The sequence below is a fragment of the Pseudomonas sp. SMN5 genome, assembly GCF_052041925.1.
GTDB lineage: Bacteria > Pseudomonadota > Gammaproteobacteria > Pseudomonadales > Pseudomonadaceae > Aquipseudomonas.
Map to the genome: position 1 here is coordinate 57672 of NZ_JBKGGX010000009.1, position 57671 is coordinate 115342.

28 protein-coding genes and 1 pseudogene (2 of these 29 cut by a window edge) are annotated in these 57671 nt (G+C 63.0%); 8 read left to right on the plus strand and 21 right to left on the minus strand.

Annotated elements, in window-relative coordinates; genetic code table 11:
• The 3 genes from ACLEJR_RS11160 to ACLEJR_RS11170 form a co-directional block, all read left to right on the plus strand.
• Window positions 1-6791, plus strand: the 3' portion of a protein-coding gene (locus ACLEJR_RS11160; protein WP_440813900.1) for an amino acid adenylation domain-containing protein. It extends 2764 nt beyond the left edge of the window; the window shows 6791 of its 9555 coding nt (coding positions 2765-9555); its start codon lies beyond the left edge, outside the window; its stop codon occupies window positions 6789-6791.
• Entirely contained in the window at window positions 6788-24586 is a 17799-nt protein-coding gene (locus ACLEJR_RS11165) for a non-ribosomal peptide synthase/polyketide synthase (RefSeq protein ID WP_440813901.1), read from the plus strand. Before ACLEJR_RS11160 ends, ACLEJR_RS11165 begins: the two co-directional genes overlap by 4 nt.
• 142 nt (window positions 24587-24728) lie before the next feature.
• The gene (locus ACLEJR_RS11170) at window positions 24729-26024 is read left to right on the plus strand and encodes an MFS transporter (RefSeq protein WP_440813904.1); all 1296 of its coding nucleotides are present in this window, start codon (window positions 24729-24731) and stop codon (window positions 26022-26024) included.
• A gap of 170 nt (window positions 26025-26194) precedes the next feature.
• On the opposite strand, the gene ACLEJR_RS11175 is transcribed toward ACLEJR_RS11170, so the two are convergent.
• The 4 genes from ACLEJR_RS11175 to ACLEJR_RS11190 form a co-directional block, all read right to left on the minus strand.
• A complete protein-coding gene (locus tag ACLEJR_RS11175) occupies window positions 26195-27817 on the minus strand; it encodes an acyl-CoA synthetase (RefSeq protein WP_440813905.1) in 1623 nt (540 codons plus the stop codon).
• Between the two features lie 132 nt (window positions 27818-27949).
• Window positions 27950-29506: an aminomethyl-transferring glycine dehydrogenase subunit GcvPB gene (gene gcvPB / locus ACLEJR_RS11180; RefSeq protein ID WP_440813908.1), complete on the minus strand. Its 1557-nt coding sequence runs from the start codon at window positions 29504-29506 to the stop codon at window positions 27950-27952.
• Entirely contained in the window at window positions 29503-30906 is a 1404-nt protein-coding gene (gene gcvPA, locus ACLEJR_RS11185) for an aminomethyl-transferring glycine dehydrogenase subunit GcvPA (protein ID WP_440813910.1), read from the minus strand. The genes gcvPB and gcvPA overlap by 4 nt, the downstream gene beginning before the upstream one ends.
• 33 nt (window positions 30907-30939) lie before the next feature.
• Window positions 30940-32103 (minus strand): ATP-NAD kinase family protein, encoded by a 1164-nt coding sequence (locus ACLEJR_RS11190; RefSeq protein ID WP_440813912.1) that lies wholly within the window; start codon window positions 32101-32103, stop codon window positions 30940-30942.
• A 156-nt stretch (window positions 32104-32259) separates the two neighbouring features.
• Here ACLEJR_RS11190 and ACLEJR_RS11195 point away from each other — a divergent pair, with 156 nt between their 5' ends.
• Window positions 32260-32856, plus strand: coding sequence for a TetR/AcrR family transcriptional regulator (locus tag ACLEJR_RS11195; RefSeq protein ID WP_440813914.1), 597 nt, complete (start codon window positions 32260-32262; stop codon window positions 32854-32856).
• 1 nt (window position 32857) lies between these two features.
• Here ACLEJR_RS11195 and ACLEJR_RS11200 read toward each other — a convergent pair whose 3' ends face one another.
• From ACLEJR_RS11200 to ACLEJR_RS11225, 6 genes and pseudogenes are all read right to left on the minus strand, one after another.
• Window positions 32858-33283, minus strand: a complete 426-nt coding sequence (locus tag ACLEJR_RS11200; RefSeq protein ID WP_440813915.1) for a DUF1810 domain-containing protein — start codon at window positions 33281-33283, stop codon at window positions 32858-32860.
• 72 nt (window positions 33284-33355) lie between these two features.
• Window positions 33356-34048 carry a type 1 glutamine amidotransferase domain-containing protein gene (locus ACLEJR_RS11205; protein WP_440813917.1) on the minus strand — a complete coding sequence of 231 codons (693 nt, stop codon included), beginning with the start codon at window positions 34046-34048 and terminating at the stop codon, window positions 33356-33358.
• A gap of 100 nt (window positions 34049-34148) precedes the next feature.
• Window positions 34149-35402, minus strand: a pseudogene (locus ACLEJR_RS11210) (OprD family porin).
• A gap of 90 nt (window positions 35403-35492) precedes the next feature.
• Window positions 35493-36797, minus strand: a complete 1305-nt coding sequence (locus ACLEJR_RS11215; RefSeq protein ID WP_047703087.1) for a CitMHS family transporter — start codon at window positions 36795-36797, stop codon at window positions 35493-35495.
• Between the two features lie 139 nt (window positions 36798-36936).
• The gene (gene dctA / locus ACLEJR_RS11220; RefSeq protein WP_440813920.1) at window positions 36937-38262 is read right to left on the minus strand and encodes a C4-dicarboxylate transporter DctA; all 1326 of its coding nucleotides are present in this window, start codon (window positions 38260-38262) and stop codon (window positions 36937-36939) included.
• Window positions 38263-38302: 40 nt separating this feature from the next.
• Entirely contained in the window at window positions 38303-39385 is a 1083-nt protein-coding gene (locus ACLEJR_RS11225; RefSeq protein ID WP_440813922.1) for a 4-oxalomesaconate tautomerase, read from the minus strand.
• Window positions 39386-39553: 168 nt separating this feature from the next.
• Between ACLEJR_RS11225 and ACLEJR_RS11230 the strand changes: the two genes are divergently transcribed.
• Complete coding sequence (locus ACLEJR_RS11230) at window positions 39554-40444, plus strand: LysR family transcriptional regulator (protein WP_024777250.1); 891 nt, start codon at window positions 39554-39556, stop codon at window positions 40442-40444.
• A gap of 31 nt (window positions 40445-40475) precedes the next feature.
• Here the strand turns inward: ACLEJR_RS11230 and ACLEJR_RS11235 are convergent, their stop codons facing one another.
• The 9 genes from ACLEJR_RS11235 to cynR form a co-directional block, all read right to left on the minus strand.
• A complete protein-coding gene (locus tag ACLEJR_RS11235; protein WP_440813923.1) occupies window positions 40476-41627 on the minus strand; it encodes a TIGR03364 family FAD-dependent oxidoreductase in 1152 nt (383 codons plus the stop codon).
• A 66-nt stretch (window positions 41628-41693) separates the two neighbouring features.
• The gene (locus ACLEJR_RS11240) at window positions 41694-42710 is read right to left on the minus strand and encodes a putative 2-aminoethylphosphonate ABC transporter substrate-binding protein (protein WP_440813924.1); all 1017 of its coding nucleotides are present in this window, start codon (window positions 42708-42710) and stop codon (window positions 41694-41696) included.
• A gap of 50 nt (window positions 42711-42760) precedes the next feature.
• Window positions 42761-43588 carry a phosphonoacetaldehyde hydrolase gene (gene phnX / locus ACLEJR_RS11245; protein WP_440813926.1) on the minus strand — a complete coding sequence of 276 codons (828 nt, stop codon included), beginning with the start codon at window positions 43586-43588 and terminating at the stop codon, window positions 42761-42763.
• A gap of 17 nt (window positions 43589-43605) precedes the next feature.
• Entirely contained in the window at window positions 43606-45315 is a 1710-nt protein-coding gene (locus ACLEJR_RS11250) for a putative 2-aminoethylphosphonate ABC transporter permease subunit (protein ID WP_440813928.1), read from the minus strand.
• Window positions 45315-46355: a putative 2-aminoethylphosphonate ABC transporter ATP-binding protein gene (locus ACLEJR_RS11255; protein ID WP_440813930.1), complete on the minus strand. Its 1041-nt coding sequence runs from the start codon at window positions 46353-46355 to the stop codon at window positions 45315-45317. The genes ACLEJR_RS11250 and ACLEJR_RS11255 overlap by 1 nt, the downstream gene beginning before the upstream one ends.
• A gap of 119 nt (window positions 46356-46474) precedes the next feature.
• Entirely contained in the window at window positions 46475-47338 is an 864-nt protein-coding gene (locus tag ACLEJR_RS11260) for a LysR family transcriptional regulator (RefSeq protein ID WP_440813932.1), read from the minus strand.
• A 577-nt stretch (window positions 47339-47915) separates the two neighbouring features.
• Entirely contained in the window at window positions 47916-49148 is a 1233-nt protein-coding gene (locus ACLEJR_RS11265; protein WP_440813933.1) for an NADH:flavin oxidoreductase/NADH oxidase family protein, read from the minus strand.
• Window positions 49149-49283: 135 nt separating this feature from the next.
• A complete protein-coding gene (locus ACLEJR_RS11270; protein ID WP_440813935.1) occupies window positions 49284-49763 on the minus strand; it encodes a MerR family transcriptional regulator in 480 nt (159 codons plus the stop codon).
• A 276-nt stretch (window positions 49764-50039) separates the two neighbouring features.
• Window positions 50040-50927: a transcriptional regulator CynR gene (gene cynR / locus ACLEJR_RS11275; RefSeq protein ID WP_440813936.1), complete on the minus strand. Its 888-nt coding sequence runs from the start codon at window positions 50925-50927 to the stop codon at window positions 50040-50042.
• 108 nt (window positions 50928-51035) lie between these two features.
• On the opposite strand from cynR, the gene ACLEJR_RS11280 reads away from it, so the two are divergent.
• Together ACLEJR_RS11280 and cynS are read left to right on the plus strand one after the other, a co-directional pair.
• A complete protein-coding gene (locus tag ACLEJR_RS11280; protein WP_440792051.1) occupies window positions 51036-51695 on the plus strand; it encodes a carbonic anhydrase in 660 nt (219 codons plus the stop codon).
• A gap of 40 nt (window positions 51696-51735) precedes the next feature.
• Entirely contained in the window at window positions 51736-52206 is a 471-nt protein-coding gene (gene cynS / locus ACLEJR_RS11285) for a cyanase (RefSeq protein WP_440813939.1), read from the plus strand.
• 994 nt (window positions 52207-53200) lie between these two features.
• On the opposite strand, the gene ACLEJR_RS11290 is transcribed toward cynS, so the two are convergent.
• On the minus strand, window positions 53201-53677 hold the full coding sequence (locus ACLEJR_RS11290) for a nuclear transport factor 2 family protein (RefSeq protein WP_024777265.1): 477 nt from the start codon (window positions 53675-53677) through the stop codon (window positions 53201-53203).
• 634 nt (window positions 53678-54311) lie between these two features.
• Here ACLEJR_RS11290 and ACLEJR_RS11295 point away from each other — a divergent pair.
• Entirely contained in the window at window positions 54312-56255 is a 1944-nt protein-coding gene (locus ACLEJR_RS11295) for a sigma-54-dependent Fis family transcriptional regulator (protein ID WP_440792056.1), read from the plus strand.
• A gap of 75 nt (window positions 56256-56330) precedes the next feature.
• On the opposite strand, the gene aldA is transcribed toward ACLEJR_RS11295, so the two are convergent.
• Window positions 56331-57671 carry the 3' portion of an aldehyde dehydrogenase gene (aldA, locus tag ACLEJR_RS11300; RefSeq protein ID WP_440813940.1) on the minus strand. The gene runs 96 nt beyond the window's last position, so the window shows 1341 of its 1437 coding nt (coding positions 97-1437); its start codon lies beyond the right edge, outside the window; the stop codon is at window positions 56331-56333.

Consider the following 57671-nt stretch of genomic DNA (forward strand, 5'->3'; position numbering starts at 1 on the left):
CCTTTGTGCAGGTGGAGGCTTTCAGCCTGACCGCCAACGGCAAGCTGGACCGCCGCGCCCTGCCCGAGCCGAGTGAAGACCACTTCGCCATGCAGCGCTACGAAGCGCCACAGGGGCCGGTGGAAAGTCGCCTCGCCGAACTGTGGACGCAAACCCTCGGCGTGCCCCGGGTGGGACGCCAGGACAACTTCTTTGCCCTCGGCGGTCACTCGCTGATGGCCGTGCAACTGGTCGAGCAATTGCGGGCCGAGGGTTGGCACCTCGACATCGGGACCTTGTTCACCGCGGCGAACCTCCACCATCTGGCCCTGCTGCTCGAACACCCGGTGAGTCCAGCCGAACCCCACACGCCCACACTCACCTCGGGCATCGACCCGGACTGCCTGCGCATCACCCCGGACATGCTACCCCTGCTAAACCTGCCGCAAACGCAGATCGACTCGGTCGTCGCGGCTGTCGAGGGCGGCACGGCCAACATCCAGGACATCTATCCACTGGCGCCTCTGCAGGAAGGCTTGCTGTTCCAGCACCTGTTGCAGCCGGATGATGACGCCTACCTGCTGCGCGCCACGCTGGCCTTCGACAGCCACGAGCGATTGCAAGGCTTCGTCGCCGCATTCGACCAAGTGATCGCCCGCCACGACGTTCTGCGCAGCGCGGTACTCTGGGAAGGCCTGGACGAGCCGGTGCAAGTGGTCTGGCGTAGCGCGAGTCTGCCGGTGCAACGACTCGCCGACGGTGAACGGTTCAGCGACCAACCGCTGGACATCCGTCACGCGCCCCTGGCGCGGGCCTTCGTGCGCTTCGACAGCGCGGCACAGCAATGGCAATTGCAACTGGTCCATCATCACCTGGCTATCGACCACGCTACCCTGGGATTGCTGTTCGCCGAGGTTCGTGCGCTGATGCTCGACCCGCATCGGCATCTGCCCCCGAGCGTGCCGTTTCGCCAGTTCGTCGCGCAGGCGCGTCAGCCCCATCGCCAAGCGAGCGCCGAGGCTTATTTCCAGCGCTTGCTCAGCGACCTCACCGAACCGACCCTGCCCTACGGGCTGCACGACGTACAAGGCTCGGGCCGCGATAATCGTGAGGCCCAGCGCAGACTGGAGCCTGCTTTGGACCTGCGTCTGCGACGGTTGGCCAAGACTTGGGAGGTTGGTGTCGCGAGCCTGTTCCACCTGGCCTGGGCCCTGTTGATCGGCAAGACCAGCGGCCGTGACGAGGTGGTGTTCGGCACCGTGCTGTTCGGCCGTTTCAGCGCCGGCGAGCAAGCCGAGCGCGCTCTGGGCATGTTCATCAATACCTTGCCGCTGCGCATCGGCCTCGACGCGCCGCTACACACGGCCCTGCGGCAGACCCACGGCCGGCTGGTCGAACTACTTTCCCACGAACACGCGCCCCTGGCGCTGGCGCAACGGTGTAGCGCCCTGCCCGCCCAGACGCCGCTGTTTTCGGCGCTGCTGAATTTTCGTCACAGTCAGGCTCAACACAGTGCACAACCGGCGTTCGCGTTGCCGGGTGCGCATTGGCTGGGCAGCGAAGAGCGCAGCAACTATCCGTTCAGCCTGTCCGTGGACGACCTGGGCGACGGCTTCGTCCTGACCGGGCAGATCCATCATTCGGTTGACGCCAAGGCCGTGATGGCCCACATGGTTCAGGCCCTCGAAACACTGGCACAGAACCTGGAATCGACGCCGACAATACGCGCTTGCACTTTGGACACATTGCCCGTCGCCGAGCGCGAACAGGTACTGGACGGGTTCAACTCCACCCACCGGGCGCACCCTCGCGACACCCTGCTGCATGAACCCTTCGAGCAGCAGGCGGCCCTGTATCCCGACCGAGTGGCGGCGCAGATCGATAGTGCCCAGGAGACGTCGCTCACCTACGCGCAACTCAATGGCCGCGCCAACCAACTGGCCCATGCCCTGCTGGCCGCTGGCGTGTGCCCGGATGACCGGGTTGCGATCTGCCTCGAACGCGGCCCCCAACTGCTGGTAGCCCTGCTCGCCACCCTGAAGGCCGGCGCGGCCTACGTGCCGCTGGACCCAGCCTATCCGGCGGCGCGCCTGCTACACATGCTCGAAGACAGTGCGCCGCGCCTGGTGCTCACCAGCCAAGCCGCGCACGGGCGTTTGCCGGCGTCGCCAGGCGCCGTTCATTGGCAATTGGACTCGCCGCCGCTGGCGGAACGCCTGGGCGCCCTGGCCCTGGACAACCCAAAAGTCCCGGAACTGACCCCGGCGCACCTGGCCTACGTGATCTACACCTCCGGTTCCACGGGCCTGCCCAAGGGCGTGATGATCGAACACCGCAACGCCTGCAACCTGCTGCATTGGGCGCTGCATAATTTCCAGGTCGAGGAGATGCAACTGAGCCTGTTCGCCACCTCGATCAACTTCGACCTGGCGGTGTTCGAATGCTTCGTGCCATTGGCTGCCGGCGCGACTCTGCAGCTGGTGGACAACGCCCTCTCCCTGGTGGCGCAGCCACGGCCCGTGACGCTGGTCAACAGCGTGCCCTCGGCAGTGGAGCAACTCGCCAGGATCGATGCCATCCCCGACACAGTCCGCGTCATCAACCTGGCCGGCGAACCGCTCAAGGCGCCGCTGGTGGAACAATTGTTCAGCCGCAGCGCAGCGCGTCGGGTATGCAACCTCTACGGCCCGACCGAAACCACCACCTACTCCACCTGGCTGTCGATGCGTCGCGAAGACGGCTATCTGGCCGGTATTGGTCGCCCCCTGGATAACACCCGGATTTACTTGTTGGACCCGCATCGCCAGCCAGTGCCGCTGGGCGTGGCCGGGGAGATCTACATCGGTGGTGCCGGTGTCGCGCGAGGCTATTTGAACCGCAGCGAGCTGACCAGCGAACGTTTCCTGCCCGATCCGTTCGTCGACGATCCCGCGGCGCGCATGTACCGCACCGGCGATCTGGGACGCTGGCGGGCCGACGGCCATCTGGAATACCTCGGGCGTAACGACTTCCAGGTCAAGGTGCGCGGCTTCCGCATTGAACTGGGGGAAATCGAGACCCAACTGCTCGGTCTGCCGGGAGTGCGTGAAGCGGTGGTGGTAGCGCAACCCGCGCCGTCCGGCGACCCGCGGCTGGTCGCCTACCTGGTGGCCGAGGATGCCCACGGGCCAATTCCCGACACGGCGGCTGTACGCGCTCATCTGGAACAACGCTTGCCGGACTACATGTTGCCAGGCACCTGCATTGTTCTGGAACACCTGCCCCTGACGCCTAATGGGAAACTCGACCGCCAGGCCCTGCCGATGCCCGGCACCAGCCTCGCAGACGGCGTCAGGCAGCCACCCCGTGGCGACACTGAGCAACGTCTGGCGGCGATCTGGGCGCAGGTGCTCGGCCAGCCGGACATCGATCGCGAGGATGATTTCTTCAGCCTTGGCGGGCACTCGCTGCTCGCGGTGCAACTGCTCGAACAACTGCGCCGCAACGGTTGGAACCTGGACATCCGCAGCGTCTTCGAGCGCTCGACCCTCGCCGCCCAGGCCCGGCGCCTGGAAGCACTCGAGCGCAGCGCCGCGCCCCAAGCCAGCGTCAGCGCCATCGTGCCCGCCTGCTCGCGCATCACTCCGGAGATGCTGGACCTGGTGGCGTTGTCCCAAGCGCGTATCGACCAGATCGCCGCGCAGGTGCCCGGCGGTGCGGCCAACATCCAGGACATCTATCCGCTGGGCCCGTTGCAAGAAGGCATGCTTTATCACCACCGAGCCCAGCGTGACGGCGATCACTACGTGCTACGCAGCTTGCTGGCGTTTACCGACGAGGCCTGCCTGCAACGGTTCTGCGCCGCGCTGGAACAGGTCATTGCCCGGCATGACGCGCTGCGCACCCTGGTGCTCTGGGAGGATCTGGACGAGCCATTGCAGGTGGTGCTGCGGCACGTCTCCTTCACGCCCCGTCGCCTGGTGCTCGACGGTGAGGATATCGCCGCCCGCTTGCACGCCAGCGCCGACCCGCGTCATTTCCGTCTCGACCTGCGCCAGGCGCCGCTGATGGAAGCACGCGTGGCCTTTGATGCCCCCCATGATCGTTGGCTGCTGTTGTTGCTGCATCACCATGTGGTGGTGGACCACACCTCTCTGGAGTTGATGGTCGAGGAAATCGCCCTGATCGAAGACGGTCGTCAGGCCGAGTTGCCCGTACCCACCAGCCCCCGCGATCTGGTGGCCCAGGCACGGCGCCCGGAGGTGGTGGACGCCGCAGGCAAGTTCTTCAGCGAGCAGTTGGGCGACCTGGACGAACCGACCCTGCCCTTCGACGTCGACTTGCATGCCGATCCGCGCTGGCAAGCCTTGGAGCACCGGCAAGCGTTGACCCCGGACCTGGCTGGCCGGCTGCGCCAACAGGCCCATGCCCATGGCGTGAGCGTGGCCGGTATCTGCCACCTGGCGTGGGCATTGGTGTTGGGGCGGCTCAGCGGCCGCGATGATGTGGTGTTCGGCACGGTGCTGTTCGGACGCCTGCAATCCGGTGCCCATGCGGATCGGGCCCTGGGGCTGTTTATCAACACGCTGCCGTTGCGCGTGCGCCTGCAAGACAGCACCAGCGCCGTGCTGCAAACGGTCCAGGATGCCTTGAACGGTCTGCTCTGCCACGAACAGACCCCGCTGGCGCTGGCCCAACGATGCAGCGCGGTGCCGCCCGGCACAGCTCTGTTCAGTGCGCTGTTCAACTACCGCTACAGTCATGCCGGGCAGGCGAACATTGCCCAGGCGATGCCGGGAATGACCCTGCTGCACAGCGAAGAACGCACCCATTATCCTTTCAATCTGGCAATGGACGACCTGGGCGAAGGCTTCGAGCTCACCGCCCAGGCCCACCCCGAACACGCGCCTGAACGGCTCGTGGGATTCATGCTGCAAGCCCTGGAGTCGCTGGTAGAGACCCTGGCCCAGGCAGACGGCACACCGGTGCAGCAATTGCGCGTGCTACCGCCCCAGGAAGAGACGCTTCTGGACCGCTTCAACCCGCCACCCACGATTGCACCCGAAGGTACGTTGGCGCAGCGGTTTGCCGAACAGGCTGCGGCAACCCCGGACGCCTTGGCGGTGATCGACGAGCACCAGTCCCTGACGTTTCGTGAGCTCGACCGGCAAGCCAGTCGCCTGGCCCATCAATTGTTGGGCCACGGGCTGCGGCGCGGTCAGTTTGTCGCCGTCTGCCTGGAGCGCCAGGCGCATGCGGCGGTCGCCCTGCTGGCGGTGTGGAAAGCCGGTTGTGCCTATGTGCCGATGGATCCCGACTATCCGGCCAGCCGCCTGGCCTATCTGCTGGACGACAGTGCCCCCGCGGCGCTGATCACCCAGGAGCAGGTGCGCGACAGGTTGCCCACCTTCACGGGCGGACCGTTGATCAGCCTTGACGCCCTTGGACAACATGACTGGCTGCAAACCCCGGCAGCGGCGGAAGCTGCGCCAAGCCCGCAGCCGACTGACCTGGCGTACATGATCTACACCTCCGGCTCCACCGGACAGCCCAAAGGGGTCATGGTCGAGCACCGCGCGGTGCTCAATCTGTGGGCCGGCCTGCGCGAGCGCTTGGACGACCTGCCCGCCAACAGCTGCTGCTCACTCAATGCATCGATGGCCTTCGATGCCTCGGTGCAGCAGCTTTGCCAATGGCTCAGCGGCCACTGCCTGGTGATGATCCCCAAACGCATACGCCTGGATGCCGGGGCGCTGCTGGATTACCTGCACCATCAGCAGGTCACCGTGTTCGATTGCACGCCGAGCCAGTTGCAAGCCCTGCTCACACACCGGCAGGCGCAAGGCATGCCACAGCCATTACCGTCGCGCATCCTGCTGGGTGGCGAGGCGGTGCCCGCCGAGCTGTGGACACAACTGGCTGACGAATCCGGTGTGCGAATACTGAATGTATACGGGCCCACCGAGTGCACCGTCGACACCACCAGCGCCCGGCTCGATCAGCACGCACTGCCAAGCCTCGGCCAGCCGCTGCCCAATACCCGGGTGCAGGTGCTCGACGCACACGGTCGGCGCGTCCCGCAGGGGGTGGTGGGCGAGATTCATATCGGTGGCCTGGGCGTGGCGCGCGGCTACTGGCAGCGGGAGGCGCTCACCGGCGAGCGTTTCCTTGTCGACCCGTTTACCCATGAACCCGGTGCACGCCTGTATCGAACCGGCGACCTGGGGCGCTGGGAGTCGGATGGCAGCCTCAGTTACCTGGGACGCACCGACTTCCAGGTAAAAATCCACGGGCATCGCATCGAACTGGGTGAAATCGAAAGCCACCTGCTGGCGCTGCCCGGGGTGCATCAGGCCGTGGTAGTGGGCCGTCCCGATCGCCACGGCGTGAACCGGCTGATCGCTTACTTGCAGGGCGACACACCGCCGACTCCAGGCCAGGCCCGCGCCGCCCTGAGCGAACATTTGCCCGACTACATGCTGCCCAGCGCCTATGTGCGTCTGGACCGGCTGCCGTTGACCGCCAACGGCAAGCTCGATCGCAACGCGCTGCCCGAGCCGGACGCTCAAGCTTTCGTGCAAACGCCGTATGAAGCGCCCCAGGGCGAAATCGAGAGTGTCATGGCCGCCCTCTGGTGCGAGCTGCTGAACGTCGAGCGGGTCAGCCGTCACGACAATTTCTTCGCCTTGGGCGGCCACTCGCTGATCGCCATGGGGCTGGTCGAGCGCCTGCGCCAGCACAACCTGCGGGTCGACATCAGCCAACTGTTCACCGCGCCGACCCTTGCCGGTCTGGCGGCGGTCACCACTTCATTGAAGGAACTGCTCCTGTGACTGCGGATCAATTGCTGGCCTTGCTCAAACACCGTGGCGTCACCCTGTCCCTGCGCGGCGATCAACTGTCGGTGGTGGCCGACGACGAAGTCCTGGCCGACCAGGCATTGATCGCACTGCTGCGCAGCCACAAACCAGTGCTGATCGAAGCGCTACGCCAACCCGTTACCCCGGCGGCCCGGACCAGTGGACTGCCTGTGGGGACTACCCATATCAGCCCGGCGATGCTCGACCTGTGCCAGCTCGATCAAGCGCAGATCGAAAGCATCGTCGCCGGCGTGCCCGGTGGCGCGGCGAATATCCAGGACATCTACCCCCTGGTACCGTTGCAGGCCGGCATTCTGTTCCACCATTTGCTGCAAGCACATGGCGACACCTATTTGCTCCACGTGATGCTGGCCTTCGACGACGAGGCCTGCTTGTTGCGCTTCATGGAGGCCCTGAACCAGGCTATCGCCCGTCACGACATCCTGCGCACCGCGCTGGCCTGGGAAGGCCTTGACGAACCGATGCAGGTGGTCTGGCGCCAGGCTCCGCTGACCTTGGAGCGGATCACTACGGGCCAGGCCGATGTGCAGGCCGCGCTGCGGGCCTATACCGATCCGCGTCGGCAACGCCTGGACATGCGCCAGGCACCTTTGATGCGCGCAGTCGCCGCCGAGGACCCGGCCGGCGGGCGGTGGCTGTTGCAACTGCTGCACCATCACGCGGTCATGGACCACACCTCCCTGGAGCGACTGGTGGCAGAAGTCGCCGCGATCCAGCAAGGTCGCGTGGACCAATTGCAGCCGCCACAGCCGTTTCGCGATTTCGTCATGCGCGCCCGCCAGGGCTTGAGCGAGGCGCAACACACGGCGTTTTTCAGCGAATTGCTGGGTGATATCGACGAGCCTACCGCACCATGCGGCCTGCTCGATGTACGCGGGGACGGTAGCCAGGTGCAGACGTTGGAGGCGCCGCTGCCGGTGGCGTTGAGTCGACGCATCCGCGAGCTGTCGCGGCGCCTGCAAGTCAGCAGCGCGAGTCTCTTTCACCTCGCCTGGGCGATGGTACTGGGCAAGACCAGCGGTCGCGACGACGTGGTGTTCGGCACGGTGATGTTCGGGCGCTTGTCGGGTGCTGCCGAGGCCGCCACGGCCATGGGCCTGTTCATCAATACCCTGCCGCTGCGGGTGCGTCTGGCAGTCCCTGTGGAACAGGCCCTGCAGCAAACCCACACCCTGCTCAGTCGACTGATCGCCCACGAACACGCGCCTCTGGCCCTGGCCCAACGCTGTAGCGCCCTGCCCAACGGCACCGCGTTGTTCTCGGCGCTGCTCAATTACCGCCACAGCGCGAGCAGCGGCCAGACGCCTGCACTCGCTGGCATGCACGTGCTCGGCGGCGAGGAACGCACCAACTACCCGTTCAACCTCTCGGTGGACGACCTCGGCGAAGGTTTCTCACTGAGCCTGCAAATCGACCCTCAGGTCGGCGCCGCGCCGGTGCTCGGCTGGCTGAGCAGCGCTCTGGAAAACTTGCTGGACGCCCTCGAACGGCAGCCCGACACACTGGCTTGCCACCTTTCAATATTGCCCGAGGCGGAACGCGAGCGACTGCTGCAGACCTTCAACGACACGGCCCGCGAACGGCCCACCGAAGCCTTACTGCATCGAGCCCTGGAACAGCAGGCCGCGCGTCAACCCGAAGCCATCGCCGCGCGTTTCGACGCCGCTGACGGTGCCGCGTCGTTGACCTACGGGCAACTCAATAGCCAGGCCAATCGCTTGGCCCGTCTGTTGCTGCAAACCGGAGTTCGCCCCGACAGCCGCGTGGCGATTTGTCTTGAACGTGGTCCGCACCTGCTGGTGGCCCTGCTCGGTATCCTCAAGGCTGGGGCGGCCTACGTCCCGCTGGATCCGGCCTACCCCCGCGAGCGTTTGGCGCATATGCTCGACGACAGCGCCCCGCGGGCGTTGCTGACGGTCGCCGCACTGCAATCGAAGGTGACCGCCAGCGATGGCTGCACGCTGATGTGCCTGGACAATCCGCAGACCCAGGCGCGCCTCGCTGAGCAACCAGCCGACAACCCGGACCCGGTCCAACTGGGCCTGGGCGGGCATCACCTGGCTTACGTGATCTATACCTCCGGCTCCACCGGCACGCCCAAGGGCGTGATGATCGAGCACCGCAACGCCTGCAACTTGCTGCACTGGGCACTGCATGCCTTCGATGCCCACAGCCTGCGCGACAGCCTGTTCGCCACGTCGATCAACTTCGACCTGGCGGTCTTCGAATACTTCGTGCCGCTGGCCGCCGGCGCGACCCTGCACGTAGCCACCAATGCCCTGGCGCTGCTGGACCGCCCCGTGCCGGTGACACTGATCAATAGCGTGCCTTCGGCGCTCGATGCGCTGGTTGGCGCCCAGGCGATTCCCGCGTCGACGCAGGTGGTCAACCTGGCGGGCGAACCCCTCAAGCAGGGACTGGTGGAGCAAATTTTTGCCAACAGTGCCGTACAGCGGCTGTGCAACCTGTATGGCCCTTCGGAAACCACCACCTATTCCACGTGGGTGTCCATGGACCGGGATCAGGGCTTCGTGCCGGGCATCGGTCGACCGCTGGACAATACCCATGTGTACCTGCTCGACGCCCATCGCCAGTTGGTACCTTTGGGGGTCACCGGGGAAATCTACATCGGTGGCGCCGGTGTGGCACGCGGCTACTTGAATCGGCCAGCGCTGACCGAGGAGCGTTTCGTCCAGGACCCGTTTGCCGGCGTAATCGGCGCGCGAATGTACCGCACCGGCGACCTCGGTCGATGGACGCCCGACGGGCAATTGCTGTACCTGGGCCGCAACGATTTTCAGGTCAAGGTGCGTGGCTATCGCATTGAATTGGGCGAAATCGAAAGTACCCTCAGTAGGGTGCCGGGCGTGCAGCACGCGGTGGTCGTCGCCCGTCAGGACGTGCCAGGCGACCCACGCCTGGTGGCGTACTGGGTGATGCAGCCCGGGGCTCCGGTGAGCGAGGCGCAATTGCGCGATGCCCTGGCTGCGGCGCTGCCCGAATACATGCAGCCCAGTGCCTATGTGGCGTTGCCGGCGCTGCCCCTGACACCCAACGGCAAACTCGATCGCAGTGCCTTGCCGGCCCCGGATCAGTCGGTCGACGGGCACTTCGAGGCTCCCCAGGGCCCGCTGGAAACCCAACTGGCGGCGATCTGGGGCCGCCTGCTGGGCCTGGCGCAGGTCAGCCGACAAGCGCATTTTTTCCAGTCCGGTGGTCATTCGCTGCTGGCCGTGCAACTGGTTTCCCAACTGCGCCAACAACTGCGGATCGAGCTGCCCCTGGCCAGCGTTTTCGAGCACCCGACCTTGCAACAGCAGGCGCGAGCCATCGAAGCCTTGGCCGCGTCCGGCCGCCTTGGCGCTGCGCCGATCCCGGCCCTTGCACGGCGGGAGCCGCTGCCGCTGTCGTTCGCCCAGCAACGCCTGTGGTTCATCGCGCACCTGGACGCCCAGGCCAGTGCGGCTTATCACATGGCCGGCGGTTTACGCCTGCGCGGTGAATTGCACGAGCCTGCATTGCGCGCCGCGCTGTCGCGCATCGTCGAGCGGCATGAAGCCCTGCGTACTCGGTTCGTCACCGAAGGCGGCGAGCCCTGCCAAGTCATCGATCCGCCAGCGGATTTCTTCCTGCGCAGCGTCGATCTACGGGGCCAGCCCGTCACGGCGTTCCAGGACCATTGCCTCGAAGCCGCCGAGGCACCTTTCGACCTGGCGCGCGGCCCGCTGATCCGCGGCTGTCTGCTGCGCCTGGCCGACCAGGAGCATGTGCTGCTGGTGACCTTGCATCATATTGTCGGCGACGCCTGGTCACTGGCCGTGCTCACCCGTGAGCTGAGCGAACTCTATCAAGCGTTTATTCAGGACCGCACCGATCCGCTGCCGCCACTGGCGATCCAGTACGCCGATTACGCGCTGTGGCAGCGCTCTCCTCGTCAGGTCCAACGGGTCACCGAACAACTGGACTACTGGCGCGGGCAGCTCGCAGACGCGCCGGCGTTGTTGCAGTTGACGCTGGACCGGCCGCGCCCGGCGCAACAGGACTTCACCGGTGCCAGTCTCGACGTGAGCATGGAGGCGGCATTGGTGCAGGCCCTCAGGCAGCTGAACGAGCGCCATGGCAACACCTTGTTCATGACCGTGATGGCCGCCTGGTCGGTGGTCCTGGCACGCCTGTCCGGGCAGGACGACGTGGTGATCGGCACGGTGCTGGCCAACCGCACCCGCGCAGAGATCGAACCGTTGATCGGCTTCTTCGTCAACACCCAGGCCCTGCGGGTGCGCTTTGGCGAAGTCGAGCGGGTGGACCAACTGCTGGCCCAGGTACAGCGTACTGCCCTGGACGCTCAGGCGCACCAGGACGTTGCCTTCGAGCAAGTGGTGGAGGCCTTGAACCCGCCGCGCTCATTGGCCCACAGCCCGATCTTCCAAGTCATGTTCGCCTGGCAGAACGCGCCGCAGCCTAGCCTTGAACTGGGCACCCTGGAGCTGACGCCGCTGACCACCGCCGAAGACAGCGCCAAGTTCGACCTGACCCTGAACCTGCACGAGCGCGACGGCATGATCGCCGGACGCCTGACCTACGCCACCGCTCTGTTTGACGCTGCCACCGTGCAACGTCATTGGCAGGCGTTGTGCACCACCTTGCAGGCAATGGTCAACGATGACCGGCAGGCCCTCGACGGGCTGTCGATCCTTGGTGAGGACGAACATCACCAGGTGTTGCGCGGCTTCAACGACACGGCCCGCGACTACCCCGCCGACGAGCCGTTGCACAGTCTCTTCCAGGCCCAAGCCCGCCGTCGCCCCGAAGCCACGGCGATTCAGGACGACGCCGGTTCCATAAGCTACCGCCAGCTCGATCAGCGCGCCGAGCAACTGGCTCACTGGCTGGCCGCCCAAGGCATTGGCGAAGGCGCCCGGGTGGCGCTGTGCCTGGAGCGTGGTCCGCGCCTGATCACGGCAATCCTGGCAATCCTGAAGAACGGTGCGACCTATGTGCCCATCGACACCGCCACCCCGGCGCAGCGCCAGCGCGCCCTGCTCGAGGATTGCGCAAGCGCCTGGTTGCTCGCTGACGAATGGCCGGACGCGCCACTGGACACTGCCATGGCGTGCCGGGTGCTGGTCCCGTGGGACTCAGACCTGTCCTTGGACGATGATGCGCCCCCGCGCCAGGTCAACGCAGCGCCGGCGAATACGCCTGCCTACATCATGTACACCTCCGGATCTACTGGCGTGCCCAAGGGCGTGCAGGTACCGCACCGGGCGGTCACCCGGCTGGTGCGCAACAACGGCTTTGCCGACTTCAGCGCCCAGGATCGCATCGCCCTCGCCGCCAACCCGGCCTTCGACGCCAGCACCCTGGAAATCTGGGGGGCCTTGCTCAACGGCGGTTGCCTGGTGGTCTGCCCGCGCCAGACCGTGCTCGACGCCGAGCGCTTGAATGAGCATCTGCTGCGCCATGAAGTCAGCGTGCTGTGGCTCACCGCCGGGTTGTTCCATCAGTTCGCCGACGCCCTGGCCCCGTCCTTCGCCGCCCTGCGCTTGTTGATGGTGGGCGGTGATGTGCTCGACCCGCGTTGTATCGAACGGGTGCTGCGCCAGTCGCCTCCGGGACAGTTGCTCAACGGCTACGGCCCCACTGAAAGCACCACCTTCGCCACCACCCACTGCATCACGCTAGAGGATGCGCTGGCGGGCGACATTCCCATCGGCCGGCCCATCGGCAATACCCAGGTCTACGTCCTCGACGAGCAGCGCCAGGCACTGCCCATCGGCGTCGCGGGCGAGCTGTACATCGGCGGCGACGGGCTGGCCCTCGGTTACCAGAACCAGGCGCAATTGAGCGAAGAGCGCTTCGTCGCCAACCCTTTCATTCCAGGGGCACGGCTGTACCGCACCGGCGACCTGGTGCGTTGGCGTGCTGACGGCGTGTTGATGTTCCTCGGACGCAACGACCTGCAGGTCAAGGTCCGCGGTTTTCGCATCGAGTTGGGGGAAATCGAAGCTCAGCTCAAGGCTCTACCCGGCATCACTGAAGCGGTAGTGCGGGTCGATGCCCAGCAGCGCCTTCTGGCCTATTTCAGCGCGACTCAGGCTCAACAGCCCAATGAGCTGCGAGGCCGGTTGGCTGCGGTGTTGCCCGACTACATGCTGCCGGCGGCCTTTGTGCAGGTGGGGGCTTTCAGCCTGACCGCCAACGGCAAGCTGGACCGTCGCGCCCTGCCCGAGCCGAGTGAAGACCACTTCGCCATGCAGCGCTACGAAGCGCCACAGGGGCCGGTGGAAAGTCGCCTCGCCGAGCTGTGGGCGCAAACCCTCGGCGTGCCGAGGGTGGGACGCCAGGACAATTTCTTTGCCTTGGGCGGGCATTCGCTGCTGGCGGTGCAGCTGGTCGAGCAGATGCGAGTGGACGGTTGGGCCATCGATGTGCGCACCCTGTTCGGCGCCCCCACGGTCGGCGCACTCGCGACGCTCCTGACTGAACATGGCGAGGCCCCGGCCGATGCCCTTGACGTACCAGGCGGCCCCTTGCCGGCGGGCTGCACTCGGATCACCCCGGACCTGCTGCCCTTGGTTGACCTGACTCAGGCACAGATCGACCGGATCGTTGCCAATGTGGAAGGGGGCGCGGCCAACGTACAGGACATCTACCCTTTGGCCCCCTTACAGGAAGGCCTGTTTTTTCATTATCTCTTGCAGGACCAGGGCGACACCTACCTGCTGCACACCACCCTGGCGTTTGACCAGGAGACCGGCCTGGACGCGTTCTGCGCAGCCTTGCAACAGGTCATCGAGCGTCACGACATCCTGCGCACCGCCCTGGCCTGGGAAGACCTGGACCAACCGGTGCAGATGGTCTGGCGCACCGCACCGCTGCCGGTCGAAGTCCTGCGTATCACTCAAGGCGATGCGCTGGCGCAGTTGCAAGCCCACACCGATTCCCGCCAGCGACGCCTGGACATCCGCCAGGCACCGTTGCTGCGGGTGATCAAGGCATTCGACGCCGCGCAACAGCGCTGGCTGTTGCAGGTCTTGCACCATCATCTGGTACTGGACCACACGACGCTGGAGCGCATGGTCGAAGAAATCGTCCTGATTCAACAGGGCCGACACAGTGCACTAGGAGAGCCAGCGCCGTTCCGCCGCTTCGTCGCGCACGCACGGCGTGGCCAGGACAGCGTCCGGCAGCAAGCGTTTTTCCAATCGATGCTGGCCGACGTCAGCGAGCCCACGGCGCCGTTCGGGCTGCTCGATGTGCAAAATACCGGCGCGCTCGACGAAGTACGCGCGCCCCTCGAACCGGCGCTGGCGACAGCCCTGCGCCAGGCGGCACGACAGCATCGGGTGGGCGTTGCCAGCGTCTTCCACCTGGCCATGGCACTGGTGTTGGGCAAGGCTACCGGCCGCGCCGACGTGGTGTTCGGTACGGTGTTGCTGGGGCGACTACAAGGGGTTCAAGGTGCCGACCAGGCATTGGGCGTGTTCATCAATACCCTGCCGCTGCGCATCGGTTTTGCACAGCGTTCGGTGGTCGACAGTCTGCAGGACACCCACCAGGCGTTGTCGGCGCTGCTCGAACATGAGCATACGCCATTGACCCTGGCCCAGCGCTGCAGCGGCGTACCGTCCGGTACACCACTGTTTTGCGCCTTGCTCAATTTCCGCTACAGCCTGGAAGACACCCCGCACCAGCAGGTGGAGGGCATGCGTGTGCTCAGCACCGCCGAGCGCACCAACTATCCCTTCACCTTTTCGGTGGACGACCTGGGCCAGGGTTTCAGCCTGACTGCGCAGATTGCCGGGACCGTAGGGGCACAACGGGCGTGGGACTTCATGCACTGCGCCCTGGCCAGCCTTGTCGAAGCCTTGGACAGCGACCCGCAGCGGCTTGCCCGCAGCCTCGACGTACTGCCGGCGCAAGAACGCCAACAACTGGCGCGGTTCAACGCCACCCAGCGCGCCCAACCCGAGCGCGCCCTGCTGCACGAGCGCATCGAAACCCAGGCGCGCCTTACGCCAGGGGCGGTGGCGGTACGTTGCAAGGGTTATGAACTGACCTATGCCCAGCTGGAGCGCCAAGCCAATCTACTGGCCCGGCATCTGCAGGCACTCGGCGTCGGCCCCGACCAGCGGGTCGGTATCCATCTGCGCCGCAGCCCGGAACTGATCGTCGCGCTGTTCGCCGTGCTCAAGGCCGGCGGCGCCTATGTTCCGCTGGACCCGGCGTACCCGGCCCAGCGCCTGGCCTACATGCTCGAAGACAGCGCCCCGGTGGCCGTTCTGACGATGAGCGATGCGCCGCTGACGCTGACACTCACTGGCGAATGCCAGCGACTGAACGTCGACGAGGTGCTGCGCGGCGGCAACGCACCGCAGGGCGACGCGCTGTTGGGCGTGGGGCTTGAGCCTCACCACCTGGCCTATATGATCTACACGTCCGGATCCACCGGGCAGCCCAAAGGCGTGATGATCGAGCATCGCAACGCGCGCAACTTCCTTGACTGGGCGCTGCGCAGCTTCAGTGCGCAAACTCTCGAACGCAGCCTGTTCAGCACCTCGGTCAACTTCGACCTGTCGGTGTTCGAGTGCTTCGCGCCGCTGTCCTGTGGCGGGACCCTGGAACTGGTGGACGACGCCCTCGCCTTGCTCGACCAACGCCCGGACCTGAGCCTGCTCAACACCGTGCCGTCAGCGCTCGACGCGCTGCTGCGCGCCGATGCCCTGGCGGCTTCGCTGGAGTGCGTCAACCTGGCCGGCGAGGCGCTGCCCCGGAGATTGGTGGAGCGGTTGTTCGCCAACAGCGCGGTGCGCCAGGTCAACAATCTCTATGGTCCGACCGAAACCACGGTCTATTCGACCTGGGTGTCGATGGACCGTGATCGGGGGTTCCAACCGCACATCGGTCGGCCCATCGACAACACCCAGGTGCACGTCCTCGACGAGGCCCTGCAACCGTTGCCGATGGGCGTGCCGGGCGAGCTGTACATCGGCGGTGCCGGCGTCGGGCGCGGTTACCATCGCCGCCCGGAACTGACCCGAGAGCGCTTCCTGGCCGACCCCTTCAGCAGCGACCCGACGGCACGGCTGTACCGCACGGGCGACCTTGGCTTCTGGGATGCCGAGGGGCAGCTCCACTATCTGGGGCGCAACGACTTCCAGGTCAAGATTCGCGGTTTCCGCATTGAACTGGGGGAAATCGAAGCAGCATTGCTGGCGTTGCCCCAGATCAGCGCAGCGGCGGTGCTGGCCCTGGCGCGCGAAGGCCGAGAACCGGCGTTGGTGGGCTACGCGGTAGCGGCCGCCGGTCATGGGCCGCTGGTCGCGACGGCCCTGCGCGATGCCCTGACCGAGGTTTTGCCAAGGCACATGGTGCCGGCCCTGATCATGCCGCTGGACAGCCTGCCGCTGACGCCCAACGGCAAACTCGACCGCGCGGCCTTGCCGCGCCCCGATGACGACGCCTGGAGCGCCCAGGCCTATGAAGCACCGCGTGGCGAGCTGGAATGCCTCATGGCCGAAATCTGGTGCGACCTCCTGGGCGTGGCCCGGGTGGGCCGGCACGATGACTTCTTCGAACTGGGCGGACATTCGCTGCTGGCCGTGCAATGGGTCTCGCGGGTGCGCCAGCGCCTGGGCCGGGAACTGTCCCTGGCGACCCTGTATGCGCACCCGAGCGTGGCCGGACTGGCACCGCTGCTGGCCAACGCCACACGCAGCGCCCTGACGGGCATTCCCGTATTGCCGCAAGCAGCGGCGCGACCCTTGTCATTCGCCCAGCAGCGTCTCTGGTTCATCGCCCGCCTGGACGCCCAGGCCAGCGCCGCCTACCACATCAGCGGCGCCCTGCAATTGGACGGCGAGCTGGACGAGAATGCCCTGTGCCGTGCCCTGTCGCGTATCGTCGAGCGCCACGCGGTGCTGCGCACCCGGTTCGTCGAGCAGGACGGCGATGTCCGGCAAATCATCGACCCCACGCCACGCTGGGATTACGAACGGGTGGAGCTGGCCGAAGCCGCCGACTTGCAACGTGCCATGGCCCACGAGGCCGCCCGCCCCTTCGATCTGAGCGGAGGCCCGCTGCTGCGGGTGTGGTTGGCGCGCCTGGGTGCCCATCGCCACACGCTGCACGTGACCTTGCACCACATCATCGCCGACGGCTGGTCCATCGGCGTGCTGATCGACGAACTCTCGGTGCTGTACAAAGCTTTCCACGGCAATGCACCCGATTCGCTTGCGCCCCTGGCCATTCAATATGCCGATTACGCCGCCTGGCAACGTGAATGGTTGGCCGGCGAGCGTGGTACCAGGCAACTGGCCTACTGGCTCGAGCACCTGCGCGAGGCCCCGGAACGGGTCGACCTGCCCACCGACCGCCCGCGGCCGCCGCGCCAGGATTTCGCCGGCGCGCGCCTGGGGGTGGCCCTGGATGAGTCCACCGCTTCGGCGCTCAAGGCAATGGGCCGGCGCCACGGCACGTCGTTGTACATGACGCTGTTGGCCGCCTGGGCCGTGGTGGTGGCGCGCCTGTCCGGCCAGGCACGGGTCGTCATCGGCACCCCGGTCGCCAACCGCACCCGCAGTGAGGTGGAGCCGCTGATCGGCTTTTTCGTCAACACCCAGGCGCTGTGTGTAGACCTGAGCGGCTCCCCGGAGGTGGGTCAGTTGCTGGCCCAGGTTCGCGAGCATGCCTTGCATGCCCAAGCCCATCAGGACGTCCCGTTCGAACACGTGGTCGAGGCGCTCAACCCGCCGCGCTCGCTGGCCCACACGCCGGTGTTCCAACTGATGTTCGCCTGGCAGAACGCGCCCCGCAGCAGCCTGGACCTCGACGGCTTGAGCCTCACGCCCCTGGCCGGCGAGCAGACCACCGCGCCGTTCGAGCTCTCCCTGGAGCTCTACGAAGCCGAGGGACGGATCGTCGGCGGGCTCAACTACGCCACCGCCCTGTACGACTGCGCCAGCGTCAGCCGCCATTGGTCTTACCTGGTCCAGGTACTGAAGCAGTTCATTGCCGACGATCGACAGGCGATCACGCACTTGGTATTGGTCGACGCCGACGAACGCCAGCGCCTGCTGCATCAGCTCAACCCGGCGCCGACCCCATTCCCCGAGGCGGGCTGGGTGCACCGCCCCTTCGAACGTCAAGCGCTGCTGCAGCCTGACGCGATTGCCGTCGAACTGCATGGGCGCGGCTTGAGCTATGGCGAACTGGACCGCCAGGCCAATCACTTGGCCTGGGCAATGATCGATCAGGGCGCAGGGCCCGGCCAGCGCGTGGCCATCCACCTGCCCCGTAGCCTGGAAATGGTGCTGGCCCTGGTTGCCACGCTCAAGTCCGGGGCGGCCTATGTGCCGCTCGACCCCAGCCAGCCGATTGCCCGTCGGCAAGGCATCCTCGACGATTGCCAGCCCTGCCTGCTGCTGTGGGATGCCGAGCGCGTCGAGGCCCTGCGGACTGGCGAGGGCTGCCGCACATTGTCCGTCCGCCTTTCGGCCACCGCGACAGCGGCCCCCGCCGCGCCACCGCTGGCGCAGCCGAGCCCGGACGATCTGGCGTACGTCATGTACACCTCCGGCTCTACCGGCCTGCCCAAGGGCGTCGCCATGGGGCATCTGGCCCTGAGCAACCTGTTGACCTGGCAGGCCAGTCACGCGCTGCCCGGTGCCGCGCGCACCCTGCAATTCGCCGCGCTGGGCTTCGACGTGGCCTTCCAGGAAATGTTTTCCACCCTGGGCAGCGGCGGCACGCTGGTGTTGCTGGACGAGGCCCGGCGCCTGGATCTCTCTGCACTGCCGCAATGGCTCTGTGATAGCCGCATCGAACGCCTGTTCCTGCCGTACATTGCCCTGGCGGCCCTCGCCGAGCGCTGGAGCGAAGCACCGCTGGCATTGCCGGCGCTGCGCGATGTGATCGTCGCCGGCGAGGCGTTGCGCATCACCACTGCGCTGCGCGCGTTTTTCCGCCAGCATCCGCAGGCACGCTTGCACAACCACTACGGTCCGACTGAAACCCATGTGGTCTGTGCCCATACCCTGGGCGACGACCCTGAGCAATGGGCCGACGTACCGGTGATCGGTCGGCCGATTGCCAATACCCAGGTGTGCCTGTTGGACGCTCATGGCCAATGGGTGCCCCAGGGCGCCGTGGGTGAGTTGCACGTGGCGGGCCCGGCCCTGGCCCAGGGTTACCTGAATCGACCGGACCTGACCGCCGAACGCTTCATCAACTATCTCCTCGACCAAAGCGGCGAAGCACGCCTCTACAAAACCGGCGACCTGGCACGCTGGACCCCCGAGGGCACCTTGCAATACCTGGGACGCAACGACTCGCAGGTCAAGATCCGCGGTTATCGGGTCGAGCTGGCCGAGGTGGAAAGTCGCCTCGATCAAGTGCCCGGCATTCGCGAATCAGCGGTCGTCGTGCAACTCGGCGAGCAGGGGGAACCCCGCCTGGTGGCCTACTTCAGCGCCACACAAGCGCTGTCACCCCTGGCGCTGCGCAGCCAATTGAGCGAACGCCTGCCGGAGTACATGTTGCCAGGCGCCTTCGTGCAACTGCAGAGCCTGCCGCTGACCGGTAATGGCAAGGTCGATCGCCTGCGCCTGCCGGCCCCAGCGCCTGAATCATTTGCCCAGACGCCCTACAGTGCGCCGCAGGGCGAGCTGGAAATCAGTCTGGCGGCGATCTGGAGTGAACTGCTTGGCGTCGAGCCGATTGGCCGGGAGGATGACTTTTTCGCCCTCGGCGGGCATTCGCTGCTGGCATTGCGCTTGCTCGCCCAGGTCCGCCATCGCTTGGGCTTGGAAGTGTCGCTCTCGGCAGTCTTCGCCCAACCGCGCCTGCATGCCCTGGCCACGCTGCTTGGCGGTTCCGTCCAAAATCGCCTGGCGCCGTTGCCGGAGGCTGATCGCAGTCAACCGCTGCCGCTGTCGTTCGCCCAGCAAAACCTCTGGTTGATCCAGCAGCTCAATCCGGATTCGACGGCGGCCTTCAACATGCCGGCCGGTTTGCGCTTGCGCGGCCAGTTGGATGAAAGCGCCTTGCGCCGAGCCCTTGACCGCATCGTGGCGCGCCATGAAAGCTTGCGCACGCGCTTCGTCAGCCTGGCCGGACACGCGCGGCAACTCATCGACCCGCCAGCCGCCTTGCCGCTGGCCAGCCTGGACCTGAGCACAGCCGATGCGACAGCCTGGCAAGCCCATTGCGCCGAAGAGGCCGGCCGGCCATTCGATCTCACTTGTCAATGGCCGGTCCGTGCCCGCCTGCTGCGCCTGGATGCCGACGACCACATCCTGCTGGTGACCGTGCACCACCTGGTCTCGGACGGCTGGTCCATGGGAGTGCTCACCGACGAGTTCTCCCGCCTCTACCAGGCCTTCAGCCAAGGCCGGGACGATCCATTGCCGGCGCTGACGCGCCAGTATGGCGACTACACCCTGTGGCAACGCCAATGGCTGCAAGGCGATGAACTGCAGCGCCAGCGTGCCTACTGGACCGCACACCTGGGCGCGGCACCGACCTGCGTCACCCTGCCCACCGACCGGCCACGCCCGCCACGGCTGGATTACGCGGGTGCCAGCTTGCCGGTGCAGATCGACGCGGAACTGACCCAGGGTCTCAAAACCTTGAGCCGGCGCCATGGCGTCACCTTGTACATGACCTTGCTGGCCGCCTGGTCCGTGGTGGTCAGTCGCTTTTCGGGCCAGGCGCAGGTAGTCATCGGCTCCCCTGTCGCCAACCGTGCACGGGTCGAGCTGGAACCGCTGATCGGCTTCTTCGTCAATTTCCAGGCCCTGTGCATCGACCTGGACGAAGGACCGCGGGTCGACGCACTGCTGGCCCAGGTCAGGGCCCACGCCCTCGCCGCCCAGGACCATCAGGACTTGCCCTTCGAGCAAGTCATCGAAGCGCTCAACCCACCGCGGTCGCAGGCCCATAACGCGGTTTTCCAATTGATGCTGGCCTGGCAGAACGCGCCCCGTGGGGAGCTTGACCTGGGCAACGGCTTGCAGTTGGAAAGCGTTGGCGCGCCCGTGACCACGGCCAAGTTCGACCTGGCGCTGGACGTCCATGAAGCCGATGGCGTGATCCAGGGTGGTTTCAATTACGCCACCGCGTTATACGATGCGGGCACCGTGGCGCGCCATTGGCACGCTCTGTTGGCAGTGCTGCGAGCCATGGTCGCCGACGATCGGCAAATCGTGACCACCATCGACTTGCTCAGTCGGGCCGAACGCCAGCAGTTGGTAGACGGGTTCAACCCTGTCGTCACCCTGGCGCCGACGACGGGCGAACGCCTGCACCAACGCTTCGAGGCCCAAGCGGCGCGCCGAGGCGATGCCATCGCACTCCAGTACGGCGCGCAGACCCTGAGTTATCGGGCGCTCAACCAGCGCGCCAACCGCCTGGCCCATCGCCTGCGAGAGCTGGGTGTCGGCCCGGACAGCCGTGTGGCAATTCACGCCGAACGTGGCCTGGACATGCTCGTGGGCATCCTGGCCAGCTTAAAGGCCGGCGGCGCCTATGTGCCGCTGGACCCGGTCTATCCCGCACAACGCTTGAACTTCATCCTTGGCGACAGCAACCCTCGGGTGGTACTGGCCCTAGAGGCACTACCGCCAGCGCTGCAGGTGCCCGCTGCCTGTACGGTGCTATCCCTGGACCCGCACCGCGGCAACTGGAGCGAACAGCCCGGAACAGACCTGCCGCCCGATCCCCAGGCCAGCGATGCCGACCTGGCGTACATCATCTACACCTCCGGTTCGACCGGGGTGCCCAAGGGTGTGATGATCGAACACCGCTCGGTGCTACGACTGTTCAGCGCTACCGAAGGCTGGTTCGGGTTCAACGAGCGGGATGTCTGGACGCTGTTCCATTCCTTCGCATTCGACTTCTCGGTCTGGGAAATCTGGGGCGCGCTGCTGCATGGCGGTCGGCTGGTGATAGTGCCGTATCTGACCTCACGCAGCCCGCAGGACTTCTATGACCTGCTGGTGGACGCCGGCGTCACGGTCCTCAACCAAACCCCCAGCGCCTTCTATGCCTGGATGAAGCAGACCCGCGCCGAGCCCCATTGCCTGCGCTGCATCGTGTTCGGTGGGGAAGCCCTCGACGCCGCCGCGCTGCGGCCCTGGTTCGCACGACCAGACTGCCACCCTACGCAATTGGTCAACATGTACGGCATCACCGAGACCACGGTGCACGTCACCTATCAACCGATCAAAGCTGCCGACTGCAACACCGACGCCGGACTGGTGCCCATCGGTCGGCCGATTCCGGACCTGCGGATCTACTTGCTCGATGAACACGGCGAGTTGGTGCCCCAGGGCGTGGTCGGCGAGATCCATGTCGCCGGGCCCGGCCTCGCCCGGGGCTACCTGAACCGGCCGGCCCTGGATGCCGAACGCTTTCAGCCGGCGCGGTTCGCCGGAAGTCGCGGCGAGCGGCTCTACAAGACCGGCGACCTGGCCCGCTGGACCGTCGACGGCCGGTTGCAGTACCTGGGCCGTAACGACCAGCAGGTCAAGGTGCGCGGCTTTCGCATCGAGCTGGGGGAAATCGAAGCGCGCCTCGCGGCGCTGGACGGCGTGCGCTCGGCCGTGGTGCTGGCGCGCCAGGACGAGCCGGGGGATCCACGCCTGGTCGCATACCTGCTGGCCGAGTCGGGTGGTGACCTGGCGCCGGGGGCGCTGCGCGCTGCGCTGGCTGAACAACTGCCAGCACACATGCTGCCCGGCGCCTATGTACAACTGCAAGAATGGCCGCTGACTGCCAATGGCAAACTGGATCGGCGCGCCTTGCCGGCGCCGGACCGCCAGGCTCTGCAACAACGCCCCTACACACCGCCGCGCGGTGCTACGGAAACCTGTCTGGCACAGCTGTGGTCGCAGCTGCTGGGGGTCGAACAGGTCGGCCGCGACGACAACTTCTTCGCCCTCGGCGGACATTCATTGCTGTTGGTGCAACTGCTCGACGGTCTGCGCGCACACGGCCTGGACGTCACGGTGGGTGCGCTGTTCAGCGCCGAGGACCTGGCGGCACTGGCCCGTCAGGTGGTGACGAGGGATGCCGCCGACACCCAGGGACTGCTGTGTATTCGTCCGGGCAGCGGACGCCAGCCGCCCCTGGTCTTCATCCATGAAGGCACTGGCGAGGCGCTGCCGTATGAACGGTTGGCCCGCCACCTGGACCCGGATCTCGGTCTCTACGCCGTGCAAGCCGCGGCGGAGCTGGAAGACGCTATCGACAACCCGACTCTCGCCAAGCACTACATCACGCTGTTGCGCACCGTTCAGCCCGACGGTCCTTATCGACTGGCGGGCTGGTCGGCTGGCGGTGTGTTGGCCTACGAAATGGCGCGCCAACTGCTGGGCGAGGACGAGCAGGTGGCGTTCATCGGGCTGATCGACAGCAGCGAGCCGGGGGCGCTGCGGGCACCGGTGCTGCCCCTCAGTCTCGATGAAAGCGACCTGCGCGAGCAATTGCTTGGCTATCTGGCCACCCGACAGGTCAATGAAGATAGGCAGGTGCCATGGCACAACGGCCTGGACCTTGATGGCGTGCTCGCTACGGCGCGCAGCCGAGGTTGGTTACCGCCCGGCTTTGATCGCCCGGCGCTGATCAGCCGGGCGCGCCTGAACCTGACCTTGCGCAACGCCATGGTCCGCTATCGACCGGCTCCCCTGGGCCGGCCCGTGCATCTGTTCAGTGCGGCTTTGGCGCGTCCCGAATTGTTCGGCACCCGCGACCTGGGGGCCGACTGGCGAGCGCTGCTGGGCGCGGACTTGGTGGAGCAGCGGATCGCAGGCGATCACTGGTCGATCATGCGCGATCCGACACATCTGCAAGGTCTGGCGGCGGCCCTGGAGCGGTCGCTGGCCCAGAGCGAGGCGCATCGGCTCGAACCTGCCGCCAGCCGTGCCAGCCTGACGTTGCAAACCGGTTCGCCCAACGCGCCCTGCCTGTTCATGGTGCCGGGCGCAGGCGCCAACGTGAGCAGTTTCGTACCGTTGGTGCGCCAACTCGACGCGCGGTTGACGGTGATCGGGCTGCAAGCCCGTGGCCTCGATGGCCGCAGCGAACCCCACGGGTCGGTGCAGGCGGCGGCTCGCGCCTACGTGCGTGAAATCCGTGCCCAGGTGCCGCACGGCCCCTACTATCTGCTGGGACATTCGTTCGGCGGCTGGCTGGCTTTTGAGATCGCCCGTCAGTTGCAGGCAAGTGGTGCGCAGGTGGCGCCAGTGCTGCTGATCGACAGCCGTGTACCGGGCAAGCGCATGGCCCGCGATACCCGCGAGGCCCTGGGGCGCTACGTGGCGTTACTGGAACTCGACGCTGGATGCAGTCTGGAGCTTGACCTGGATACCCTGGCGAATCAGGAGCCGGATGAACAATGCGCCACGCTGCTGGGGCGCATGCAGGCCGTGGGCCTGATGCCGGCACAGGCCAGGGCAACGTCACTGTTCGGCCCGCTGCGGGTGTTCCTGGCCAACCTGGCGACCGACTACCAGCCGACACCGGCCTACCCGGGCGCTGTGATACTGCTGGAGGCCGAGCATGGCCGCCAACCGCCAACGCCGGTCGAGCAGCGGTGGCAGGCCGTTGCCTTGAACTTCGAGCAGCGCGTGATCGCTGACTGTGATCACCTGTCGATCCTCAAAGCGCGAACGGCACCTGCCCTGGCCGCTCACCTACGCCACCACTGGCCCGCGCTGGAGGCGCCGTTGTCCCGTGAAGATTGATGCGAGCTCAGAGATGTCATCTCCCCGCAGTGGCCGTAAGCCTGCTCCTGGAGCGAGCACTCAGTCGCCATTGATGTCGGCTGACCCACCGCCATCGCGAGCAGGCTCGCTCCCGCAAGGGGCGCGGGAGGTCCGGCCCTGGTTGTGGGTCTGGCTCGGCCAGGTCGCGTCGACCCTGGGATCGGCCCTGGCGGCTTTCAGCCTGGGCATCTGGTTGTTGCAGCAACAGGCCAGTGTCACCGACTACGCCTGGATCATCGCTTTGTCGGCGTTGCCCGGTCTACTCCTCGCACCGCTGGCCGGCTGGCTGGCGGACCGTTGCGAGGCGCGGGCGATTTTGCTCGGTGTCGAATGCTGCAGTGGCCTCGCCGCGCTGGCGCTGTGGTGGTTGTTCGACCAAGGTGCGTTGGAACGCGGCCCGGTGTATGCCTTCGCCGCGGTCAACTCCAGTGCGCTGGTGGTGCGCATGCTGGTCTGCCAGGCGGCGATCCCGCGCTTGCTGCACAGCCCACGCGCCATCGGACGGGCCAACGGCTTGATGCAACTGATGGTCGGCTTGCCGCAACTCCTCGCGCCAACCCTGGCGGCATTGCTGCTGGGCGCTGTCGGCGTTCCCGGAGTGCTGCTGCTGGACGTCGGCGCAGTGCTGTTTTCCGCGGGCATCCTGACCTGGTTGGCGCTGGTCGCTTCGGCGCTGCGCATCAGTGGCACCGGCCACACCGCGCCCATCGTTGGCATCCCGGCTGTGCTGGCCGTGCTGCGCGCCCGTCCGGCATTGTGGGCACTGTTGGCCTACCTGGCATTGGAACACCTGATGCTCGGCCTGGCCTCGGCGCTGATATCGCCTTTAGTGATGGAGCGCCATTCGGTACTGGTACTGGGCACCGTGATGACCTGTGGCGGCCTGGGCATGCTCGCCGGCTCGTTGTGGGTAGTGGCCAGACCACCAGCCCGGCTGATCCGCACCGTACTGCTCGCGGATCTGCTGCTGGGGGCCAGCGTGCTGGGCATCGGCATCAGCGACTCGCCGATGCTGCTGTACGCAGCAGCTTTCGTTGCGTTTGGCTGCTTCTCGCTAAGCACCAGCAGCGACCAGAGCTTCTGGCAACGCAGCCTGCCCGCCGAAGTGCTGGGACGCGTCTTGTCGACGCGGCAGATGATTTGCCTGCTGGCGATGCCGATCGGTGCACTGGGCGCCGGCACCCTGGCTGACGCGTGGGCGATCCCGCTGTTGAGCGCCCCCGGCGATTGGCAGGACGCACTCGCACCGGTACTGGGCAGCGGCAAAATCGGCGGGTTGAGTTTGCTGTTTGCCATTGCCGGCTTTCTGTACGTGCTGTTGGCCTGTCTCGGTCTGCTCATCACGCCGCTTCGGCGGCTGGCGCCGGGATGGACGGGGGCACCTGTGCCGTTTGCGCCAGACGCCGGCGCTTGCTGAACCAGGCGTTTACCGAGCGCTCATCTCTTTGCAGGAAGCTGTTACAGGCGCCCCGGAATACTTTCAAGATACCCGGCCACGCAGAAGCGGCTGCCGGGCATGAAATAGCCATTCGGCGCCGCCTCCTGCCACCGGACCACGAACGCGCCGGCATCCATGCTCCGCGACGCTCAGAGGGCCTTGGCCCAATCGCGCAACAAGTACTTCTGGATCTTGCCTGTAGAAGTTTTCGGCAACTCGACGAACACGACAGTCCTGGGCAATTTGAAACCTGCCAGATGCTCACGACAGAACAGAATGATGTCGGCTTCGCCGATGGCCTGATAGTCAGCTTTAAGCGTGACGAAAGCGCAGGGTGTCTCACCCCACTTTTCGTCCGGGCGGGCGACCACAGCGGCCTCGAGTACGGCCGGGTGACGGTAGAGAACATCTTCGATTTCGATGGTGGAAATGTTTTCCCCGCCCGAGATGATGATGTCCTTGAGACGGTCCTTGATTTCGACATAGCCGTCAGGGTGACGAACCGCCAGGTCGCCTGTATGGAACCAGCCACCGTCGAATGCCTCATCCGTCGCCCTGGGGTTTTTCAGGTATCCCTTCATGACCGTGTTGCCGCGCATGAAGATTTCTCCGACGCAGGTGCCGTCGAAGGGCACCGGCTCAAGGGTTTGCGGGTCGGCGACCATCAGCCCTTCCAGCGTCGGGTAGCGTACGCCCTGGCGCGACTTGATCCTTGCACGCTCCTCCAACGGCTGCTCGTCCCACTGCGTATGCCAGGCGCATACAGTCACCGGGCCGTAGACTTCGGTCAGACCATAGACGTGGGTGACCTTGATGCCCATCCGCTCGACCGCGTCGATGACTTTAGCCGGCGGTGCCGCGCCCGCCAGCATCGCATCCACCGGATGATCGAGGGTGATTCTGTTCGCTTCGGGCAGGTTGACCAACCCGTTGAAAACCACGGGCGCTCCACAGAGGTGACTGACCCGATGCTCGTTGATCAACGCAAGAATCCGCTGCGGGTCGATCCGACGCAGGAAAACATGCGTTCCGGCCAGGGCGGTGACCGTCCATGGATAGCACCAGCCGTTGCAATGGAACATCGGCAATGTCCACAGATAAACCGGGTGGTGCCCCATGGCCCAGGTCATCTGATTGCCCAATGCGTTGAGATAGGCACCGCGATGATGATAGATGACGCCCTTGGGGTCACCGGTAGTGCCGGATGTGTAGTTGAGCGAAATGGCTTGCCATTCATCAGCGGGCCATTGCCAGGCGAACCGGGGATCGCCGTCAGCGAGAAACGCTTCATAATCCAACGGGCTCACGGCCTCGCCATCCCCATATGCCGGATCGTTCACATCGATGACCAGCGGGGGCTGGGCAAGCGATCCCAGGGCCTTGCGAATAACAGCATGAAATTCCCGATCGGTGATCAACACCTTGGCCTCGCCATGTTCCAGCATGAAGGCAATGGCCTGCGCATCGAGGCGCACGTTCAACGTATTGAGGACCGCGCCGATCATCGGTACACCGAAGTGAACTTCGAGCATCTCAGGAATATTGGGTAGCATCACCGCCACCGTATCGCCCTTGCCGATACCGTGCCTGACGAGTGTGCTGGCCAGGCGTCGGCAGCGCTCGTAGGTCTGTCGCCAGTTGCGTCGAATGGGGCCATATATCACTGAGGGGTAGTCACCGTAGACAGAGGCCGTGCGCTCGATGAAGCTCAGCGGAGAGAGGGCGACATGATTGACCGCCGAGGGTCCGAGACCCGTTTCGAAAATCGACATGAGATGATCCTGTAGGGTGATCGCCAGCCGGCTTATCGTGCTGAAAACCACCGATGGCTGATTGTTAGCTCTGTTCAGGTTTCTGAAGCGACCCCGCTTGATCGAGGGGCCGCTGTCACGCTACGCGTCGGTTCAAGCCGTCTGACGCTTGTTTTTGCGCCGGTACGCGCGCCAGGTCATGGCCCAGCGCGCCGGATCCTCCAGCGAGGCGCCCTTGAGCCGGTGGATCGCCTGGTTGTGCGGCGACGTCTTGACGATCTCCGGATTCGAGTACGCCTCGTCGCAAACGTGCGCAAGCACCGCAATCCAGGTGTCCAGCGCCTCCTTGCCGTACATCTCGCCTGGTTCGGGCGTGAAAGGCTCTGGTACCAGCCAGGGATGATGGCTACTCCACATGGGGTCGATACCGAAATCGCTCATGCGATTCTGTACATCATGGACATCGACCCCGGTTTCTTCCTTGAGTTGCTCGAGGCTGTAGCGGGTCATCTCCATCCGCGGGCTCGTCATCCCCGGGTGCGAACGGGAGACCCCCCGTATCGCCAGCAGGCCCTTTTCCATGTAGTTGTTGGCCAGGACCGAGATGTCCGAAGCCTCTGCCATCCCTGCCGCGCCCATGGCGCGAGACCAGGCATAAGCCTTGAGGATGACCGGTACGTTGCCCCAGAACTCGCGAATCTTGCCGCAGCTTTGCGCACGGTCATAATCGAGGCGATAGCGTTCACCGTCATACGCCACCACAGGTGTCGGCAGGAATGGCGCGAGCTCCGCCGAGCAGCCATAAGCTCCCACCGCAGGTCCCCCTACTCCACTCTTAGGCGCTCCGAATGTCTTGTGCAGCATGAACATGCATGCATCGAAACCCAGTTCTCGCGCACGGATCTTGGTCATTGCGCCGTTGAAGTTGGCGTGGTCGTAGAAGCACAGGCCGCCCGCCTCATGCACCACTTTTACCCACTCTCGAATCTGCGGGTTGTACACGCCCATGTCGTCGGGATTGTTCACCATCAGCGCTGCCGTGCGATTGGACACGGCGGCCTTGAGCGATTCGAGCGAGGGATAACCGTTCTCCTCGATCATCAGGGTAATGACCTTGAATCCGGCGGCGGCGGCCGTCGCGGCGCTGCTGGGGTGAGTCTGGATCGTGGTGATGATTTCGTCGCGCTGCTCCAGTTCGCCTCTCGACGCGTGATAGGCACGGGTCACTGCGCAACTGGTGTAGGCAGCGTCTGCACCGCCGCCGGCCTGGAAGACAAACTGATCCATTCCGGACAACTCCCGCAGGATCATGTCCATGCCATGCACGACTTGCAGCGCACCTTGCAGAGTGTCCTCGTCCTGATGGGGGTGGACGTGGGTGATTTCCGGGCGCCAGGCCATTGCCTCGTTGATCTGGGCGTTGTACTTCATGGTGCAGGTCCCGAACAGGCTGATGTTCATCATGCCGAGCGTCTGTTGCGACAGCCGCAGGTAGTGATACAACACTTCGGGTTCGGACATTTCCGGCAACGCCGGTTTACGCGAGCGTCGCATGTTGGCGGGGATCAAATCCTCGGCCTCGCCGACCACCGCTTGTATGTCGGCCTCGGCATCGGAAAAAATCACACCGCGACGACCGGGGTAACCCATTTCAAGGATGACAGGCTCGTTCCAGACGGGGGCATGGTATTGCTTGAGGGATGTGTTCATTGTGCAATGACCTCCTTGAGTGCAGCGCTCAAGCGCTGAATATCGGCCTGCGTGTGGATCTCGGTGACGCAGTACAAGGCACTGGCGCCAAGTTCTGGAAAATCCTGGGTCAGGTCTTTGCCGCCGAAGATCCCGAGTGCAAGCAAGCGTTTATTGATTGCCTTCACGCTCAGCCCGGTAGCGTCGAAATTCACCACGAACTCCTTGAAGAAGCCGCGAGGGAATTTCACTTCCAAGCCGGGAATCTTCGCCAGCAGCATGGCCGCGTAGCGAGCCCGTTGGAGGATGAGCCTGCCCACATCCTCGAAGCCTTGCGGCCCCATCATCGCCATGTACACGGCGTTGGCGATGGCCCACATGTAAACCGAGTGCCCAGTCCAATCGTTACCCTTGTCACGCAAGCCGTAGGAGGATTGTTCGAACAGACTCAGGCCGAAACCGTATTCACCAGGCTGCGTGGTTTCAGCAATGCTGATGAACAGCGTCGGGTACTGATGGGCATACATTTCTTCGTCGCGGGTGGCGATGAAACCACTGACCCCGCCACCGCAATTCATGTGCACACCCAGCGGCTGGGTGGTTCCGACCACAATGTCCGCGCCGAAATCGATGGGCGCGGCAAGCACTCCCAACGAGATCGGGTCGACGCCAACGATCACTTCTGCACCCACGGCATGGGCAATGGCGGCAATCTCAGCACCTTGCTGCTCTATCACGCCGAAATATGACGGTGTTTCGAAGTAGACGGCAGCCGTTTGCGCACCGATGCAGGCCCGAAGATGATCGAGATCCAGCAAGCCGGTCTGCGCATCGTAGTCCACGAGGCGCACGGCGATATGTCCTGGCATCTCCACGGGCTCGCAGTAGTTGCGGATGATCGACAGTCGCTCCGGGTCAATGGCGCGTACCACGGCCACTTCGTTACGCCCGGTGATCCGTGTCGCCATGCGAATGGCATGGCCCGCGGCGCACCCCCAGCTGCGTACCGGCAGGCCGACCAGGTCCATGTTCAGCAATTCGCCGAGCTGGCTGCAGAACTCGAACCAGGCCTGGTTGCGGCCGTGATCGGAACTGGGCTCGCCAAAAACCGAGGTCAACCATTCGTTGCGCCGTACGACCTCGTCGCACGCCGCCGGAACGTGGTGCTGCCAACAGCCGGCACCGAGAAAGTTCAGGTTTTGCTCACAGGTCCTGTTCCTCGACAACGTACTGATGAGGTGCCGGCGCAGCTCGCTTTCATTGAGAGCCGGCGGCAGATCGATCGGCCGCTGCAGCCGGTGATCGGAAGGTATCTGTTGGAACAGTTGTTCGATACTGTCGACGCCGATCGCGTCAAGCATCTCCTGCTTCAACGTGGGAACGGAGTTCGCCATATAGGGGTGGGCGACATGATGATGCATGGGGTTATCCTCGTTTTTCGGATGAACAGATGATCAGGTTCGAACCCTGAAGAAGACGGACCGGTCAGGTCCCGTGTGAACGCGTATATGGCCGCTGAGCAGGGCGTCGACTTGGGCGTCGCCCGTGTCAACGCGCAGGCAGCCGGCATCCAGGGAAAGGAGCTTGTTCATCGAAGCGATCACCGTGATGTGTTCGCGCCCTACCCGGCGGATGATTTCGGCGCTGATCTGCTGATTGCCACGGCCGAACAAACTGCCATGACCGCCCAGGACGCCGACAATGATGCGGGTCTCATGCCCCTCCATGAGTCGGATCAGCTCATGCTCACTGAGGTCGGCCCCCACCAGCGCACCGTCCATGACGGCATCTACGCCCAGTAGCGTCGAAGGCAGGCCGAGCTCGGTCATCACGCGCCGCGTCGTGGTACCAGGCCCCAACAGGTACAGGCAGCCGGGTTGCATTTCCCTGGCAACCCGCCGACATGTCGCGTCGAGCGCCAGGTCGTCTGGAACTGAACCCGCCTTGGCGTTTTGCGTCAGATGGCGCGAATATGGGCTGCGCGCATAGCCATATAAGCGCGTCGACACCTGGTCGCTGCGCATGGCGGCCTCATCGATGTCCATGACTTCCGCCTCACGAAAGCGCACCGAGGGCTGTCCGGCGATGAACTGTGCGGCCAGCTCTCCGGCATTCCGCGGATTGGTACCGAACACCGCGGAATACATTTTCACGCCCGTCGGGATCCCCAGGATGGGCACGCGATCACTGACCATGCCCAGTACGTCACGCGCCGTGCCATCGCCGCCCGCGAAAAGAAGCAGATCAACCGATGCGTAAGCCATGACCAACGCCGCATGTCGCGTGTCATCTGCGCGGGTCGGTCCGGGGTGTGCCGAGTACACGACGATCGGGTCGAGGCCGGCGGCCCGCGCAACGTCTTCGCCCTGCTCTCCTGAGCCGGTGAGCAGCCGAAACGGCGTCGGCGACGCCGCCAGTCGCTGGAGGGCGAGTAAAGCCCTTTCGCCTGAAACAGGATTGGCCCCCCGACGCCTCGCCTCTTCCAGGATCTCGACACCATCGGTGCCCTTCAGGCCCACGGGTCCACCCATGCCGGCGACCGGATTGACGATAAGGCCGAGGGTTTTTTCCGAACCCGAATGATCGAGTGAAACATCTGAATCGCGCTGTGCACGCATTGATCGGTATCCTGTGCTGAGTGGCAGAGCCTTGGAGCCGGTGAGTAGGCTGCCAGTCGTTTGCATACGCCGTGTATGTGAGACACAATACTGCATACGCGGCGTATGTCAATTCACATACGTAGCGAATGTTATTTTTCAAAAGGAACACGATTGATGGCGCAAAAGCGTGCGGACATGATTGCGGAAACCCGCGGCAAGCTGATCAAGGCTGCGCGAGAAGCATTTGCCGTGAAGGGATACGCGGACAGTTCAATGGACGATCTCACTGCCCAGGCGGGTCTGACCCGTGGCGCGTTGTATCACCACTTTGGTGACAAGAAGGGTTTGCTCCAGGCCGTCATCGCCCAGATCGACAGCGAGATGATGGAGCGCCTTTCGGTGATCACCGACGAAGCGAGTACGACCTGGGACGGTTTTGTCGATGAATCCATCGCCTACATCAAAATGTCACTGGAGCCGGAAATCCAACGCATCGTCTTCCTAGACGGGCCGGCGGTACTGGGCGACCCCTCGCAATGGCGGAGCCAGAATGCTTGCATCCACAGCACTCAGCGCAGCATCCAAAAGCTGATTGATGAAGGGACGATCCACAACGTCGCCCCCGAAGCGACAGCGCGCCTGATCATGGGTGCTCTCCTCGGCGCGTCCCTGTGGATCGCTCACGCTGATGATCCACACATGGCTTGCGAACAGGCCGTCGCGAGTTTCCGGGCACTGGCCTCTGGATTGTTGCTCACCGGTCAGCCGTGACTCAGTCCCCAAGCAGAAGCAGCGTCTTGGGGTCGGGTTCACCCGAATAGAACTGGTCCAGCGCCCGGGAATACAAGGTCGACTTCGGCTGCGCTGTCATGAACAGCGTGAGACAGGAGCGAAACTTCAGATCGTCGGGCGAACCAAAGATCTGCCCGGCGCTCCGGTCGCGGTGTTGCAAGACAGTCGTCACGCACGCCTCCAGCCGAGGACCGAGCACCTCGTGCTGCAGGTACGCGCAGGCTTCGGCCACGCCAGAGAGGGCGAACCGAGCTGCCATCTCGGTGCGACCGAGGCCCTGCAACTGCGGAAAGACGAACCACATCCAGTGCGTTGTTTTCCGACCTGCGCGCAGTTCGTCCATGACGCCACTGAACACCGGGGCCTGGGCTTCGACAAAACGGGAAAGATTGTAAACGTCGCTCATGATTCACTTGCTCCATCCACCGGCCGCATCGTTCGCAGCCGGCAGTGTCCGTTTCAGCGAACAACCTATGACTCAATCCGACTGCTCTTGCTTCAAACGCTTGAGCAACGCATGGGCGGCGGCTTCGGAAGATGCCGGATTCTGGCCGGTGATCAGGTGCCCATCCTCCACCACATAGCTGGCCCAGTCCGCCCCCTTGGAATACTCGCCGCCCTTGGCCTTGAGCATGTCTTCCACCAGGAACGGCACCACCTGCGTCAGCCCTACCGCCTCCTCTTCGGAGTTGGTAAACCCAGTCACCTTTTTTCCTTTCACAATCGGCTGTCCGTCCGGGGCGTTGACGTTCTTGAACACCCCAGGCGCGTGGCAGACGGCGGCAATGGGTTTATTCGACTCGTAGAAGGCTTCGATGAGGACCTTGGAGTCAGTGTCCTCGGCCAGGTCCCACAGGGGGCCATGGCCTCCTGGATAAAACACCGCATCGAAGTCATACGGGTCTATCTCACCCAGTGGCAAGGTGTCGGCCAATGCCATCTGGGCCTGGGTGTCCGAGCCAAAGCGTCGGGTCGCATCGGTTTGTGCGTCCGCTTCGTTGCTCTTGGGGTCCAGCGGTGGTTGCCCGCCCTTCGGAGAGGCAAGCGTGACCGTCGCATTGGCGTCGACGAACACATAGTAAGGCGCGGCGAATTCTTCCAGCCAGAAGCCGGTCTTTTTGCCGGTGTCACCCAACTGATCGTGCGAGGTAAGAACCATCAGAATGTTCATGTACATCAGCCTCCGGGGGTAAACGGGCGAAGTGAGCTCGCCCTGCATTACTCTCAGAGGCCGCGTTGGGGCAGACGTTCAAGCGGGTTTGACCAAGCTCCTACCAAAGCGCAACGTCGTAGGTAAAGTAGATTCGGTTGCTGTCACGGCCCCGTGAGAAATCCGAACGATAGACGTAGTTGCGCAGCTTCACCCCCAACCCCTTGAACGTGCCTTGCTGCACGACATAGGCGACTTCGGCATCACGCTCCCATTCCTTCACGGTGCTGTTGGATTTGCCATCGTTGCCGCTCAGGTAGCGACTGGAAAACGTGAGGCCAGGTACACCGAGGCGGGCAAAATCGTAGCCATAGCCGAGCATCCAGGTCTTCTCGTCCTCCTCGATGAACTTGCCAATCCCGACATTGCTGAAGGAATAGACCGTGGCACCGCTGATATATGGCAAGCCGGCCTCGCCGCTGAGCGCCTGGTAGCCGGCACTGAACGTGTGGCCGACAACAGCATAGGACAGCAGGCCGCTGAGCATGTCGTTGTCGATCTTGCCGCCGTAGGCTGAACCTGAATCGACACTGTTGAAGTAGCGCAGGTCGCTGGTCAGCACCCCGCTGCCCAGCGGCAGGTCGTGTTGGATGTCGGCAAAGTTCTGTCGATAGAAGTTGTCGAGCTCACCGTAGAAGTAGCTCAAGCGGGTATTTTTCCCCAGTTTGTAATCGGCACCGGCGTAGTTGAAGTCGCCCGACTGATCGCCAGCGTAGCCGTCAGGCACGATCGGCATGCTGTCGCTGGAATCCCGCAGCTAGAAACGCTCCAGATGACCAGCGGTCAGGGCGAGATTATCGATGTCCGTGCTACTGACCTGCAGCCCCTGGTAGGTCTGGGGCAACAGTCGCGCGTCGTTGTAGATCAGCACCGGGGTCTTGGGCAACAAAGTGCCGTACTTGAGCGTGGTCTTGGCCACCCTCGCCTTGGCGGTCATCCCCGCGCTGGCAAATTCATCGGCGGCGCGACCATCGTCATGGACAGGCAACAGACCGGTGCCACTGCGGCCACGCCCGGAGTCGAGCTTGACCCCGAGCAGCCCCAGGGCATCGACGCCAAAGCCAACGGTGCCGGGGGTAAAACCCGACTGGTAATCCAACAGAAAGCCTTGGGCCCATTCGGTGCGTTCGCTCTTCGCGGATCTGGCAGCCCGTGCGCTCATCCCGTGCTCATCGCGAAAGTTTTCATTGAAGTAGACGTTGCGCAGTTGCAGCTTGAGTTTGCTGTCGTCAACGAAACCTTCGGCGTTGGCAACGGCCAGCGGCAACAGGCCAAGCACTGGCAATACAGCCCTAGGTGGCAAAAAAGTATGCATATCGGTTCTCTTTGTTGTTATTTGGCGTGCACGTCAGCGCACCCCTCGATGGCGAGGCGTGTCGGGCGCAAAGCGAAGGTGTCGGGTGGTTCAGGAAAACAGGGTCAACGCACCTGTCAGCAAGGCCAGTGCGGTAATCACCAGGGACGTGAGCACGGCCCACTTGACGGTCGCTTTCTGGAAGTCGCCCAGGTCACGATCGACCATGCCCACCAGCAGCAAGGTCGAAGCCACCAGCGGGCTCATCAGGTGCACCGGTTGACCGAGAATCGACGCCCGGGCGATTTCCACCGGATCGATCCCATACGCAGCAGCGGCATTCGCCAGGATGGGTACGACGCCGAAGTAATAGGCATCGTTGGACAGGACGAAGGTCAGCGGCATGCTGGTGATCGCCACCACCAGCGGGAACAGATGCCCCCACGAGGGCGGAATCCAGTCGACCAGGGTCTGCGCCAGGGCATCGACCATTTTTGTCCCGGAGAAAATTCCGGCGAAGATGCCAGCGGCGAAGACCAGCAGGACCACAGTCATGGCGTTGCCCGAATGGGCAAGAATGCGCTCCTTCTGAATGTCCAGTTGCGGATAGTTGATCATCAGCGCCAGGACGAAGCCGATCAGGAACAGGATCGCCGAGTGCATGAGCCCCATCACCAGGGCCGCCATGACCGCGATCACCAGGAGCAGATTAACGTAGGCCAGTTTCGGGCGCTTGTGTGGGGTGTCTTCGATGATCGCCTTGATGTAGCAGTCCCCGCCGCCGCTTTGCAGCTGGACGTTGCCAATGCGCTTGCGTTCGGCACGGCCCAGCAGGAAAGCGGTGAACACCACCCACAGCGCACCGCCGATCATGGTCGGCAGCAAGGGCACGAAGTAATCGCCGGCGTCCAGGCCCAGTGCGGCGATCGCACGGGTCGCCGGGCCGCCCCAGGGGGTCATGCCACTCATGATGCTCAAGGACAGCATCGCCACCGTCGCGAGGATCATCGGGTTCATGCCGATACGCTTGTACAACGGCAGCATGGCGGCGCAGGTGATCATGTAGGTCGTGGTGCCATCGCCGTCCAGCGCTACCACCAGCGACAGCAAGGCCGTGCCGACGGCGATTTTCATCGGGTCGCCATTGACCCGCTTGAGGATCTTGCGGATCAGTGGATCGAACAGGCCGGCGTCGATCATCAGGCCGAAAAACAGGATCGCGAAGAGTAGCAAGGCAGCGGAAGGCGCGACCATTTTCAAGCCGTCCAGCATCATCTTGCCGGTGGTGCCGCCAAACCCGCCGATCACCGCAAAGACAATGGGCACGACCGTCAGGGCGACGATCGGCGACAGGCGTTTGGTCATTATCAGGAAGGTGAAGACCACCACCATGGCCAAGCCAAGTAAAGCGAGCATAGGTCAGTTCTCTTGTTGTTATTCGTAGCTTTACCAACACCCAGGCGCACGCCTTCCAACCTGCCAGGCGACACGTTCAGTGTGCCTGGCAGAGGTCAAAAATGGTGTAGCGCCGTGATATCGAGTTTGCCGTGACCGGCTAGAGATGTTTCGCGGCCTTGGCGTCGTCCCAGGCGTCATCTGTCGCCTGGGACACTGACGGGGAAGGCTTGCCGTCCAGGGTCTGCAACAGCACCTGGCGGTCGCAGGCGCTCTCCGAGATGGCGATCACCACGGTCGCCACCGCGTTGCTCGCCAGGCTCGTCAACGCCCGGGCTTCCGACATGAAACGGTCAATGCCGATTAACAGGGCCAGGCCGGCCAGGGGAATGTCGTGGATGACCGTCAGGGTCGAGGCCAGCGCGACGAACCCGCTGCCGGTCACCCCTGCCGCGCCTTTGGACGACAACAACATGATCGCCAGCATGGTGACGGTCTGGGTCAGCGTCAGCTCGATGTTGCAAGCCTGCGCGATGAAGATAGCCGCCAGCGACAGGTAGATCGCGGTGCCATCCAGGTTGAATGAGTAGCCGGTCGGCAGCACCAGCCCCACTACTCCTTTCTTGCAACCCAGGGCCTGGAGTTTTTCCAGCATTCGCGGCATCACCGGTTCGGTCGAAGACGTGCCCAGCACCACCAGGAACTCCTCGCGCAGGTAGCACAGCAGTTTCCATAAGCTGAAGCCATGGGCCCGGCAGATACCGCCCAGAACCGCGAAGACGAAGAAAGCACAAGCGATGTACAAGGTCATGATCAGCTTGGCCAGGCTCCCCAGCGACGTGATGCCGTACTGCCCGACGGTGAACGCCAGGGCGCCGAATGCGCCAATCGGGGCAAAACGCATCAGGTAGGAGAAGATCTTGAACACCATGTGCGACGCCGATTCCAGTACGTCCAGTACCGGTTTGCCCCGCTCACCCAACGAAGACAGGGCGAAGCCGCAAAGCACCGCGATAAACAGGACCGGCAGTACCTCGCCTTTATTGAAGGCGCCGATAAAGGTGTCGGGAATGATGTGCATGAAGAAGTCGACCACCCCCAGCTTCGCCGCCGAGTCGGTGTACTGCGCCAGGCCCTGGGTGCTCAGATGGGTCGGGTCGATATTCATCCCGGCCCCGGGCTTGAACACATAGACCGCCACGAGGCCGATGATCAGGCTGACCACGGTCAAGCCCAGGAACAGCAGCATCGTCTTGCTCAACAAGCGCCCCAGCGAGCGCTTGTCGCTCATGCCGGCGATGCCGGTGACGATGGTGCAGAACACCACCGGCGCGATCATCATCTTGATCAGCTTGATGAAGGCGTCGCCCAGCGGCTTTAAGGCAATCGCCTGTTGCGACCAGAAGTGCCCGACCACCACGCCCAGCAGCACGGCGCAGATGATCTGGAAGTAGAGCGATTTAACAACTTTCATGGCATCACCCATTTTTAGAATTGTTCTGATGCTAACGACAACGACAGCCTGACTAACCGGCCAGTCGTTGGGAACCCTTGGCGTAGACGAAACCCGAGAACAGTCGGCGCGCGGTACGCACCACCGAGGCGCGGATGGTCTCACCCTTTTCCCCGGCATAGGACAAAACAACGTCGATACCGCCGCTCGGATGCTCGATGCGGACCCGCTGCAAGCGGGGCTCGCTGACGCCGCCGATCAATCCGGCGGCCACACTGCCTGCGGTCACACACGCGGTGGCAAGCCCGATCGAGCCGGTAATCGCCAGCGCCCGATGGCAGTTGTGCGGCATGAAGTAGCGCACCTGGAGCGTTCCGCCAGATTTTGCCGGCGACACCAGCACCGGCTTGGGAATCACCTTGTCGCTGACATCGCCCAGGCCCATGGCCAGCCCGGCTTTGAGCCGCAGGGACTCCAGGCGTTGCAGAAAGGCTTTATCGGCATCCAGCTCGGCGGGGCTTTCGTCGCCGCGCTTGCCGAGCTGACTCGCTTCGACGATGACCATGGGCATGGCCATGTCGATGCAGGTCACCACAATGCCGTCGATGACGTCCTGCGATTGACCAGTGGGAAACAGTTTGCCCGTCTTGCTGCCTGCCGCATCCAGGAACGTCAGTTCTACCGGCGCGGCAGTGCCCGGTACGCCATCGATGGCGGTGTCACCCTCATAGCTGACCTTGCCGCCCGGAGTTTGCACTTGGGACACGACAAATGTGCCGGTATTGAGGTTGCGAATGCGTACCGGGGTACGGTCACCGGTCGCCTTGACCAGCCCCTGCTCGATGGCGAACGGGCCGACGGCGCAGAGCATGTTGCCGCAGTTGGGCGCGGTGTCGACCCGACGTTGGGAGACCATGACCTGGACGAACAGGTAATCGACATCCGCCTCGGGGTGCAACGATGGGCTGACGATTGCCACTTTGCTGGTTTGCGGGCTGCCGCCGCCGATACCGTCGATCTCCAGCTCGTGGCCAGATCCCATCAGGTCGAGCAACAGCTCGTCACGTTCCACGATGGCGGCCGGCAGGTCCCAAGCGAGAAACACTGGCCCTTTGGAGGTACCGCCGCGCATGAGCACACAAGGAATTCGTTGCATGAACACTAACTCTTGTTAATCAATCTGGATAATTGATGTTCTGGAGGCAAGAGTGGCAGGCTTTGAAAAGTGTTTCCAATGCAAAGATCGGAGACTTTATTGCGTTTCACGAATCAATCCCCGTAGGATGATCACCACGATGTATCGCATTGCTTATGGGGATCCGGCATGGAATATGAGCTTCAGGACATACGATCTTTCGTCAAAATCGCCGAACTTGGCAGTTTCCATGAGGCTGCCGATGCGCTCCACCTGTCTCAGCCGGCGCTAAGCCGACGCATGAAGAAGCTGGAGGAAGGTCTGGGGACTGCCTTGCTCGATCGCACGACGCGCAAGGTCAGCCTGACCAGCGTCGGACGCGACTTTCTGCCCAAGGCACGACGCCTGCTGGACGACTTCGATGATTCGATCCTCAACATTCGCGAGCTGGCGGAACGGCAGATCGGCCGGGTGACCCTGGCGTGCATCCCCACCGCAGCGTTCTATTTCCTGCCGTCGGTAATCCGCTTGTACAACGAGCGCTATCCGAAAATCCGCATCCGCCTGCTCGACCTCAGCGCCAACGAAGGACTTGAGGCGGTGCTGCGCGGCGAAGCCGACTTTGGCATCAACATGATGAGCGGCCAGCACCCGGACATCGAATTCGTGCCCCTGGTCAACGAACCCTTTGTCCTGGCTTGCCGCCGCGATCACGAATTGGCTGGGCGCAGCGCCGTCACCTGGTCGGAACTCAGCGACTATCGCCTGATCGGGGTGGGTCGCCTGAGCGGCAATCGCATGCTGCTCGATCATGCTTTGTCGGGCCTGAGCTGGCGTCCGCAATGGTTTTACGAGGTCCAGCACCTGTCTACGTCACTGGGACTGGTGGAGGCAGGCCTCGGGGTATCGGCAATGCCCAGCCTGGCGATGCCCGCCGGGGACCATCCGACGCTGGTCAGCGTGCCGCTGATCGAACCGGTGGTCAACCGATCGCTGGGACTGGTCTATCGACGAGGCGCGTCCCTGTCACCCGCCGCCGAGAAGTTTGTCTCGATCCTGCTTGAGCAGTGGCCGCAGTAAGACAGGGCTCGACCAGGGACAATCTTCAAACTCAACGCATCGTGGGCCACTCGCCTTCACCCAGCAGCGCCGCAACGGTTCGCTCGCCAAGGCCGAGCCCCACGCTCATGCCCAGCCCGGTGTGCATCAGCACCGCCGTCACGCCTTCGGCAGCTGGCAACACGCTGAACGGGGCCGGGCCGCGCGCACCGTAGACGCCCTGCCAGCGCTCCACCAGCTGCAGGCGCCCGCCCAGGGTGTGCTCCGCGAGACCAATGAGCAGCTCATCGACGTCCTCCCCGTTGAACGGTCCGGCGTCGACCCCGTAGTCGTGAGAGTCACCGATGATCAGGTCGCCGTACGGCGTGGGACTGATCAGCAGATGGATGCCGTGCTCTTCCAGTTGCGGGTAATCACGGCGTATCTCCAAATTGATCGCGTCGGCCTCCGGCAGGTCGCTGAAGGCGCCGTAGTGCACGCAACTCAACCCCGTGAGCACCGCGTGTTGCAGATCCAGGGGCTGCACCAGGCGGGCCCGCAGCATCTGTAAGCGACACACGGACGGCTTCAGCCCGGCCATCTGCTCGGCCAGTAAAGTCTGATAGTCGTGACCGGAGCAAACGATGATGTGGCGCGCCGAAAAGCGTCCGGCTGTGGTGATGGCCCTACCGGGCTCGACGTCCCGGACCAACGTCGAAAAATGGAACTCGACACCCTGCCCAGCCAAGTAATCGATGATCTGCGGCAATGCTTCTCGGGAGAACAATTGCTGGTCGTCTAGACCGTGCAAGGCGCCACGATGGTGGGCGAAGCGACCTTCATAGAGGTTGTCGAGGGCCGCACCGCGCAGCAGTTCGGTGCGGTAGCCAAGCGACTGGGCACGGCCCACGCAGAACGCCTCCAGCAGGGCCTCTTCGGCCTCGGTGCGGGCGAACACCAGCGAGCCCTGCTTCTTGATCGCCAATCCGGCGGCCACGCCCAGCTCCGCCCACAGTCCATGGGACTGACGCGCGAGGTCGAGCATTGGCCCGGGGGCCTGCCCTGTCACCAGGGCCTGGCCAAAGTTGCGAATGGAAGCACCCAACGGCGTGTGGCTGCGTTCGAATACGCGAACCTTGAGGCCGCGACGAACACCGGCCCAGGCATGGGCAAGCCCCAGGATCCCGGCACCTACGATCAGCAGGTCACAGTCGTGCTGACTCATGCAAAACTCCTCGATAAGGGGAAATGGCCGCCAGGGCGGCCAGCGAATTGAGATGGCGCGCGCGGGTTACTGACTGACCGGCTCGGACTTGCCGTCATAGCGCTTGCGCCATTCGGCGAGAATCCGGTCGCGGTTCTCCGAGACCCAGTTGAAGTTGTTCTTGATCAGGCGCTGTTCGTAGTCGGCCGGCAGCTCCTGGAAACGCTCCGCGATGCCTGGCCGAGCCAGTACGGCGAAGTTGGCCTTGTACAACTCCATGGCTTCGCGGCTGGCAGCAAAATCCGCAAGCTTCTTGGCGGCGTCCAGGTGTTGGGTACTCTTGACGATCGCGCTCGCCTCAATTTCCCAGCCCAAGCCTTCCTTGGGCAGCACGATGTCCAGCGGCGCGCCCTTGCGCTTGAGTTGAATCGCCGGGTATTCGAAGGAGATGCCGATGGGAAACTCCCCGGCGGCGGCCTGCTTGCAAGGTTTGGAGCCGGAATGGGTGTATTGGCCGATGTTCTGGTGCAGCTTGTCCATGTAGGCCCATCCGCCGTCTTCACCGAACGTTTGCAGCCAGGCACTGACGTCCAGGTAACCGGTTCCCGAAGACGCCGGGTTGGGCATCACAATCTTGCCCTTGTAGACCGGATCGGCGAGGTCTTCCCACTTGGTTGGCTTCGGCAAGCCTTGTTTCTCGGCTTCGATGGTGTTGAAGCAGATGCTGGCGGCCCATACGTCCATGCCGACCCAGGACGGTGGATTGTCGCTGTCACGGTAATGCGCGCCTACCGTGTCCAGGTTGGCCGGGGCGTAGGCTTCGAGCATGCCCTGCCGTTTGAGGATGGCCAGGCTGGAACCCGCCAGCCCCCAGACAACATCAGCCTGCGGACGATCCTTCTCGGCCAGCAGCTTGGCGGTGACGATCCCGGTGGAGTCGCGCACCCATTTGATGCGGATATCGGGATGCTGCTTTTCGAATGCTTGCTGGTATGGCTTGAGTTGCTCGACTTCCAGTGCGCTGTAGACGGTCAGCTCAGTGGCGGCCTGGGCCTGCAGGGCGGTGGCGAGCAGGCCTGTGACAAGGGCGATGCGCTTGAACATGGTGGGTTTCCTGTTGGCGAAGAATGGGCGGACGAATAGGAACAACGGACTCAGCAGCCTTGCGGGCTTTCGCCCCGTTTCAGGCGTGCATTGATGGCGTCGATAACCGGAGGCAGGTCGGCCAGGGTGTCGATCAGGTAATGGGGTCGGCTGTCGGCGAACAGCGCATCGATGCGTTGACGCTCGGCCTCCAGCCGCAGGGTGGGCAGCGCCTGGTATTGCTCCCAGGTGAGGCCCAGGAAATTGCCCGAGAAACGCAACGCCACCGTCCACATGCCAGCGCCGCGCCCTTCGAGAATCCCGGGCTCGGTGTCATCGACCTTGACGCAGGCGGCCACGTCGTCGAGCCCCAGGGCAATGACGTTGGCCAGGGCCTGGGCTGGGCCCGGACGGCCCTTGGGCACTTCATCGGTGGCAACGACGTAGTCCGGCCGATAGCCGGCCGCCGCTGCCAGTGCCACCACCTGCTGCATGACAATCTTCGGGTAGCCCGAGCAACTGCCTATCTTCAGACCACGCTCGCGCAGGTTTGCCACCGTGTCCAAGGCACTGGGAATCAACGCCGAGTGCTCACCGACCTTGGCGATCTGCAGCGGCATGAAACGCTCGTAGAGGGCGGTCACGTCGGCATCGCTCGGCAGGTGCCCGAAGCGCCTCCGGAAGCGCTCGGCAATCGCCGGTTGATCGCACAGGGTGCGAATGTGATCCCACTTACCCATGCCCATGGGGCCGCGGGCTTCGGCCAGACTGATCTGGATGTCGAACTCGGCGAACGCCTCGACGAAAATCCGTGTCGGCGCGAAGGACCCGAAGTCGACCACGGTTCCCGCCCAGTCAAGAATGACGGCTTGCAGATGGTCAGGGTGTTGGTAGCGCATGGCAGTACTCCGCGAAATCAAAGGCCAGGCGCCGCACGCCAGGCCTGGGAGCGCCGCAACAAGCCGCGCGAAGCCCAGGCCAGCAGGAGCGATACGCTGGCGGAGGTGAGAAGAATGAGGGTCGACATGGCGGCGGCACCGCCGACGTTGCCGGCATCGTCCATGTTCAGCACGGCGACGGACGCCACCATGCTGTCCGGGCTATAGAGGAAGATCACCGCCGAGACGGTGGTCATCGCCGAGACAAACAGATAGCGAACGATGTCCAGCAGCGCCGGCAGACAGATCGGCACGGTCACCCGAAGGAAATGGCGCAGCAGAGGCACCTTCAACGACAGTGCGGCGGCTTCGAATTCTCCATCGAGCTGGCGCAGCGCAGTCGCGGCCGTCATCTGCGCGGTGGTCAGGAAATGCGCCACGGTGCACACCACCAGCAACGCCAGGCTGCCGTAGAGCCCATGCAGCGGATTGGCCGGCAGGTTGAAGAAAAATACGTAACCCAACCCGAGCACCAGGCCAGGCACGGCCATGGGAATGAAGCAAAGCAGGCGCAGCACCTGTGTCAGCGGGTTTTGCCGGAGCTTTTCGAGGAGGTAACTGCCGGTGAAAATCAGCACGCTGCCGAACACCGCTGTAGCTGAGGCCAGCAACAGGCTGTTGCGATAGGCAAGCCAACCGCCGGGCAGATCGGAGAACACGTAGTTGTGTAGCGACAGCGACAGGTCGTACGGCCAGAACTTCACCAGCGACGAGTACACCGCCATGCCGAACACGCCGAGCAGGACCGCGCACACCAGCACGACCAGCAGCAAAAAGACGGTGTCGCGCCCACGCTTGGGCTGCGGTTGATAGACCTGGGCACGCCCCCCCATGGCGTCGCGTTGGTGACGACGCAACCAGCAGTCGACGGCGAAACTCAACAGCGCCGGCAGGAGCAGGAACAACCCTATCAGGGCACCACGGCCGAATTGTTGTTGACCGAGCACCGCCTTGTAGGCTTCCAGTGCCAGCACCTGATAATCGCCACCGACCACCACGGGCACGCCGAAGTCAGTGATGCACAGGGTGAACACCAGGCAGCCGGCGGCGAATACGCCCTGTCGGCTGCCAGGCCAGGTGATGCTGCGAAAGGCACGCCACGGCGAGGCCCCCATGCTCGAAGCCGCGTCGAACAGACGAGCATCGGCCAGACCCAAGGCGCTGAGCAGCACCATCAGGGCATGGGGAAAGGTGTAGATGACCTGGCCCAGCACGATGCCCCAGAAACCGTAGATACTGGATGGCATCCAGTCCCGCAGCATGCCCTGGTTACCAAACAGGTAGATCAACGCGATTCCCGGCAGCATCGAAGGCGCCAGCAACGGCAGCAATGACAGGCCGCGCCACAACCCCTTCCCCGGCAAACAAGTGCGCAATAAGCCGTAGGCAAAACCATAGGCCAGAGGCAGCACGATCATCACGACGGCCAGGGCGCTGCTCAGGCTGTTGCCGAGCAGCCAGCGAAAGTTGGCACTGCGAAATAGCTGCGCCGCCGCTGTAAGACCGCCCCCCTGCCCCGGATCACCCGCCAGTCCTCGCCAGAGCATGGCCAGCAGCGGCAACAACACCGCCAGCACCAGCAGGACCAACATGAGCCAGTGCCCACCCAACACTAACACCCGGTCGGCCAGGTCCGTCGAGCGCCGGGGGGACTTCACTGCGCGTCCCATCGTCACGATCCGTTCCATCAGGCGAACACCTGCAGGCTACGCGGCGGCAAAGCCACCCGTATCTGATCACCGTGCAACGGCGGCAACGTTTCGGGGGGCATTTCAGCCAACAGGGTGTGGCCGGGCAGATTGTCCAATTCGAAGCTCAGGCGGCAGCGATTGCCGAGAAAGGTGAGTTCGCGCATACGCGCTGGGAACAGGTTGTCCTGCTCGAGTTCGGGGTTGACCACTATCGCCTCGGGGCGACAGAACAGGCGTCCGCCCGCCCGTTGCCCGGTGTCCGCCAGGCGCATGCTCAGCCGCCCGACACGCGCATGGTTACCCTCACGTTCAAAAGGCAACCAATTGCCCTGACCGACGAACTCGGCGACAAAAGGCGTTGCCGGTGCGTTGTAGATGGTCTGTGGCGTGGCGTACTGCTCGATTTTCCCCTGATTCATCACCGCGATACGGTCGGCCATCAGCATGGCTTCTTCCTGGTTGTGCGTGACCATCAGGGTGGTGATGCCCAACTGGCGCTGCAGGCTTCGCAGCTCGCCGCACAGGTGCTCGCGGACCTGGGCATCAAGGGCCGACATCGGCTCATCGAGCAGCAACAGCGAGGGGCCCGGCGCCAATGCACGCGCCAACGCCACGCGTTGCTGTTGCCCGCCCGAGAGCTGCGCCGGGTATTTGTGCCCACTGTCAGTGAGGCTGACCAGCTCGAGCATCTCTTCGACCCGTCGACGCACCTCGTCGCGCCCGCGACCAGACAGGCCATAGGCGACGTTCTGGGTCACCGTCAGGTTGGGAAACAACGCATAGGATTGGAACAGGATGCCGTAGTCACGCGCCTGCGGCGGCAGCGTGGAAACATCTCGCGCGGCAAAGTACAGACTGCCTCGCTCCTGACGCTCCAGGCCGGCAATACAGCGCAGCAGTGTGGTCTTGCCGCAGCCGGACGGCCCGAGCAGGCAGACCAGCTCGCCAGCGTTGACCTCCAGCGATACGCCGTCCAGCGCCTTGAAAGTGCCGAAGCCTTTGTGAATGTCGCGCAGTTGCAAGTCGACGGTAGCCATGCCAGGAATCTCGTTTGGAATCGAACGAGGGTCATCTTGAGTCCGGCTTGCGAAGGCTTTATGGCAGTTGGGCAAAAGCTGCCGATAGTGGTATCAGCATTTTTTATGACACGCGCGAATCAAGTCTCGGCGGATTCGCGGGCGATGGCCAGGAAGGCCGCCGGCAGACGTGCTTGACGACGTTCTTTCAGGCAATAGAGGTACTCTGGAATCAGGGGGGCGTCGTCCAGGGCGATGACGCGCAACTCCTGATTGCCCGGAACCTCATGACGGGCGATGACGCTGATGCCGATATTGCGCAACACCGCCTCGCGTATCGACTCGCGGCTGCCAATCTCCAACAGCGGTCCCAACGCCACGCCGGCCTTGCGCAGCATCTGCTCGGTGAGCTGGCGTGTGGTCGACCCCATTTCGCGCATCAACAGGCAGTGTCCGGCCAGCGCAGAAGGCGGCAACCGGGTGTGATTGGCCAGCGGATGACTGCGGTGTACGGCCAGCACCAGAGGGTCCTCGCCAAGCAGCAAACGGGTGAAGCGCGCATCCTCTTCCAGCTGCGAGGAAGCGGCCACATCCACTCGATACTCCTCCAACGCCTCGATCACCTGCAATGAATTGCCGATGTCCAACGTCACCTGGACCTGCGGCAGGCGCTCACGAAAACGCCTGACCAGATCGAGCATGTAATAAGGAGCGGTCGCGGCGATGCGCAAGGTGCCTTGCAACTGGCCGCAATTGTGCAGGTAGAACTCGATATCCGCTTCCTGCTGCAGCAACGCCTGCACCATCGGCAACAGACGTGCGCCATCCTCGCTCAAGGTAAACCGCCGACCGCCCCGGTAGAACAGCTCGACACCATACTGCGCCTCCAGATTGCGGATCTGGGTAGTGACAGTGGGCTGGCTGAGGCCGAGCTTCTTCGCCGCATGGGTAATGCTGCCCAGGCGTGCGACCATATAAAAGGACTTGAGCTCGGCAGACAGCATCGCGTTAAAAGCTCCTGGGCCAGGAAGCCATTTGGCTACTTGATTGACGGAGGCGAATGGTAGGCTGCGAGCGTAGCAAAGGCCACTTGAGTTTATCTTCGGTGGCGATTGCGTGGCGGCTGCCGAGTCAGACTCCTTTTCGGCAGCAGCTGCCCTTTTAGGTGTAACCCCCGCAATTGATTGCTAAACAGGTCAGTAATCTGGAAGCTGAGCTAGGCCTCAAATTGATCACCCGAACCACTCGCCGTTAAAACTTGACCGCCGTGGGCTAGGAGTATTACTCGCGCTGCAAGGTCATCTTGAACGACGTGCAAGCTGCCGACGATCTGGCAGTGGCTGCGAATTCAATGCCGCGTGGAAAAATCAGGATCAGCGCACCTTATAACTACGGTTCTTATCGGCTGACCCCGTTTCTCACCAATACTTGACCCGTTACCCTGAAACCGAAATCGAATTGGCTGCCTATCGTGAGGACCAGCAAGCGGTCAGAAGTGAACATTCCGCCAACGGTTGAGGTTGAGGGTGGGTTGAAAAAGTGGGGTACATCCATCGCTCTCAGAGTTGAACAGGTACCGAATCACATCGAACCCTTCTCTACCCAACGCCGGTATTGCCGCGTGCGAAACGCCATGGCGACCTGCTGCAGAATCAGCGCACGCAATGGCGAGACACGTGGATCAGGCTGTTTCGCCCGACTGAGCTTACCCAACTGATACTTCACCACCGCCATGTTCGCCAAGGCGGCGATGGCCTTGTTTTTCCAAGTGATCGGCGGCAATTGCGGGGCATTGTCCTTGCCCAGCAGCCAGTCACGCGGCAGGTATGGATCGATGGCCAATGCCGTGCCGATACCGACCATGTCCACACCGCTCTGCACGACACCTTCAGCCACCGGGCGACGACGAATACCGCCGGTGACCATCACCGGCATCTTCGCGACGGTCCGGATGTCTCGGGCGAATTCGACAAAATAAGCCTCGCGGGCCAAGGTGCGACCATCGCGCGCCTCCCCCTGCATGGCGGGCACTTCGTAACTGCCGCCGGACAATTCCACCAGGTCCACATCCAGCTCGTTGAGCAGTTCAACGACCTTTTTCGCGTCATCGGCGGTGAATCCTCCGCGCTGGAAATCGGCGGAATTGAGTTTGACCGCCACCGCGAACTGCGCCGAAACCACCGCCCTGACGGCCTTGACGATTTCGAGCAACAGGCGCGCACGGTTTTCCAGGGAGCCGCCCCACTCGTCCGTTCGTTGATTGGTCAAGGGCGAAAGGAACTGGCTCAACAGATAGCCATGGGCAGCGTGGATTTCCACGCCGGTAAACCCGGCTTGTTCGCCCAGGCGTGCGGTGTTCGCAAAGCGCTGGATAACGTCCTCGATCACACTGGCAGTCATGGCATGGGGCGTGGCGAAGCGCTTCGAGAGTTTGCCCAGATCCAGCGCCACGGCTGAGGGAGCCCAGGTCTTCTGCCCAAGATTGGACTGCATCTGCCGACCCGGGTGATTGATCTGCAACCAGAACTGCGCGCCGCCGGCTCGGCCAATCCGCGCCCAGCGCTGGAACTTGTCCAGTTGCCGATCATCCTGCAAGACCACACCCCCCGGCCCCGTCATCGCACGGCCGTCGACCATCACGTTGCCGGTAATGATCAACCCTGCGCCGCCGTCAGCCCACGCTTGATAGAGACGCATCAGTGCGTCGGAGGGCGCCTGCTCGGCATCCGCCATGTTTTCTTCCATGGCGGCCTTGGCGATTCGGTTCTTGATGGTCGAACCGTTGGGAAGCGTCAGGGTGTCGAATAGATTCATGGAGCGGTCCTCAGCTGGAAATGAGGCCACCTTAAGATTGAAGTCAGCTTGAAGGTCAATAGCTTTTCAACGCCCAAGATGCTGGGCGACGGCAATTCGTCGAACAGCGGTGAACACTGAACAACGTTTATGCCGTCAGGCCCCAGAAGCCCGACGGGAGGCTCCTTTCCCGCCCGCCCCCACCGCACGCTTGCCTGAAGTTGCAGCCATGCCTTCTTCGCGCAGACGATTGATCAGCATTTGCGCGTTGTCTGCACAGGCCATGCCCTCTGGCTTGCCCTCGATGCCCTTGATGACCGACAGAAGTTGCTCCTTGTTCCGCGCCAACCTTTGCTGCAAGGCTTCAATTTCCCCGACCTTTTGCTTGAGTCCACTGAGTAAGTCATCCTGATGCCAGCCGCTGTCGTCCATCGGCATCAATAGGCGTATTTCTTCCAACGAGAAACCTGCCGCCTGCGCGCCGGTGATGATTTCCAGCATCCATGCGGTGTCGGGGGCATAATCGCGATAACCGTTGGCTTTGCGCTCAACCGGTTTGATCAAGCCGCTCGCCTCGTAGAAGCGGATGCGTGACGGCGCCAAACCGCTGATTTTTGCCAGCTCACCAATTCTCATATCCCCTCCCAGAGAGTCTGTTGACCTTAACGTTGAATTTTGCAGGTTTATCGCTGGATCAAACAGGCCTCCAGCCCGACTGGCTCGGATAGAACGCCAGCTGATTATCATGCTGACCGATGCATGCGAAGCAGCAAAGGGGGAAAATCCAAGGCTTCACTTGGTTCACCCACACCGCTGACGCGAACACGTTGGCTAAACGCTGAAGGTGACCTGAGTGTTCGAAACCCTCGCTGACGTACAGGTGGCACAAGTTGAGACCGACGGGCGCAGGTATTACACGTTTAGTTCAAGGGATACTTCTTTAGCCACCTCGATGAAAACTCGCATCGCTGCGCTCTGAAAGGCATCTTTGCGCCGCATCAGGACGGCGGTGCGCTGCAAACGCTCGGGTTCCAGTGCGATGGCTACCAGATCATCATGGGCCAACGCGACTTTGGCCGGCAATAAAGTCGATAGATTGGTCCTACGAACAATTTCGATCACCGCACCGAGGGCATTGGCCTCCATCCGCACCTGAGGACGAATCGCGTGTTTGCGGCAGTAGCGGTCGATCTGTTCGCGGGTGGCAAACTCCGGGCTGAGCAGAATCAGGGATTCGGCATTCAGACCCTGCAATCCAATGGACCGCTCCTCGGCCAAGCGGTGTCTGCGACTCACCACTAAAGCGAGGGTTTCGTTCAGCAACGGGATGGCCTCAATATTCGGTGTGCTTATTTCATCGAACGCGATCCCCGCGTCCAATTCTCCTGCCAAAAGCAGCTCCTCAATGCGCTCTTGGGAAATCTCCTTCAGGTTGAGCGTGATCTTGGGATACCGAGAGTGAAATGCTTCGATCACCGGCCCTACCAGATAAGTCGTGAACGTTGGCGTCACGGCCAGGCGCAATGAGCCGCGGGTGAGGTCGCTCACATCGTGGATGGCGCTTCTAGCATCTCGCAATTGCTGATAAGCACGGCGTGCATACAAAAGATAGACGTCTCCCGCGTCAGTCAAACGAGTTGTGCGCCCTGAACGGTCGAACAGCTGGGCTCCAAGACTTTCTTCCAACTGTTTCACCTGCTGCGAAAGGGCTGGCTGAGACACGTGCAGCGCCGCTGCGGCCTTCGTGAAGCTGAGATGTTCCGCAACCGCGAGGAAGTACTGGATGTGGCGAGCAAGCATGATTTAACCCATAAGATAATCTGATCAATAGCATAATAAATCAGACTTTTACCTTATGTAATGCGTTGCTTAATCTTTGTCTCACACCCAGACATCGAGACAGCAACCATGAAAGCGATCATCGACGGTTTTCTGAAATTCCAGAAAGACGCCTTCCCTGAGCGGATCAAACTGTTCAAGAACCTGGCTAATCAGCAGAGCCCAAGGGCGTTGTTCATCTCTTGCTCAGATAGCCGATTGGTGCCTGAACTGGTCACCCAGCGCGAGCCAGGGGATCTGTTTGTAATCCGCAACGCCGGCAACATCGTGCCGTCGTATGGCCCGGAACCCGGGGGCGTTTCGGCCTCTGTTGAATACGCAGTCGCCGCACTCCAGGTCGCAGACATCGTCATCTGCGGTCACTCCGACTGCGGCGCGATGACCGCCATAGCAACGTGCAAGTGCCTGGATCACATGCCTGCCGTTGCCGGATGGCTCCGTTACGCCGACTCGGCCAAGGTCGTCAACGAAGCCCGCAAACACCCGGATCTGCCGAGCAAAGTTACGTCCATGGTGCGCGAAAACGTCATCGCGCAACTGGCCAATCTCCAGACACACCCATCCGTTCGCCTGGCTCTCGAAGAAGGCCGCGTCACCCTGCACGGTTGGATTTATGACATCGAGAGCGGGCGTATCGACGCCTTCGATGGCAGTACCGGGACCTTCGTGTCCCTCGCAGAGAACCCCGAAGTCCACGCCGTTTCCCAGCAAGCCAGGCACGTTGCCTGAAACCTGTACCTGCAACCCTTACCAACCCAGGAGATTCGCCATGATCCAGACTCAAGCCACCCGCACCGCTCGCCAGGAACTGACCGAAACCATCATCTTGACCAAGGCTCGCAAGGACCTGTCCTTCGCCGAGATCGTTGATGGCACCGGCCTGTCCGAAGCCTTCGTCACTGCTGCCCTGCTCGGCCAGCATCCACTGCCTTCCAGCGCCGCCCAGGTCGTGGGTAAGAAACTCGACCTTGATGCTGATCAGGTCGCTTTGCTGCAATCGATGCCAGTTCGCGGCAGTTTTTTTGACGGCGTACCGTCCGACCCGACCCTCTACCGTTTCTACGAGATGATGTCGGTATACGGCACCACCCTCAAAGCGCTGGTTCACGAGAAGTTCGGCGACGGCATCATCAGTGCCATCAACTTCAAGCTGGACATCAAGAAAGTCGAAGATCCGGAGGGTGGCCATCGCGCTGTGATCACCCTGGACGGCAAGTATCTGCCTACCAAGCCTTTCTGATGTAAGACAGCCCGGCGTCTGACGGCGACCGGGCTACACCCCGCCCCTTTATTACGACTGAGCACCGCTTAAGTGCTTTGGCCTTCTCACGCCCTCATTACAGGTGATCACTATGAAACTGTTACTCGTTTTATTCCTAGGCAGCCTTGGCGCTGTCGCTATGGCTGATGAGCTGGATACACAGACTGCGCACATTACGGTCGAGCCCTATCGTTACTCTCAACATCTGGACATCGCCCACGTTGTGTCGATTACTCAGATACCAGATGTCTGGGCTGTACCAATTGACTCCTCTCCCGTCCGCACATCTGGCGCTCGATCGCTCGGCGCCAGGGACGGGGGCTCAAACACCCGCCGTCCCCTGACCCTTTTTGAAAAATCACCCTTCTCTATTTGCGCCCCTACAGCGCGCTTCCCGCCACTACTGCGGCACTAATTGCACGGAAGTGCATTTACTCAGGCCGTATCCAAAACCAGGAATTGCCAGCGGCTGACTGCCAAAAATCTTCATCGCGAGTTCCCGCCTGCGACACGGAGCAACGAGAGCACATCATCCAACGTTGCACTTCTGTCACTCTCACCTCGGCTTAAACGCAAAGTCAGAAGCCAGACCCTTACCTTGAATCCTCTATTCAGGCCAGCGTGCCCTGCTGTCATGCCTGCTTGAGTCGGCAGCCCTCAGACCCTTCATGAATCCTTTGCAGCCTCATGCGTGGATCTGGTGAAGCAAATATCAAATATTGTCAGAGAACTTCAGTAATAGACTCATGACTGGAAAAGCTGTGACCGCCAGACCTTTCGCGAAGCAGACAGTGAGGATCGTTGGCAGGTGGAAGAGCCGGATAAGACCGGCCAAGAGTTGGAGGATAAAACTTTGGAGGGATTGCGTGCGGTTACGGGTCAGGAGGACTTTTGATAAAGGAACTATTTATAGCGCCAGGCTCAAAAAAAAGACCTGAGCCTTTCAACGAAAGGCTCAGGTCGGTAGAGATATTTACAGACCGAGGTCAGACAGGCTTGGATGATCATCCGGGCGACGTCCCAGCGGCCAATGGAACTTGCGTTCGCTCTCCTTGATGGGCATGTCGTTCACGCAGGCGAAGCGACGGTGCATCAGGCCATCCGCTTCGAATTCCCAGTTTTCGTTACCGTAAGAGCGGAACCAGTTACCTGAATCATCATGCCACTCGTATGCGTAACGAACAGCGATGCGGTTGTCGGTAAAGGCCCAGAGCTCTTTGATCAGGCGATAATCAAGCTCTTTTTTCCATTTGCGAGTCAGGAAACCTTTGGCTTCTTCGCGATTGGTAGCAAATTCCGCTCGGTTACGCCATTTGGTGTCCAGCGTATAGGCAAGCGATACTTTTTCAGGATCGCGGCTGTTCCAGCCATCTTCAGCGAGTCGGACTTTCTCGATCGCCGTTTCACGAGTGAAAGGAGGAAGTGGCGGACGAGTTTGTGCATTGGACATGGTGATGCCTCCAGGACTATTAGATGTTACGGGTAATTTAACTTTCGGAACCCAGCAAACCAGTACGACTTTCTTTTAGCAATCAGCTGGCAATTGCGCGACTTATTTTGCGTCGCACTGTAGTTACCCATCGCGCGCGCCATGATTATTGTGCTTTTGATTAGTATCAGCAGTGGATCACCAAGACAACTGGACATTCCTGCTCGATCCATGGAGCCAATGTAGAACGATCGTTCTCCTCGGTCAAGCCTCGCTTGGAATTTTTTTGATCGACTCAGGCGGTCAGTTCTATCACGCGGGGTACCGACTTCTTGGGGCAACGGCAAGCTCACCGCTATCAGGGTACTTATAAAGGAGCTTTGTCCAGCTCCTAACCGGCGGAGAACGGAAGGATCGGATGGACACGCAAAGCAGCTCAAACGAGAACGAGCGGCTACAGTTATCAATCGACAATGATCTTGAAAATCGATGCGCGCCCTATCGTGCTCTGCTGAGCACAAGATTGAGACTTGTTGTGTCAAGGCTGAAAAATCCTGCACCAACGACTATGGTAGACAGTTGCAGATGCGCCCTGCGCCCAACAACAAGTCGCAGCGATGGCACTTGCGGACTTCACGCCTGATTGGAGCATTTCATGACCTCGCATAGCATGCAGGCAACTCCCAGCGAACTCGCAGCGTTCGTCAACGATCACTTTTCCGGGCGCGGGATCAGGCCGGACGGGGTGATTGCTCAGTCCTGGTATCGTAGCGTCGTTGAGCACCGGCTCGATCCTGGCGCGGCCAGCCGCAAGAACATCCTCAGCGCCCCGGACATTCGGCGCCATCAGCAACAACATCAGCAATACCTTTCTATCGCTAGTCAGGGCGTCAGTGGCCTGGCGCGGCGCGTGGTGCCGGCTGGCTTCGCTGTCCTATTGAGCGACGAATACGGCATTACCCTGGATGCCCAATTGCCTAGCCGGCACGAAGCGTACACCCAGTCAGGTCTGGTGGTAGGCGCGAGATGGGATGAGTCGGTGGTGGGCACCAACGGCATCGGCACCACGCTTGCGGCAACGCAGCCACTGATCATCCATCGTGACGAGCATTTCCTGGCCGTCAACTCCCGCCTGAGCTGCTCGGTAGCGCCCATCTTTGATGCCCAAGGCCTGTTGCGCGGTTGCCTGAATGCGACCTGCATGAACAGCGACGGTCCTCGGGAAAGCCAATACCTCACTCTGCAACTGGTGATCATGTACGCGCGCATGATCGAGAATGCACATTTTCGCCAGAGCTACCGCGACCGTTTGACCCTGTCTCTCGTACCCATCGATGAAATTGCCGACCTGGGCAACGAACAATTGCTCGCCCTGGATGAAAGCGGGCGCGTCATCGGGGCCAACCGGGCCGCGTTTGTCGCCCTGGACGTGGCCGACGAGCCAACGTTGATCGGCGTCGCCATCGAACGCCTGCTTTCGACCACAGTGGACGAACTGCTCCAGCTCACCGACGGTGGCGCTCGGGGCGTGCGGCTGCGCAGCCCTCGGCACGAATCTGTGCTGGATGTCGGCCTGCGCATTCCTTCTGAACGGCACCGCCCGTTCCCCGTCGCCCGTCCCGCGCTTCAAGCTCATCCGGATTTGCACCAACTCGCCGGCCTGGATGCCCGGCTGCAGCAAAACACCCAGCGTGTGCGCAAGGTGATCGACAAGGGTATCCCGATCCTGATCACCGGTGAGACCGGCACCGGCAAGGAGGCGTTTGCCCGTGCGATCCACCATGCAAGCCAACGCCGCGCAGGGCCTTTCGTGGCGCTGAACTGCGCGGCGATCCCGGAGACGTTGATCGAGAGCGAACTGTTCGGCTATCGCGCCGGCAGCTTCACGGGAGCCAACCGAAAAGGCATGAAAGGCAAACTGGAACAGGCGAACGGCGGGACGTTGTTTCTCGATGAGATCGGCGACATGCCCGCCCACCTGCAAACCCGCTTGCTGCGAGTGCTGGCGGAGCGAGAAATTTCGCCGCTGGGGGCCGAGGCGCCGGTGACACTGGATGTTCAAGTGATCTCGGCCACTCACCAGGATCTGCATAGCATGATCCGCGACAAGCACTTTCGCGAAGACTTGTTCTACCGCCTGGCCGGCATGAACCTGACGTTGCCGGCCTTACGCGAGCGCACTGATCGAGCCGAGCTGATCGACGCGCTGCTCGCGGCGCAGCCCGGCGCCGCAGGGTTACGGCTTGACGCCGATGCCCGCCGATGCCTGCTTGACTACCCTTGGCCCGGCAACATTCGTCAATTGCTCAATAGCCTGCGTTACGCGGTGGCGCTGGCCGAAGATGGCGTGATTGGTATGGGTTGCTTGCCCAACGAATTGCTGGCACCGCAAAGGGCATCACGGTCGATCTGCGTCACGGCGCAGACCGGCCATCTGGAAGCACACCTGGACGGTGAGGAGTCCCGCCGCCTGCTGGACACGCTGCGCCGCCACCGCTGGAACATCAGCGCCGCAGCGACGGACCTGGGTATCTCGCGCTCGACGTTGTACCGCAAGATGAAAAAACACGGTGTCGTCGCGCCCAACCACCAGTCCTGATAGCGGGGCGCACGGCAAATGAAAATGCCGGTACCCATCGTGGGCACCGGCATTTTTCAAGGCTCAGGCTTTGAATCAGATTTGAATGTAAACCACGTGGGTATGAGTGTATTCATACAAGCCGTGCTTGCCGTCCGCGCCGCCAATGCCGGATTTGCGCGCCCCCGCATGGAAGCCCTGCATCGCTTCAAAGTTCTCCCGATTGATGTAGGTTTCGCCGAAATCCAGTTCATTACTGGCGCGCATGGCCGCGCTCAGGCTGCGGGTATACACCGAAGAGGTCAGGCCGTACTCGCTGTCATTGGCCAGGACGATGGCTTCGTCAAGGTCGTCCACAATCTGGATCGGCAGCACCGGGCCGAAGATTTCCTGGCGCATGATCGCCATGTCGCTGCCGCAACCGGCCAATACAGTCGGCTGGTAGTGAAAGCCTGCGCCCTTGTCCGCTACCGCCCCGCCCGTGACCACTTCAGCACCCTGCCCTGTGGCGGTCCTGACCATCTGCGCGACTTTGTCCAACGCGGCCTGGTTGATCAGCGGCCCCATGTCCAAGTCATCTTCGGCCAGCGGGTCGCCGTACCGGGTCGCGGCCATCGACGCAGCAATCTGCTCGACGAACTGATCGGCGACCTTGCGTTCGACGTACACCCGTTCGGCGCAATTGCACACTTGCCCGGTGTTGATCACCCGTGATGCAGTAACGGCCTTGACCGCCAGTTCAAGGTCGGCGTCTGCGAGTACGATCGCCGGCGCCTTGCCGCCCAGCTCCAGGTTCAGCTTGGTGATGTTCGGCGCTGCCGCGGCCATGATTCGCGAGCCGGTACCGACGCTGCCGGTGAAGCTGATCAAGTCCACGCCTGCATGACTCGTCAACTGGTGCCCTACCGTCGCCCCCGTGCCGCTGACCACGTTGAACACCCCGGCTGGGAGGTCTGTCTCGGCCACCAGGCGAGCGAATTCAAAGCAGTTGATGGGGGTCTCTTCGCTGGGCTTGATCACAATGGTGTTACCGGTCACCAGCGCGGGCGCCATCTTGCGGGCGATCAGGAAGAACGGGAAATTCCACGGCAAAATGCCCGCCACTACGCCCAAGGGCTTGCGTAGCAGAAAGATGTTTTCGCCGGCACGGTCGCTGGTCAGCACCTCCCCTTCAAGACGCCGAGCCCACTCGGCCATGTAATCCAGGTAATCCGCAGTGAAGTTGACCTCCACCCGCGCCAATCCCAGCACTTTGCCCTGTTCGGCGGTGATGACGTGGGCGAGTCGCTCGGCGTTGTCGCGCACTTTGCTGGCGATCTTGCGCAGGTAACCTGCGCGTTCGATGGCCGGACGGGCCGCCCAGCTTTTCTGCGCCTTGCGCGCCGCGACAATGGCCTCTTCCACCTGTTCGCCGCTGGCTTCGGGCACGCGGGCCAG

Coding starts and splice junctions, on each gene's coding strand:
- ACLEJR_RS11175 (WP_440813905.1), bottom strand. CDS start 27,817: ATGTCGATTTTCGAAACGGGTCTCGGACCCTCGGCGGTCAATCATGTC.
- gcvPB (WP_440813908.1), bottom strand. CDS start 29,506: ATGAACACATCCCTCAAGCAATACCATGCCCCCGTCTGGAACGAGCCT.
- gcvPA (WP_440813910.1), bottom strand. CDS start 30,906: ATGCATCATCATGTCGCCCACCCCTATATGGCGAACTCCGTTCCCACG.
- ACLEJR_RS11190 (WP_440813912.1), bottom strand. CDS start 32,103: ATGCGTGCACAGCGCGATTCAGATGTTTCACTCGATCATTCGGGTTCG.
- ACLEJR_RS11195 (WP_440813914.1), top strand. CDS start 32,260: ATGGCGCAAAAGCGTGCGGACATGATTGCGGAAACCCGCGGCAAGCTG.
- ACLEJR_RS11200 (WP_440813915.1), bottom strand. CDS start 33,283: ATGAGCGACGTTTACAATCTTTCCCGTTTTGTCGAAGCCCAGGCCCCG.
- ACLEJR_RS11205 (WP_440813917.1), bottom strand. CDS start 34,048: ATGAACATTCTGATGGTTCTTACCTCGCACGATCAGTTGGGTGACACC.
- ACLEJR_RS11215 (WP_047703087.1), bottom strand. CDS start 36,797: ATGCTCGCTTTACTTGGCTTGGCCATGGTGGTGGTCTTCACCTTCCTG.
- dctA (WP_440813920.1), bottom strand. CDS start 38,262: ATGGGTGATGCCATGAAAGTTGTTAAATCGCTCTACTTCCAGATCATC.
- ACLEJR_RS11225 (WP_440813922.1), bottom strand. CDS start 39,385: ATGCAACGAATTCCTTGTGTGCTCATGCGCGGCGGTACCTCCAAAGGG.
- ACLEJR_RS11230 (WP_024777250.1), top strand. CDS start 39,554: ATGGAATATGAGCTTCAGGACATACGATCTTTCGTCAAAATCGCCGAA.
- ACLEJR_RS11235 (WP_440813923.1), bottom strand. CDS start 41,627: ATGAGTCAGCACGACTGTGACCTGCTGATCGTAGGTGCCGGGATCCTG.
- ACLEJR_RS11240 (WP_440813924.1), bottom strand. CDS start 42,710: ATGTTCAAGCGCATCGCCCTTGTCACAGGCCTGCTCGCCACCGCCCTG.
- phnX (WP_440813926.1), bottom strand. CDS start 43,588: ATGCGCTACCAACACCCTGACCATCTGCAAGCCGTCATTCTTGACTGG.
- ACLEJR_RS11250 (WP_440813928.1), bottom strand. CDS start 45,315: ATGGAACGGATCGTGACGATGGGACGCGCAGTGAAGTCCCCCCGGCGC.
- ACLEJR_RS11255 (WP_440813930.1), bottom strand. CDS start 46,355: ATGGCTACCGTCGACTTGCAACTGCGCGACATTCACAAAGGCTTCGGC.
- ACLEJR_RS11260 (WP_440813932.1), bottom strand. CDS start 47,338: ATGCTGTCTGCCGAGCTCAAGTCCTTTTATATGGTCGCACGCCTGGGC.
- ACLEJR_RS11265 (WP_440813933.1), bottom strand. CDS start 49,148: ATGAATCTATTCGACACCCTGACGCTTCCCAACGGTTCGACCATCAAG.
- ACLEJR_RS11270 (WP_440813935.1), bottom strand. CDS start 49,763: ATGAGAATTGGTGAGCTGGCAAAAATCAGCGGTTTGGCGCCGTCACGC.
- cynR (WP_440813936.1), bottom strand. CDS start 50,927: ATGCTTGCTCGCCACATCCAGTACTTCCTCGCGGTTGCGGAACATCTC.
- ACLEJR_RS11280 (WP_440792051.1), top strand. CDS start 51,036: ATGAAAGCGATCATCGACGGTTTTCTGAAATTCCAGAAAGACGCCTTC.
- cynS (WP_440813939.1), top strand. CDS start 51,736: ATGATCCAGACTCAAGCCACCCGCACCGCTCGCCAGGAACTGACCGAA.
- ACLEJR_RS11290 (WP_024777265.1), bottom strand. CDS start 53,677: ATGTCCAATGCACAAACTCGTCCGCCACTTCCTCCTTTCACTCGTGAA.
- ACLEJR_RS11295 (WP_440792056.1), top strand. CDS start 54,312: ATGACCTCGCATAGCATGCAGGCAACTCCCAGCGAACTCGCAGCGTTC.